Source organism: Terrabacter sp. 2RAF25 (assembly GCF_052115265.1).
In the GTDB taxonomy this organism is placed as follows: domain Bacteria; phylum Actinomycetota; class Actinomycetes; order Actinomycetales; family Dermatophilaceae; genus Terrabacter.
In genome coordinates this window covers 1-49,135 of the sequence record NZ_JBFRGJ010000015.1, presented here as the reverse complement: position 1 = coordinate 49,135, position 49,135 = coordinate 1, and the positions used below count along the sequence as shown (strand labels likewise).

Here is a 49,135-nt window from a genome sequence, read left to right as displayed (position 1 = left end):
ATGAGCTGGTCGGTGACCGTGGCCGCGTCGTGCCGGGCCGGGAGCCGGGCGATCATCGTGTACCGGGTGGTGCGCTCGACCAGCGTGATCGCGGCGGTGCGGTTCCCGGCACCGAGGATCAGGTCGCCTTCCCAGTGTCCGGGCACGGCCCGGTCGGTGGCCTCGGCCGGGCGGGCGGTGATCGTGGCGTCCCCGACCCATGACTTGCCCCGGGGCCGGGCGGCCAGCTTCGAGGCCGGTACCCGGTGGGTCCGGCCCGACCGCAACACCTTCTCCCGGGCCAGCTCGGCCCGCAGGCTGCCGCGGCCCTGGACGTACAGGGCCTGGTAGATCGTCTCGTGAGAGATCCGCATGGACTCATCCTGCGGGTAGCGCAGCGCCAGCTCGCCCTGGATCTGCTGCGGGGACCAGTGCCGCTTCAACCCCGCGATGACGGCGGCCCGCAACGCCGCGTGCTGCGCCCGGTCCAGCTTCCGCGGCTGGGGCCGGGCCCGGTTCGCGCGGGTGCGTTGTTGCGCGATCCGGACCGAGTACACCCCGCCGACGCGGTGGCGGGCCAGCTCCCGCGACACGCTCGAGCCCGATCCGACGCGCTACCTCCAACACCGACAGCCCCTGCTCCAGCAGCCCCAACGCCTGCTGCCGCTGAGCCAATGAGTACGTCCCCGGGATTCCACCCATCGCCTGCCTCCACGCAATCCGTGTTGCGCAGACGATCTGACGCCAAGGTGTGGCGTCAGGAGGTGGCGTCAGGAGGTGGCGGTGCGGAGGGCCTCGAGGACGCGGCGGTCGATGCCGTCGGGGCTCAGGCGGGCCTCGTAGTTCGCGTTGCCCGCCCAGTCGGCGAGGCCCGTCGCAACGTCGTCGGCCCCCGACAGCACGAAGCCGGCGCGAGCCAGCCGTTCGCGTACCTCGTCGGCGAGCGCGCCCTCGAGCGGCTGGACGTCCTCCGGCTTGCCGAAGTACATCTCCCAGTCGGCGTGCAGCCGCGCCAGCTCGGTCACGGGGTCGGCGTGGTCGTCGACGCGCAGGTCGGCGAGCACCCCGCACGCGTCGTAGCCCGAACCCGGCTCGAGGGCATACAGGGCAGCGCTCTGCCGACCCCGCGAGTCGCCCCCGGCGGCGTCACCAGCCGCGAGGACGGCCAGCAGGCGCCGCGCGAACGGCTCGCCCGCGCTCTCGCGCCAGGCGCGCTCCATCGCCTCGACCACCTCGGGGCCGGTGAGGATGTTGCCCTGGATGGCGTATGCCGTGTCGCCCTCGTCGCGCGCGACGCCCCCGGCCCAGGGGTTGCACTCCGAGCCGGTGAAGGTGGCCACCGAGCGGACGCCGACGACCCCGACCTGGCGGGTCTCGCGGCCGTCGTCGAGCGCGGTCGCGGCGGCGAGCGCCTCGTCGGCCGGCTCCCCCGAGGCGAGACGACCGAGCAGCTCGTCGAGGTAGGCCACGCGTGCGAAGGACTGGGTGGCTACCGCACCCACGCCGTCGCGGGCGGCCGGCACGACCGCGCCGACCGCCAGGAACTTGGAGGCGACCGCGACTCCGTAGGCCTCGCCCTGACGGGCGACGATCGAGAAGGTCACGCGTAGACGTGCGGTGCGAGGGTTCCGACGCAGCGCAGGTTGCGGTACTTCTCGGCGTAGTCGAGGCCGTAGCCGACGACGAACTCGTTGGGGATGTCGAAGCCGACGTACTTCACCGGGATGTCGACCTTCACGACGTCGGGCTTGCGCAGCAGCGTGCAGACCTCGACGGAGGCCGGCTTGCGCGACTCGAGGTTGGACTTGATCCACGAGAGGGTCAGGCCCGAGTCGATGATGTCCTCGACGATGAGCACGTGCCGGCCGCTGATGTCGGTGTCGAGGTCCTTGAGGATGCGCACGACGCCCGAGGACTTCGTGCCCGAGCCGTAGGACGAGACGGCCATCCAGTCCATCGGTGCCGTGCCGGGGAGGGCCCGCATGAGGTCGGCCATGACGACGACGGCGCCCTTGAGGACTCCGACGAGCAGGAACTCCTTGCCCTCGTAGTCCTTCCAGATGTCAGCGGCGAGCTCGGAGAGGCGGGTCTGGATCTGCTCCTCGGTGAGCAGGACCTTGGCCAGGTCATCTCCCATGTGCTCGTGGTCCACGAAGGCTCCTCTGTGCAAGGTGGTGCAGGGTCGTTCAGGGCGGGTCCCATTCAACCGCACCGACCGCGGCGACGTCCCGGCCGGGGACGCCTCACCGACTCAGACGATGGCGGTCTCGCGGAGGGGTCTGAAGACGATGGCGCCGGCGGTGCGGGAGACCGCGATGCCGCCGGGCACGTGGAGCGGCCCCTGCCCGTGCCACGACGTGAGCAGCGCGTCGAGTGACTCGACGTGGGCGGCGCTGACATCGGCGAGCGGCGCCCCCGCCTCGGCGGACAGGAGTCGCCAGACCCGGGTGCGGATGGCGCGGGGCAGCGCCGACAGCGCATCGAGGTCGACGCCGTTGCCGCCCGGCCCGTCCGGCAGCTCGGCCCTCGCCTTGATCGCGAGGCTCTCGAGGTAGTCGGCGTCCTCGCGCAGCAGGTCGGCGCTGCGGGCGAGCGCCGCCCCGAAACCCGGACCGAGGTCGGACTCGAGCGTCGCGAGCAGGCGGCGCGCGCGCACCCTGCGGAAGGAGTCGTCACTGTTGTGGGGGTCGCTCCACGGCTCGATGCCGTATGCCGCACAGGCAGCGAGCGTCGTGGCGCGCGGCAGGGCGAGCAGGGGGCGCACGAAGCGGTCGCGGCGCACCGGCATACCGCTGAGGGAGCGCGCGCCCGAGCCGCGAGACAGACCGAGCAGCACCTGCTCCGCCTGGTCGTCGCGGGTGTGGCCGATGAGGACCATCGAGGCCCGGGCACGGTCGGCGGCAGCCTCGATCGCGACGTAACGCGCCGAACGCGCGTCGGCCTCGAGGCCGGAGCCGCTCGTGCGCACGTCGGCGCGCACGACCTCGACGGGGTCGAGGCCCAGCTCGCGGCACAGGGCCGCGGCGTCGCCGGCCACCTCGGCCGACCCCTCCTGCAGGCCGTGGTCGACGACGACGGCGCCACCGCGAACGCCGGCGCGCGGGGCCTCGAAAGCCAGCGCGGCCGCGAGCGCGACGGAGTCTGGACCGCCCGAGCAGGCGACGAGGACGACGCCGCCCTCGGGGACGTCGGACAGGTGCTCGCGCACCGCGAGGCGGGTGGCGGCGACGGCGGGATCGGGGCCGGGCATCTCGAGGACGTTCCTCACCGGCTCAGCCGTGGACCCGACGCACCCAGGCGTCCGGCTCGAGGATCTCGGACGCGCGCGGCAGCGACTCGGGCGAGCTCCACACGGCGTTGAACCCGTCGCGCCCGACCTGGTCGGTGACGGCCCGGACGAAGACGGCGCCGTCGCGGTACTGCCTCATCTTGGCCTCGAGGCCGAGCAGCTTGCGCAGCAGCCGGTCGACGCCGACGGCGCTGTTGCGCCGCTCGTCGAACTTGCGGCGGATCTCCTGGACGCTGGGGATGACGCGAGGGCCGACGGCGTCCATGACGACGTCGGCGTGGCCCTCGAGCAGCGACATGACCGCCGTGAGGTCGGCGATCTTCTCCTTCTGCTCGGGGGTGGCGAAGAGCTGCCCGAGCCCCTCTCCCGAGCTCAGCACCTCGGGGAGGTTCTTCGTCAGCTGCTCGAAGCGCTTGCTGAGGTCGTCGGGCGTGGGCGCCATGTCGACGGCGAGGGCCTGGGTGCTCGCGACCATGTGGTCGCGCAGCCACGGCACCGCGGTGAACTGCACCCGGTGCGTCTCCTCGTGCATGGCCACCCAGCGCCGGAAGTCGGTCGGGTCGACGGCGAGCTTGCGCTCGGTGGCGACGATGTTGGGCGCGACGAGCAGCAGGCGCGGGGTGCCGCCCGGGGCGAGGTCGTACTGGCCGAGCACCTTGCTCGAGAGGAAGGCGAGCAGGCCACCCATCTCGGCGCCGGTGACCTTGCCGCCGATGGCGGCCGCTGCCGCGCTGGACTGCCCCTTCTTCGAGGCGTTGAGCTTGTCGACGACGGGCTCGAGCAGGGCCCGGAAGGAGTCGACGTTGGCGCTGATCCAGCCGACCCGGTCGACGACGAGCGGCGCCGGCGCGCCCTCGGGGGCGTGCAGGTCACTGGTCTCTGCGACCGGTGCGACCGCGGACGCAGCCGCCTCGCGCAGGTCGGCGACGATGGCTGCCGCCTCGTCGCCGGACACCTGCGGCCCGGGGTTGACGATGGCGCGGCCGGTCTTCTTCGCGAACTCGTAGTCGACGTAGGCGGCCGGCGCACCTCCTGGACCGTCGGGGCGACCTGCGTCCACAGGGAGGGTCGTGTCGGTCATGCCAGCCCTTTCGTGCCGTGACGGTGTCGTCGTTCGCGCGTGGTGTCTGGTGGGCTCGGTCGCGCGGACGAGCCGGAACGCCGTGGCGATCGCACTCCCCGAGCTGACCTTCGGCCCGTCAGCGGCACCCGCACGAGGCGACTGTCGCTACCAGTCGGTCCAACGCCGCCCGGGCGTCGTTGGTTCCCGCTCCGGCGACCATACCCACGAAGACGAGGAGCCGACCGTCGTCGCCGACCACACTGCCGGCCAGGGCGTTGGCCCCCGTCAGCGTGCCCGTCTTGGCACGGGCGCGCCCGGCCGCGACGTGGTCGGATCCGGTGAGCCGGTTCTCCAGCGTGCCCGTGAGCCCCGCGATGGGCAGGCCGTCGAGGGCCCGCCTCAGCAAAGGGTGGGTGCCGTCGTAGCCGAGCACGAGCACGTCTGCGAGCAGGTCGGCGCGCACCCGGTTCTCACGCGAGAGTCCGCTCGCGTCGACGAGGCCGACGCCGTCGGTGGCCAGCCCGAGAGCCGCCACCTGCTGGACCACCCAGCCACCCACCGCGGAGAAGTCGGTGCCCGCCCCCGAACGGTAGGCCGCCTGACGGGCGAGGATCTCGGTGAGCGCGTTGTCGCTGTCGGTGAGGGCGAGGGCGAGCTGGTCGCGGACCGGCGCGGACTCGACGCTGCCGAGCAGCGAACCGGGCCCGCTGGCCGGGGCCGCCGCGCCGGCCGCGGCCGTCGGAGTGCCGGTCTCGCTGCCGGTGGGGGCGCCCGACGTCCCGGGCGTGGGCATCGGAGATCCGGGCGTGCCCGGCGCGTCACCGCGCGGCGCCACCTGCACGGAGACGCCGAGGGCCGCGAGCTGCTGGGCGAACCTGGCGCGCACCGCGGCCACCGGGTCGGCCGGGCCGGGCCTGCCGCCGGTGGCCCGCTGGCTGGACAGGCCGAGCATCGCGACGGCGCCGGTGATGCCCGTGCTGCGGAAGGTGGGACTCCAGGTGGGCGCGGTCGTGGGGCCGCCGGCGTACGTCTCGTCGACGTAGAGGGTGACGCTGCGGGTGCCCCTCTTCGCGAGCGACGCGGCCACCTGGTCGGCGAGGTCGCGCAGGCCGGCATGGCCGGCCACCGCCTCGGGGTCGCCCTTGCCGGGGGCGAGCAACGAGTCGCCGCCCGCCACGAGGACGACCTGGTCGGGCCGATCACCCTCGCGCACCACGGTGCGCAGCGTCTCGTCGGGCGCGAACGTCTGACCGATGGCGGCCGCCGAGAGCAGCTTCGTCGTCGAGGCCGGGATGCGCAGCTCGTCGCCGCGCTGGTCGAGCAGCACCGCGCCCGTCTGGCCGTCACGGACGACGACGGCCGAGTCGCGCAGGGCAGGCAGCGCCAGCACCGGCGCGAGCGCCCGGCTGACGCCGGCCGACGTCGGCGCGGCGGTGTCGCCGGCGAGCGACGGCAGGGGCAGGTCGACCGACGTCGGCAGCGTCGGCTGCGGCACGAGGGGCAGGGTGCGCTTCGCGACGTACTCGGTCGGCGGGGGCGGTGGCAGCGGGCGCAGCGTCAGCACACCTGGCGCGGCGTCGGCGACGTCGAGGACGGCATACCCGAGCAGGACCGCCACGGCAGACCAGGCGGCCGCCACGGCGTAGGTGAAGCGGGGCGCGCGCCGCGACGTCCCTCGCACCATGCCCGGCACCCCCGTCCGCTGTCCGTCGCGTTTCGCGCAAGGACCGCCCTTGCTGACACACTGTCGCGGACGATTCTGTCAGCCGCCGCCGGGTGCCTCGGCACCCGAGCCGCCTACCGAAGACCGTGAAGAAGGGGAAGACGTGGAGTTCGACGTCACCATCGAGATCCCGCGCGGACAGCGCAACAAGTACGAGATCGACCACGAGACCGGCCGGGTCCGCCTCGACCGCTACCTCTTCACCGCGATGGCCTACCCCGCCGACTACGGCTACATCGAGGACTCGCTCGGTGAGGACGGCGACCCGCTGGACGCCCTCGTGCTGCTGCCCGAGCCGCTCTTCCCCGGCGTGGTCGTCGAGGCCCGCCCGATCGGCATCTTCCACATGACCGACGAGGCCGGCGGCGACGACAAGGTGCTCTGCGTGCCGGTCGACCCGCGCACCGCGGAGGTCCAGGACATCAGCGACATCAGCAAGTTCACCCTCGACGAGATCCAGCACTTCTTCGAGCGCTACAAGGACCTCGAGCCGGGCAAGCACGTCGAGGCCTCCGACTGGGGCAACCGCGAGGCCGCCGAGAAGATCATCGGCGAGGCGCTCGAGCGGGCCAAGGAGCAGGGCGTCTCGACGGCCCGCTGGGCGATGCCGCAGGGCCACTGAGCCTGCACGCTTTGACGCCGACCCTCCGTCACCTCACCCGAGGAGGCGGAGGGTCAGCCATGTCGCGGCCATGAAGACGGCGAACGTCGCGACGCCGAGCCCGGCGAGCGCCCGCGGCGTCCACCCTCTTCCGGGCTCGGCGTCCGTGCCGGCCTCCCCCGCCTCCATCCGCTCCCGTATGCCGTCGAGCCGGGCCGCGAGGTCGAGTGCGGTGCGGGGGCGGCGGGCCGGGTCGTGGGCGAGGGCGGCGCGCAGCAGCACGTCGAGGTCGCGGGGCGCGGCCACGGTGTGCGCGATCGGCTCAGGAGCGGCCTCCGGTGGACGCGCGAGGACGCCCGCGATGCCGGAGTCGTTGACGAACGGTGGCTTCCCTGCGAGCAGCCCGTAGGTGACGGCCGCTGTGGCGTAGACGTCGGCGCGTTCGTCGAATCCGGCTGTGCCGTGGGCCTGCTCGGGCGCCATGTAGGCCGGCGTGCCGACCGTCATGGTCACCCCGGACGAGTCGGCGAGCACCTTGGCCATGCCGAGGTCGGCGATGAGGACCCGCGGGTCGCCGTCGCAGTGGGTGAGCAGCAGGTTGCTCGGCTTCACGTCGCGGTGGACGACGCCGTGCTCGTGCAGGACGTGCAGTGCGCGGGCCGACTCGGCGCCCAGCCGCAGGGCTGTCGGCGCGTCGGGTGGGCTGCTCACCAGCTCGGCCAGGGTGCCGCCGTCGGCGTGGTCCATGACGAAGTACGGACGGCCGTCAGGCAGCTCGCCGATGTCGTGGACCCGGACGACGCGGTCGTCCGAGATCTTCCGGAGCAGGCGAGCCTCGGCGAGGAAGCGCTGGCGCACGTCGGCGTCGTGGCTCCAGTTGTCGGCCAGGACCTTGATCGCGACCGGCACCGAGAGGGCGGGGTCCCAGCCGTACCAGACGGTCGCAAAAGCGCCGACGCCGAGACGTCGCACCACCTCATATCGCCCGATACCCTCCATCGCGACACATCATGACCCACGCGGGGCCGTTCCCGCCCACCAGGGCGAGCGAGGCCCCTGCGTGGCGCGACCGGCTACAGGGGGCAGGACCATGGAGGGCTTCAGCACGACCGAGGCGGCGGAGGCGGACGAGCTCGAACGGCTGCGGGTGGCCGCGGCCGACGGCCGGCCGGAGGCGATGGACGACCTGCTCCGGCGGCTCGAGCCGCTCGTGATGCGCCGCGTGAGCAAGTTCCTGCCGCACCAGCACGATGCCGAGGAGGCGTGTCAGGACGCCTTGGTCGCGGTCGCGACCAAGCTGCATACGTTCTCGGGCTCCGGATCCTTCGCGGGCTGGGTCTCAGTGGTCGCGTCGAACAGTGCCCGCACGACGTACCGCGCGCTCAAGCGGCGCGGCTCCGAGCGTGCGTTCGAGACGATTCCCGAGCGGCCCGACCCGCGCACGACCAGCGTCATCGCCGGGTCCCGGGTCGATCTGCTCGAGGCGCTGGAGGCCCTGGAGTCGGCGAAGCCGCACCTGCTCGAGGCGTTCGTGCTGCGCGACCTCGGGACGCTGCCCTACGACGAGATCGCCCGCGCGACCGGCGTACCGCTCGGCACCGTCAAGGCACGCATCCACGACGCACGGGCGTTCGTGCGCCAACGGCTCGTCGAGCAGCAGGGATGACAGACGGGCGAGGTCGGCTGGTTCGAACGGACTCGAGTCTCGACAACCAAACAGCTTCGGCGCGCATCAACTGGGGTGGAGCGCGTGTTGCGCTTCCGTCGCCAGCGCACCGAGGAGCAGACCGCCCGTGAAGACCCGAGCCGCGATCATCGCAACCGTCCTGTCCGCGGGCGTGGCCGGCACCGCCGCCGGCTTCGCCGCCCACCGGGCAGCTCCGGCTCTTCCCCCGTCCGTGGCATCCACGTCGGTGGGTCAGGCGACGGTCCCGACACCTGCCCCTGCGACGCCGACCACCTCGGTGATGCCGAGTGGGGTCCCCACCACCACCGCCGAGCCGATCACACCGTCGACAGCCGCCGAGCCGACGCCCACCCCGAGCCCGACGAAGCCGTCGACAGCAGCGTCGACGCCAGTCTCCTCGCCGCAGTGGGACATCTCCTCGCTCCTCACCACGGCAGCGCTCGCGAAGGCCGGCCTGCCGGCAAAGCCCTCGAACTCATCGAGGTCCCCGGGTATCGGGCAGTCGACCATGGGCTTCTGCGAGCCCGACCTTCCCCTTCAGGAGGGCGCCCGTGCATTCTTCCGGGCGGACACGTACTACGACCGAGACGGGGGCTTCGAGGCCCAGCTGACCGCCCGGTTCCCGAACAGCACGCTCGCGCGGCGTGCGGTCGAGCGCATCGTGGCTCATCGGACCGACTGCGACTCCGAATCCACTGACCCTCAGGGCCCATGGTCCTCCTCCGACCTGCGCCGAACTGCCGTCGGCAGGGCTACTGCTGTGGCGTGGACGACCACACCGACGAAGAAGGTGGGGCCCGAGACCACCGTCGTCGTCAGGTCGGGAGCCTTCGTGTCCGTCGTCGTGGTCCACGGGTCGGACCGCTGGCGGGACGACGTGGTCACGGACTCCCTCGCGGCGGCATCCGCCGCCCGGCTGCCATGACGACGCCCGGTGTCAAGGCACCGACGCGACTCGGCCACGAGGACGGCCGACGCGCCGTGGGCCGCCGGGCGGTGGCCCTGACCCTGGCGGCGGCGGGTGTGCTGGGCATTGCGGCCGGCGCGGCGGCGAGCCGCGTGCCGCACCCGGGTGGACGACCGGTCGCGGCGGTGCAGGGCAACGGTGCACCCGCAACGGACCCGAGGACACGGCCCACCGCATCCCCGACTCCAGCCGCCGCGAATGCGCTTCCGACGACGACGGCCGAGCCGATCACCCAGGCGCCGAGACCCACGACGAGCCGAACCCCCACCCCCACGACGTCAGCAGGGCCGCCTCCCCTGGACCAGGCGCTGCTGAGGTCGGGCGACTGGCGTCGCGTCGGACTCGGCTCGGCGGCGTCCTCCACGGTGCGCCGCACCATCAGCCAGTGTCAGGCGGGCAGCTTCGGCTCGGCGTCGGGCGTGCGGAGCACGCGGTACTCCCGCGTCACGAGCGGAGCGCTGACGGGCGCCGAGGCAGTCGCCGAGACGAGCACTCCTGCCCAGGCCGATGCGTTGCTGCGCGCGGTGGTCGCCTGGCGCGAGACCTGCAACCCGAGCGAGCCCGGCCGGGCACGCCTCAGCACGTCCGCGCTCGTGCGGACCTCGGTGGCAGCACCCCGCGAGGCCTACCGCTGGACCTTCGTCTTCGACACGGCCGCCGACTACGGCAACTCGCTCATCGAGGAGTTGATCGTCTCTCGGAGCGGCAACAGGGTCGCCGTCGTGGTCGTGAGCACCGAGGTCCCGATGGCCACTTCACGCACCATCAAGGAGGTCGACATGCGGTCCCTCGCCCGGATCTCGACGGACCGTCTGGCGTGAGGCCACCATCTCACCCAGGTCAGGACTGGGCCGCGACGACGTCCGCCAGGCGGGCTCCTGCCCAGCGGTCGGTCAGCTCGCCGCAGACCTGGCCGACCAGGTCGACGAACTCGACGACAAGCGGCGTGAGCCGGGTGTCCCGAGAGTGGACGGCCCACAGCTCGCGGTGCAGGCGCGGGCGTTCCAGCTCGCGGTGCGTCGTGCCCGGCATCGTGCGCGCGGCCATCTGCGAGATGACAGCGACGCCGATCCCCGTCGCGACGAGGGCCTGGGCGACGTCGTAGGACTCCGTCTCGAACTGGATGCCCGGTTCGACGCCCGCCGCGGCCGCGGCCGCGTCGAACTGGTCTCGGGCCGCCTGGCCGGCGAGGATCGCTATCCACCGGTCGCCGCGGAGCTGGCTCATCCGGACGCGTTGGTCGGCGGGCGTCGCCGCGAGCCGGTGGTCGCTCGGCAGGCACAGCACCAGAGGGTCTCGGAAGAGGCGCGTCGCCGTGAGCCAGGCCGGCAGGGTCGGCGCCTCGCCATAGCTCCCGATGACGGCGACGTCGAGCTCGCCGGCCGCGACCCGTTCGAGCAGGTCGGGGCTCGTGCCCTCGACGATGGAGAGGTCGCTCTCCGGGTGCCGGTGGCGCAGGGCGGTGACGGCCTCGGGCAGCACGCGCAGGGCTGCCGACATGAAGGTGCCGATGCGCAGCCGCCGGGACGTGCGGGTCAGCGCGCCCGACATCTGCGACTCGGCGAGCTCGCAGACGGCGTCGATCTCCCGGCCGTGCGATGCCAGAGCCTCTCCCGCGTCGGTGAGCCGTGCGCCGCGTGAGCCACGGACCACGAGCGGGACGCCCCACTGACGCTCGGCTCGTGCCACCTGACCGGTGACGGCGGCAGGGGTCAGTCCAAGCTCTGCGGCGGCCCCGGCGAGTGACCCGTGGGCACCGACGAGGGCCAGCATCCGAAGTTGGTCGGGTTCGATCCGCATTCATCGATCTTAATGCTGGCGCTCATCGATGTGACTTCCCTGATGTCTTGGTCCAGCCAAGACTCGAGTCCGTGACCACCACCTCCGCTCTTCTCGCCTTCCTTCCCGTCGCCGTGACACTCGTCCTCGTGCCGGGCGTCAACAACCTCGTCGTGCTGCGCGAGACGGTGACGCACGGTCGACCAGGCGGGTATGCCGCCGTCGCCGGCACGAGTGTCGGCATCCTTGCCTGGTCGGCGGCTGTGGCCCTCGGTCTGGGCGCGCTGGCCACCCAGCACCCGCAGGCCTTCACGTGGGCCCAGGTGGTGGGCGCCGCCCTCCTGGTGAGCAACGGCCTCTGGTCCGGGCTTCGGGTTCTTCGGCAGCCAAGTCCCTCTCTCCGATCGAGAGAACACTCCGTCCAGTTACAGCCGAGTGGTCGTGGGGGTGGCAGGGGGCGGAGCGTTCTCTCTGTTGGTGGGCGTGCGAGCTTCCGGTCGGCGGCGGTGACGTCACTCGCCAATCCCCGATGCCCCGTCACGGCGGCCTCGGTGCTGCCCCAGTTCGTCGCGCCGGGGTCGGCAGCAGCGATGACGACCCTTGCCCTCGGCGCACTGTGGACCGTCGTCGCGGGTCTGTGGAACCTCGTCGGCGTGCAGCTGGCACACCGGGGTCGAGGGCTGCTGTCACGGCCGCGGGCGAAGCGTGCGATCGAGGGCGTCAGTGCGGCGGCACTCGTCGCCGTCGGCCTCTCCGTAGCGGCTGCCGCCTGATCAGTCTGCGAATCAGGCGGCGGTTGAGGCTGTCAGGGCGACAGCCCGTGCAGACTGATCCGCAAACTGACCTGGTCGAGGATCAAGCCGCGAATCAGTCTGCGAGTCGGGCTGTCAGGGCGACAGCCCGTGCAGACGGATCCGCGGCTTGATGGCGGACGATCCCGGTCAGCCGGCCTCGGCACTGTCGGCTGCGGCGACCGCTGCCGTGACCTTTTCGCGAACCGGCTCGGCCGGGGCCACGGTGGGCCCCGCCGCCCGGCGCGGCCGCAGCACCACCACCGCGACCAGCAGGGCCACGAGCGCGAAGCTGGCCGAGGTGAAGAACGCCGGTTCGACGCCGGGGACGAACTGCCCCGGCACCGACTGCGACGCGTAGACGCTGACGATGGCTGCCAGGCCCACGGCGCCACCGAGCTGCTGCGCCGTCTGGAGCAGGCCCGACACCGTGCCGGCCTGCGACCGCTCGACGCCGCCGAGCACGACCACCGTGACCGGCATGAAGACGAGCGCGGCCGAGACTCCGTTGAGCACCAGCGCGCCCAGGAGGTGGCCGGCATACGTGCTCGTCGCGGAGATCGAGCTCAGCCACACGAAGCTCGCGGTGAGCCCCAGCGTGCCCACGATCAGCATCGGCCGTGGGCCGACCTTGGCGACGAGGCGGGCACTGACCCGCGAGGTCGCGAAGATCGCGAGGCTGAGCGGCAGGAACGCCGCACCGGTGGCGACCGGGCTGAACCCGAGCACGAGCTGGAGGTACTGCGTCACGAGGAAGAACGTCGAGAACTGCGCGCCGACGACGAGGGCCATGAGCACGAGGGCACCGCCACGGGTGCGGTTGCGCACGAGCGAGAGCGGCAGCAGCGGCGCGGGAACGCGGTTCTCGGTGCGGACGAAGAGACCGAGCAGCGCCACGCCGACGACGAACGACGCAAGGGTGAGCGGCGCCGTCCAGCCGCGATCGGCGGCGCTGATGAAGCCGTGGACGACGGCGACGGAGCCGAGGGTGGCCGTGACCGCCCCGACGACGTCGAAGCGCCCCCGGATGCGCGGCGTCTCGGAGACGAAGCGTCGCGCGAGGAGCAGCACACCGATGCCGATCGGGACGTTGACGAACAGCGTCCAGTGCCAGCTGACGAAGTCGGTGAGGGCGCCGCCGAGGAGCAGGCCGATGGACGCGCCGGCCGACGAGACGGCGGTGAAGAGGGCCAGGCCACGGTTGCGGGCCGCCTCGTTCGGAGCGCTGGTCGTCACGAGGGCGAGAACGCCCGGAGCGGCCAGCGCGGCGCCGACGCCCTGCAGCGTGCGGGAGGCGATGAGCCACGTGGGCGAGGTCGCGAGTCCGCCGAGGAGGCTCGCGACGGTGAAGATGCCGAGGCCGAGCTCGAAGGTGCGCAACCGCCCGAGCACGTCGCCGAGGCGACCGCCCAGGAGCAGCAGCCCACCGAAGGCCAGGGTGTACGCGTTGAGCACCCACGAGAGGCCGGCCGGCGAGAAGCCAAGGTCGGTCTGGATGTGGGGTAGGGCGACGTTCACGACGGTGGCGTCGAGCACGAGCATGAGCTGCGCGACGAGCACGATGCCGACGCCGATCGCTGCCCTGCGCACGGCGCGGGGGTTGGTGGCGTCCGCCTCGGTGGCCGACGGGACAGAGGTGTGGGAGGAGGTGACTGCGGTGGCGCCCGCGGGCGCCCGGGTGGTGCTGGTCGACATCAGGGCCTCAGGATTCCTGGAGGTTGGGCTGGAGGTTGGGCTGGAGCCGGGTCTGGATCTGGGTCTGGAGCTGCGTGTGGATCTCGTGCCGCGGCTTCTCGTGCGCGCCGCCCTCGGGGGCCATCGGCGTGAACGCCGTGGCGCGGGTGCGGGCGGCGCCGGGGGTGCGGGCGGCGCTGTGGTTTCGGCTGACGAGCGGTGCGCGATGGGTGGTCGCGAGGTGCGACATGTGCATGCGCACGGCCTGTCGGGTGGGGCGGATGGTGGTTGTCATGGGTGCTCGACTCCTCTTTGACGACGGTCGGCGCTACGATTAGCGGAGAACCACTCCGGTTCTGCCTGACCCACAATACGGAGACAGTCTCCGTTTTAGCAAGGGAGTTTCCTCGTGACGCCTGCCGACTCCGGCAAGGCGACGCTCGACTCGTCGCCGGGATCCGTTGCCACACAAGCGAATCCGGCAGCGGTGGACACCGGGGAAATTCCTCAGAAATCGGCTCGGCCGATGCGGGCCGACGCCCGTCGCAACTACGACAAGATCCTCGCGACGGCGCGCATCGTCTTCACCGAGCGCGGCACCGACGCCTCCCTCGACGAGATCGCCAAGCGCGCCTCCGTGGGACCGGGCACCCTCTACCGGCACTTCCCCACCCGAGAGGCGCTCGTCGACGCCCTGATGCAGGACTGGACCGACCGCGTGGCCTCCGACGCCGACGCGGCGATTGCGACCGGCGCCCCGGCCCCCCAGATGCTGCTCGACTGGTTCGAGCACTTCATCGACCACATCACGCTGCACCGGGGCGCGGCGACGAAGATCTGCGCGGCGATGGACGACCCGGCCTCGCCGATGTACCGCAAGTGCCGCGTCATGGGCGAGGCCAACCGCCGTGTCATCGAGCACCTCGACGAGCGTGGCGAGCTGCGTCCCAACGTCGACCCGGCCAACGTCATGCGCCTGGTGAGCGGCGTGGCGAGCGTCGCCGACACGAGCCGCGCCGAGATCGAGGTGCGTCCGATGCTCGAGGTCGTCGTCGACGGGATTGTCCGCGCCTGACCCGTGGTTGCAGGGTCATGACCCTCGACCTCCGCATCTTCACCGAGCCCCAGCAGGGCGCCACCTACGACGACCTGCTCGCCGTCGCTCGCGCCGCCGAGGATCTCGGCTTCGGCGGCTTCTTCCGCTCGGACCACTACCTGCACATGGGTGGCGACGGCGGTCCGGGACCCACCGACGCGTGGACCACGATGGCCGGCCTGGCCCGTGACACCTCGACGATCCGCCTCGGCACGCTCGTCACGTCGGCCACCTTCCGCCTGCCCGGGCCGCTCGCCGTCCAGGTCGCGGGCGTCGACCAGATGAGCGGCGGACGTGTCGAGCTGGGACTCGGCGCCGGCTGGTTCGAGGCCGAGCACACGGCATACGGAATCCCCTTCCCGCCGCTCGGCGAGCGCTTCGACCGCCTCGAGGAACAGTTGGCCGTGATCACAGGGCTGTGGAGCACTCAGCCTGGAAAGACGTTCAGCCACAAGGGCGCCCACTATCCGATCACTGACTCGCCCGCCCTCGCCAAGCCGGCCCAGGGGGGTGCCGTGCCGATCATCATCGGGGGTGGCGGCGCGCGCCGCACCCCTGCGCTCGCGATCAGGTATGCCGCCGAGTTCAATGCCCCCTTCAAGCCGGCCGAGGAGGTGGGCGGGCTCTTCGAGCGCGTGCGTGGAGCGGCTCGCGGGGTCGGCCGTGATCCGGCGTCGCTGACCTACTCGGCCGCGCAGGTCGTCTGCCTGGGCAAGGACGACGCGACGCTGCGCCGCCGGGCCGACGCGATCGGGCGCGACCTCGACGAGCTGCGCGCCAACGGTCTGGCCGGCTCCGCCGACGAGGTCGTCGACCGGCTCGGCGCCTTCGCCGACGCCGGAGCCGAGAGGGTCTACCTGCAGGTGCTCGACCTCTCGGACCTCGAGCACCTCGCCGACATCGCCGACGGAGTCCTCCCCCAGCTCGCCTGAGCGCCTCGTGACGGAGCGTTCTCTCGATTGGGGATCGAGAGAACGCTGCGTCGACCCGCGACTTGATATGCATAGGTTGTCTATGTAAATTGGGACGGGTGACCGTTCCGACCACCCTGGGCAACGACCTGCTTCGCTCGGCCGCGCGACTCTCGCGCTGGGCCAGCCGGCACGCGTCGTTCGACGTCCCCTTCGCGCAGGCCCGCCTGCTCGCCCTCCTCGACGAGCTCGGACCCTCCCGCGTCAGCGCCCTCGCGGCCGCCGATCACAGCAGCCAGCCGACGATCACCACCCAGCTGCAACGCCTCGAGGCCTCGGGCTGGGTGCACCGCGCGTCCGACCCCGACGACGCACGCGCCACGGTCATCTCCCTCAGCGAGGAGGGCAGCGCGGCGCTCGAGAGCGTGCGCCAGGCCCGGCTGGCCGTCCTGTCCCCCGCCCTCGACCAGCTCGACGGCCCGGCGCTCGCCCGCGTCCAGGTCGCCATCGACGTCATGGACGAGCTGCTCACTGCGGCCTCGGACACCACCGACCCCCACCCCACCCGAAAGGACGGATGACCACACCATGTGGCGCCAACCCAAGACCGTCTGGTCGATCGCCTTCGCCTGCGTGATCTCCTTCATGGGCATCGGCCTCGTCGACCCCATCCTCAAGCCGATCGCCGACGAGCTCGGCGCCGGCCCCTCCCAGGTGAGCCTGCTCTTCACGAGCTACCTCGCCGTCATGGGCGTCGCGATGCTCGGCACTGGCTGGATGAGCAGCCGGGTCGGCGCCAAGCGCACCCTGCTGATCGGCCTCGCCCTGATCATCGTCGGCTCTGCTCTGGCCGGCAGCCAGGACACCGTCGGCGGCATCGTCGCCTTCCGCGCCCTGTGGGGTCTCGGCAACGCGCTCTTCATCGCGACGGCGCTCGCGACGATCGTCAACGCGGCCTCCGGCTCGGTGAAGCAGGCGATCATCCTCTACGAGGCCGCGCTGGGTGTCGGCATCGCCACCGGACCGCTCCTCGGCGGCTGGCTCGGCGGCATCTCGTGGCGCTGGCCGTTCTACGGCGTCGCCGTTCTCATGGCCGTCGCCTTCATCGCCACCGTGACGACGCTGCCGGCCACCCCGGCCGCCGCGCGCCCGACCTCGATCACGGCGCCGCTGAAGGCCCTCGGCCACCGGGGCCTGCTCACCGTCGGCATCACCGCGCTCCTCTACAACTTCGGCTTCTTCACGCTGCTCGCCTTCACGCCCTTCCCCCTCGCAATGGGCGCCCACGAGATCGGCTTCATCTTCTTCGGCTGGGGCGTGCTGCTCGCCATCACGTCCGTGTTCGTCGCGCCGATGGTGCAACGACGGTTCGGCACGATGGCCGGTATCGTCGGGGCCCTGCTCGGCTTCGCCGTCATCCTCGCCGCGATGGCGATCTGGACGGACAACAAGACCGTGCTCGTCATCGGCGTCATCCTCGCCGGCGCCTTCCTCGGCGTGAACAACACGCTCATCACCGAGACGGTCATGAAGGTCGCCCCCGTCGAGCGTGGCGTCGCGTCGGCGGCATACAGCTTCGTCCGCTTCAGCGGTGGTGCGATCGCGCCGTGGCTCGCCGGGAACCTCGGCGAGCGGTCGATCCACCTGCCGTTCTGGGTCGGCTCCGTTGCCGTCGTCCTCGCCGTCGTCGTGCTCTCGACCGCGCGCCGCATGGCCAGAACTCGTCACGAGTTCTGGCCTCTCGACGGCAGAGCGCGAGGTCAGCGGAGAAGGTCCTCGAGGCCGGTGTCGCCGCGACGGCGACGGCCCCCGCGGATGTCGTAGGAGTCGAGCAGCAGCTCGGCGAGCTCGGCCCGGTCGAGGCGGTCGAGTCGGGCCCACATCGTCACGCGATAGCGGAAGGTGTCGATGCGCACGAAGGTGTCACGACGCCCGGCGAGCGCCTGACCGATGTCCATCTCGCCCGACCACACCTGGACCAGCTCGCGCTCGTCGTCGTCCGAGCGCAGACGCGCGAACGTATGCCGTCCGGCATACCAGGCGGGCGAGCCTTCGTGGGCGACCCCGAGCTCAGCGCCGGGCAGCCGCGCCGCCATCTCGTCCACGTCGGCCCACGTCGCCATCGCGCCTCCTTCCTCGGCACGCTAGCGCCGAGGCGGCAGACATTGGCCACTCGACGTTCGCGAGGCGGCAAAACTTGGCCTCTCGACGTTCGCGAGGCGGCAAAACTTGGCCTCTCGACGGTCATGAGGCGGCAAACAGTGGCCTGTCGACGGTGGAGGTGGGTGTCAGTGGAAGGTGACGGAGCGGCCGGCCTGCATGGCGGCGTACGCCTCGGGGTCGGCCTCGAGCGCGGCCTGGCGGGCGCGGCGCCGGTAGCGCAGGATCTGCACGATGCCGAGCGCCCACACGGGGTACTGCACCGTCATCGCGACCCGGAACGAGTCGACGTCCCACGTCGAGGGTCCGGCCGGGGCCACGCGGTCGAGCACGACACCGACGAGCGCCACCGCGGTCAGCGTCGCGATGAAGCCGCCCGTGTTGACGATGCCCGACGCGCTGCCGATGCGGGTCGGCGGGTTGAAGGTGCGTGCCACGTCGAAGCCGATCATCGACCCCGGACCGCCCACGGCGATGAGGACGACGAGCGCGACGAGAAGCCACAACGGCGCCCGGCCCGGCCAGAGCAGCACGACGGTCCAGGCGACGATCGCCGCCGCGACGATCCACAGGACGAGGGTGCTGCGCGAGAACGGGTAGCGCATCGTCAACGTGCCGATGACCGGGCTGGACACGACGGTCGTCACCACCATCACCATCAGCATGATGCTGGCCGTGGCGGGTGAGAGCCCCTGACCCGCGACGAGGAACGGGAAGCCCCAGAGCATCGTGAACATGTTCGCGGCGAACTGCGACGTGAAGTGCGACCAGAGCCCCAACCGGGTTCCGGGCACGAGCCACGCCGAGCGCAGGGTGCGTGCGACGGCACGCAGCCTCAGCTCGTCGCGCCGCCGGTCGGCATACGGGCTGTCCTTGACCAGGACCACGAGCGCGACGCCGGTCACGACCCCGAAGGACGCGGCGACGGCATACGAGGGCGTCCACCCGAAACGGTCGAGCGCCGCGGCCAGCGGGCCCGCGGAGGCGAAGGCCCCGAGCTGCCCGAGGACACCGGTCAGCTGGGTGACCATCGGCGTGCGCCGCGCCGAGAACCACAGGGCGACGAGGCGCAGCACCGAGATGAAGACCATCGCGTCACCGATGCCGAGCAGCACGCGGCACAGGAGCGCCGCCCCGAACGAGTGGGCGAAGGCGAAGCCGAGCTGTGCCGCGGTGAGCAGCACGAGGCCGATGCCGAGCAGCTTCTTCGACCCGTAGCGGTCGAGCAGCGCCCCGACAGGCAGCTGCATCGCGGCGTAGACGAAGACCTGCACGATGGTGAAGGTCGACAGCTGCGAGCTGCTGATGCCGAAGCGCTCGGCGGCCTGGAGGCCGGCGACCCCGAGCGAGGTGCGGTGGAAGACGGCGAGGACGTAGACGGCGATCGCCGCGGCCCAGACCGCCCAGGCGCGACGACCGTCGAGCGGGAAGCGCTGTCCGGGGTGGGTGGTGCTCGTCATCCGGTCTTTCGTCCTTGGTGGGGCTCAGCGTCCCTCAGTTGGCCCCGGTCATCGGGATGTTCTTGGGCGCCGCCTTGGGCACGCAGTCGACGATCGCCTTGGCGACGGTCTTGCTCATGTCGGGCTGGAACACGCTGGGGATGATGTAGTTCGGGTTGAGCTGCTCGTCGGTGACGACGGACGCGATGGCGTCGGCAGCCTTGATCAGCATCTCGGTGGTCACGTCGGTGGCGCGGGCGTCGAGCAGGCCGCGGAAGACGCCGGGGAACGCGAGCACGTTGTTGATCTGGTTCGGGTAGTCGCTGCGGCCCGACGCGACGACCGTCGCCCGCTGCGTCGCCTCGTGGATGTCGACCTCGGGGTCGGGGTTGGCGAGCGCGAAGACGATGCGCTTGTCGGCCATCTCGTCGATCCACTCGGGGTGCAGGATGCGCGGCGCGCTGACGCCGATGAAGACGTCGGCGCCCTGCAGGCCGTCGCGCAGCGTGCCGGTGAGCCCGCGAGGGTTGGTCTTCTCGGCGAGCTCGCGCCACGCCGGCGTCAGCGACTCGTCGGCCTTGTTGAGCAGGCCGGGCCGGTCGCTCACCGTCACGTCGGTGGCGCCGGCGGCGAGGAGCAGCTGGACGATGGCCGAACCGGCCGCGCCACCGCCGGACACGACGACACGGGCGTCGGGCAGCTTCTTGTCGATGATGCGCAGCGCGTTCTTCAGCGCCGCGAGCACGACGATGGCCGTTCCGTGCTGGTCGTCGTGGAAGACGGGGATCGAGAGCCGCTCGCGCAGCTTGGCCTCGATCTCGAAGCAGCGCGGGGCGGCGATGTCCTCGAGGTTGATGCCGCCGAAGCCGGGGGCGATGAGCTCGACGGTGCGCACGATCTCGTCGACGTCGGTCGTGTCGATGCAGATCGGCCACGCGTCGATGTCGGCGAAGCGCTTGAAGAGGGCGGCCTTGCCCTCCATGACGGGCAGCGCAGCCATCGGCCCGATGTCGCCGAGCCCGAGCACCGCGGTGCCGTCGGTGACGACCGCCACCGAGTTGCCCTTGATGGTGAGGCGCGGGACGTCCTCGGGGTGTTCGAAGAGGGCCTGGCTCACGCGCCCGACGCCGGGCGTGTAGGCCATCGCAAGGTCCTGCCGGTTGCGCAGGTTGACCTTGGACTCGACCGAGATCTTGCCACCGAGGTGGAGCAGGAAGACGCGGTCGGAGACCTTGTGCACCCGCACGCCCTCGAGCGTCTCGACGGCGTCGACGATCTCGGTGGAGTGCTCGGCGTTGCTGGCGGAGCAGGTGAGGTCGATGACGAGCCGGTCGGGGTGCGAGTCGACGATGTCGAGGGCCGTCGTGATGCCACCGACCTCGGCCACCTTGGTCGCCAACGTGCCGATGACGGCCGGGTCGGTGCCGGTGTGGATTCGCATCGTGATCGAGTAGGAGGCAGTGGTGGCGCGGGCACGTTGGATCGACTCAGTCACGGAGCAATCGTCCCACGATCCGAGAAACGCCCCGGCACACGTCCGCAGACCGATCAGTAACAAAGGTCCGGGTCGACAGGCTCGTCACCCGCGGACGTATGCCGTCTCGCCGACTCCCCTGGCGCCGTGACCTTTCGGACACGGAGCGGACACCTGACGTAGGATCACCGAAGGCTCGCCGCCCGGGTGTGGCACGAACGCGGGCGGCCCGCCGGCCGGCATACGACAATGGCTGGGTGACCACCGCCGAGGACACCGCTCTGACACGGGCGTCCGGTCTGACCTCCGACGAGGTCCGGCAGCGCAGCGCTCGCGGGGCGGTGAACCGGCTCTCGGAACGCACGTCCCGCTCGGTCGGCGAGATCGTCCGCGCCAACGTGCTGACCCGCTTCAACGCGATCCTCGGGGCGCTCTTCGTCCTCGTCATGGTGACGGGTTCGTGGGCCGACGGGCTCTTCGGGCTCGTGCTCGTCGTCAACTCGGCGATCGGGATCACCCAGGAGTACCTCGCCAAGCGCAAGCTCGACCGGCTCGCGCTGCTCAACGCCCCCACGACCCGGGTCGTGCGCGACGGCGAGGTGCGCGTCGTGCCCACGACGGAGGTCGTGCAGGACGACCTCATCGAGCTGCGCACGGGAGACGAGGTGCCCGCCGACGGGCCCCTCGTCACGAGCGCCGGGCTCGAGCTCAACGAGGCCAACCTCACCGGCGAGTCCGACCCCGTGGCCCACGACGAGGGTGACGAGATCATGTCGGGCACGAGTGTCGTCGCCGGGTCCGGGCGCTACCACGCACGCCACGTCGGCGCCGACGCCTACGTCAACCGGATCGCCGCCGACGCGCGCCGGTTCACCCGCACCCGCTCTGAGATCCAGGAGTCGACCAACACGCTCCTGCGCTACATCACGTGGGTCATCGCGGCCGGGCTGCCCATCGCGATCTGGTCGCAGTGGCGCACCGTCGGCGACCACGGCTGGCAGCAGGTCGTCATCCGCTCCGCCGCCGGCGTGGTCGGGCTCGTGCCCGAGGGTCTCGTGCTGCTCACCTCGGTGGCCTTCCTGCTCTCCGCCGTGCAGCTGACCCGCCGCAACGTGCTCGTGCAGCAGCTCCCCGCCGTCGAGGGGCTCGCGCGGGTCGACGTCGTCTGCCTCGACAAGACCGGAACGCTCACGGCCGGCGAGATCGCCTACGAGGACGCCGAGCCACTCGCCGGTCAGGACGTCGACGAGATCCGTTGTGCACTGGGCGCGCTCGCCGACGACCCGAACGCGAACGGGACGCTGACGGCGGTTGCCGCGGTGCTCACCTCACCCGGTTGGGTGCGCACCCGCACCATCCCCTTCAACTCGGCACGCAAGTGGAGCGCGGCCTGCTTCGAGGCGCACGCGACGTGGGTGCTCGGGGCCCCCGAGGTGCTGCTGGCGGCCGACCCGCAGCCCAGCCCGCCAGAGGTCATCGAGGCGATCCGCGCGCGGGTCGCCGAGCTCGCCGGGTCGGGCCGCCGTGTCGTGCTCCTGGCCCGCAGCGACGTCGACCTCACCGACCCGGCGCTGCCGCCCGACATCACCCCCGCCGCCCTCGTCACCCTGAGCGAGCAGGTGCGTCCCGACGCCCGCGAGACGCTCGCGTACTTCGCCGAGCAGGGCGTCGCGATCAAGGTCATCTCGGGCGACAACCCCGTCACGGTGGCCGCCGTCGCCCGCGAGGTCGGGCTCGACGTCGGCGAGCCCGTCGATGCGCGAACGCTCCCCGACGACCCCGACGCGCTGCGCGAGGTGCTCGCCCGAACGACCGTCTTCGGCCGCGTCACGCCCGAGCAGAAGCGGGCGTTCGTGCACGCCCTCCAGGCCGACGGACACGTCGTGGCCATGACGGGCGACGGGGTCAACGACGCCCTCGCCCTCAAGGACGCCGACATCGGGGTCGCCATGGGCAACGGCGCGCAGGCGACCAAGGCCGTGGCCGAGCTCGTCCTGCTCGACGGGAGGTTCTCGCACCTGCCGGACGTCCTCGCCGAGGGCCGGCGGGTCATCGGCAACGTCGAGCGGGTCGCCAACCTCTTCGTCGCCAAGAACGCGATGAGCCTCGTCGCGATCCTCGCGGCCGCGCTCGCGTCGCTCCCGTTCCCGTTCCTGCCTCGGCACCTGACGCTGGTGTCCGCGGTGACCATCGGGATCCCGGCCTTCTTCCTCGCCCTGGGACCCAACCGGCGCCGTTACCTGCCGGGCTTCCTCGGGCGCATCCTCCGGTTCGCCGTGCCGTCCGGCGCCGTCGCGGGGCTCGCGGTGATCGCGTCCTACCTGCTGGCCGGCAGTGGCTACGGCGTGCCGCGAGACCAGTTCGCGTCACGGTGCGTGGTCGACGAGGGGGGCCGGACCGTGGCCGAGGTCGCCTGCTGGCAGCCCGGCAGCGGAGCCACGATCACGCTGTTGACCGTCTTCTTCTGGATCCTGGTGGTGCTCGCACGCCCCTTCCTGGCCTGGAAGGCCGGGCTCGTGGCCGCGATGGTGGGGCTCGCCGTCCTGGCGTTCGTCGTGCCGGTCGGCGCGCAGTTCTTCAACCTCGACGCGCCGTCGGCGCTCCTGTGGCAGTCGCTGGCCATCGGGCTCGTCGGCGCGGCACTCGTCGAGGGCGTCTACCGGCTCTCACCCTCGGTGCGCCAGGCACACCACGTGCAGGACTGATGCCGGACGGGGCGGACGGGGCGGACGGGGCGGACGGGGCGGCCGCGCCCACGCCGTACACTTGGACCTGCACAGGGATCCGGCGTGACCTGATGGGCGGGTAGGCACGCACTCGTCGTCGCGCACCCCGCGACCAGATCCGGAGTCGCCCCGTGTCCCCCATCGACTCGTACCGCCACCTGTTCGGCCTGACCGGCCGCACCTACATCGTCGTCGCCTTCCTCGCCCGTATGCCGCTCGCGATGAGCCAGCTCGGCACCCTCCTTCTCGTGTCCGCCGCCACCGGGAGCTACGGCGCCGGCGGCTTCTGCGCCGGCGCGCTCGCCGTCGCCAACGCGGCCGGGGCCCCGTTCTGGGGGGCCCGCGCCGACCGGCTCGGCCAGCGTCGGGTCGTCGCCGTCCAGTCCCTCGGCGGAGCGGCTGGCCTCGTCGCACTCTTGCTCGTCGTGAACACCGGGCTCCCTTGGGGCGCAGCGGCGGTCGCGAGTGCTGCCACCGGTCTGCTGCTCCCGCAGATCGGCCCGCTCGCCCGGGTCCGCTGGCGACCGATCACGGCCGAGACGGGTCCGCGCCAGCACCGCCTCGTCGACGCGGCCTTCTCCTACGAGGGCGCCGCGGACGAGGCGTCCTTCGTGCTCGGTCCGGCCCTCGTCGGTCTCGGCGTCTCCATCGCGAGCCCGACGGCCGCGCTGGCGCTCGCGGCGCTGGGCCTCGCGGTCTTCGGCACCTGGTTCGCCCTGCACGAGACCGCGACCGTCACGCACGCCGCGACCTCGGCAGGCGCTGTTGTCGTCGGCCGCCTCATGACACCGGCCCTCGTCGTGCTCTGCCTTGCGCAGGTTCTCGTCGGCACCGTCTTCGGCTCCGTGCAGACGGGCACGTCGGTCCTCGCCACGGCGGCCGGCAGCGCCGGAGCGACCGGCTACTTCCACGCCCTGCTCGGGGTCGGCAGCGTGATTGCCGGCCTCGCCGTGGCGGGGCTGCCCGCGCACTTCGCCCTGCCGGCTCGCCTCCGCTGGTTCGCCGCGGGGCTGCTGGTCCTGTCGGCGCCGCTGCTGCTCGTCGGATCCCTGCCCGCCCTGGTCCCGGTGCTCCTCGTGCTCGGCTGCACGGTCGCGCCCTACATGATCACGACGTTCACCCTCGGCGAGCGCGTCACTCCCGTGTCACGCACCGGCGCCGCGATGACGGCGCTGGCCGCCGCCACGGGCCTGGGCTATGCCATCGGGGCCGCTGCGGCCGGCCGGCTCGCCGACTGGGGCGGTCACACCCCGGCGTATGCCGTCACCGTCGTCGCCGGGGCGGCCGCCGTCATCCTGTCGTGGTCGGGCGCCCACATCCTCACCGCGGCCCTCGCCGAGCGCACCGCTCCACCGGCCTCCGTCGACTGATCGCTCGACACGACCCGGCGGAGTTGGCCGGGCTCGGCTCAGCGGGGCAGCCGGAGGCGCATGGCGGGCCACGCCGTACGCGTGAATCCGAGCTCCTCGTAGAGGCCGGCGCCCTCCCCCGTCGCGAAGAGCTCGACCACGGTCGCCGCCGTCTCGTCACGCAACCAGTCGAGCACGCCGACGACGCAGGCACGGGCCAGGCCCTGCCGCCGTGCCTCCGGCTGGGTCGCGACGTTGTTGACGAGGCCCCACACGCCGTTGGGGTTGACCGGCGAGGGCGTCTCGAAGCGCAGTGCCCCCATCGCACCGGCGACGACTCGACCGTCGGGATTCTCGGCCACGACCACGCAGACGTGCGGCCCACCGAGCTCGCGGCGGAGCCACTCGGTCGCCGCAGCTCGCCAGCCGGGGTCGTCGACGCCGGCAACGCCCATGGCCGAGAACATCAGCGCGCGCAGCTCGACGACGGCCGCGACGTCGGCGACGGTCGCCCTCCGAACCCTGAAGCCACTCACCCGAACACACCACGCGCGAAGGCCGGCGCGAGCGGGACGGGCTGGGCGGCATACCTCGTCGTGACGGCGTCCGCGAGGCGCCCGGCGACCTCGGCGAGCTCGGGGACTGCCCGGCCGGCAGCGGCGGTGCGCAGGAAGCGAAGCGTCCTGTCCGGCATACGCGGCATCGGCTTCACCGGGTTGGACGGCGCCGGCTCACCGTCGACGAGCGGGCCGAGGCACCAGCTTCCGGCCAGCCACGCCCACGCCTCGGTGGCGAGGTCGAGATCGTGGTCGAAGTCGTCGCCGGCCACCTCGGGCCAGGTGCGCGCCACGGACTCGCGCCAGCGCTCGAGGGCCGCCTGCGCCGCCGCAGCGTCGAGGGACCACGCGCACCAGCACGTCGGCCACGGCACGCGGAGGTACGCAGCGTCCCAGGCGATCGGCCGCCACAGCGCCCACTCGAAGTCGAGGAGCGCGAGTCCCGCATCGGTGACGAAGTTGTTGTCCGGGCACATGTCGGCCGCGGACAGGCTCACAGCGTCGACCCGGAAGCGTCCCGGCACCGAGTCGAGCACCGCGAAGGTCCCGGCAGGGACATCGAGTCCGAGAGCCGCGGCCAGCCGTTCCCACTCGGTCACGGCGTCGGCGAGCTGCCCGGGCAGGTAGTCGAGCAGGAGCGGCTCCTTGGAGCGAGCGCGGACCCCCGCCACGAAGGCGTCCCGGACCGAACGACCGGCCACGTGCAGACCGGCCACGGCGTCCGCCCAGCCGGCCAGCCCGCCGGCAGCACGCTCGGCATCGTCGGCCAGGAGCGCATCGGCCAGGTGCGTGCCCTCGCCGAGGTCGTCCATCACGACGAGCCGCGGGTCGGCGCTCTCGGCGACCAGGCGTGGGGTGCGTGCGCCTCCCTCCAGCGCGGCCAGTGCCGCCGCCTCGCGCGCGTACGTCTCGGCACCCTCCTCGCCCGTGTAGCGCTTGACCACGTACGCCTCCCCGGCCTCTCCCGTGGCCCGCACCACGAGCGTGCGACGACTTCCCGGAAAGGGCGGTCCCACCGCTCTCAGCGTCGTCCCGAGCAGGCCCGAGGCCACCGCGACCGTGTCGGGGACGAGCCGGGCGCGGTCGTCGACGGAGGTGGGGGAAGTCACCGGGTCACTGTGCCAGACGCATACGCTCGACTCCCGAGGACGCGGGACAGCAGCCGCCCGGCCCATTTCCCCCAATTCGACCTTCACCGGCGAAGCGAAATATTGCCGACAATTTCGACGAAAACAGTTACAGCGGGGCACAGATTGACTAACGTCGCTCCTGTAACACCCCCACGGCTGGCACGCACCCCCCCATCCGCACCAGCCTCGAAGGAGCCCCACCTGCGCGCGCGGGTCGGGCTCCTTCGCCTTTCCCGACGAGGTCGGACCGCAACACGGCAAGCGTGTCCCGAACACCCGATTCGTGTGCGGGTTGGTCCAGACTGCAGCTGTCCGCACGCGGCGGACGGCTGCCGGGTGCAGCCGGCGAGCACGGCGCGACCGTGACGACGAGATCTACAGGGGATGGTTGACACATGGTGCGGCAGCCGGGACGCTCGCAGACGGGCAAGGCGCTGGGGATGATCGGGCTCGGTGTCGCGGCCATGCTCGGCGTCACGCTGGGTGTCATGCACGCCCTGGCTCCGGGCGACGCCCATCTCGTCTCGTCGCCTGCCAGCACTCCTGCCACCTCGAGCAGCGCGCCCGATCCCGCTCGTCCGGCGACGATGCCGAGCGACTCCGGGGTCGCCGAGGTGCCTGAGGGCGGGTTCGGCGGCGACGCACAGGAGAATGCGTTCTACGACTGGGCTGCCCGGCACCAGATCGGGTCCTTGAACCTGACCGGGATGGACGCCAGCACCGGCGAGCTGGCCGACGCTGCGACCGGCTACTGCAACCTGCTCTCCGATGAACCAACCGGCTCGGGCAAGAGCGTCAGCATGACCATCAGCAGGCAGACGGGGGCGACGTTGTCTGCGTCCCGCGAGCTGCTCGACCGGTCGGTCGCCGCCTTCTGCCCCCAGAAGGCCCGCTATCTCGTCTAGGAGCGACTGGGCGGCTCGACACAGCGCAACGGCAAGGCCCCCGACTCTGACGAGAAGGGGGCCTGACCTGTGGTGATGCGTTCTGTTTCGCTTGAGCCGCTTATCGGAATCGAACCGATGACCTATTCATTACGAGTGAATCGCTCTGGCCGACTGAGCTAAAGCGGCTGGTCGTGTGGCCGCGGCAAGGCGCGACCGGACACGGAGGTTGAGTATACGCACGACGCCTTCCGGAGAAAAATCGCGGTCCGTGCGAGACTTCCGAACCCCGTTCAGGACCCGCAGACGTAGCCGTTCTCTGGCGCCAGGTGCCGTGCCAGGTAGTCGTCGACGACGCGGTCGGCACAGTCGTTGCCCTTGCCGTACGCGCCGTGGCCGTCGGCCTCCACGGTGACGAACCTCGAGCGCACGATCTCGCCGGCGAGGGCCTCGGTGTCCTCGATCGGTGTCGTGAGGTCGCCGTCGTTGCCGATGACGAGCACGGGAGTCGGCACCTCCGCACCGACCAGCAGGGTCTCGCGCATCGTCCCCGTCCAGCCGGTGCAGGGGTCGGGGCGAGCCGGCTGCACCCGCGCCCAGAGGGGGTGGTTGGCGAGGACGTCCGCGCTCGGCACGGCGGAGTCCCAGGGTGAGGTCGGCCAGTCCGAGCACGTGACGAGCAGGTGGGTGCGACCGAACGTCGTCGTCGGGTAGGTGCCGTCCTCCGTCCGCTCGACCATCCCCATGGCGAGCCACGCCAGCATCTCGCCGTCGTGCTGGTTGACGGCGAGATCGAGAGCCTCGACGAGGTCCGACCACGACTCCGGGTCGCGCAGCCCCTCGTCGATGGCCGTGCGCGCCCACCCCTCCGTGAGGGTCGGCAGCGTGTCGATCCCGGTGGGCAGTGGCGTGGCGTCGAGGCGGTCGAGGAAGCCGACGAGCGTCTTCACGACGGCCTCGGTGTCCGAGCCGAGCGGGCAGTCGGCGCCGCACTTCGTGGCGAAGTCGTCGACGACGTCGTCGAAGTCGTCCGCCCAGCTGCGCGCCGCCGCGTCGACCTCCTCGCGGCTCGGCGCCTCCTCGGCGAGCGCGTCGGGCAGGACACCCGAGTCGAGCACCATGTGGCCGACGCGGGAGGTGAAGAAGTCGGCGTAGACGGCGCCGATCATCGTGCCGTAGCTGACGCCGTAGTAGTTGAGCCGCTCGTCGCCGACCGCGGATCGCAGGATGTCGAGGTCGCGGGCCACGGACTCGGTGCCCATGTGGGCGGCCAGCGCACCACCTCGTGCCAGGCAGCGGCGGTTGCGCTCGGCGGGCGCCCTGCGGGCGGCCTCCTTCTCGGCGGCCGTGTCGGGCGTGGGGTCGGCGGCATACATCGCGTCGAGCTCGGCGTCGGTGAGGCAGCCGACGGGGTCGGACTCCCCCATGCCGCGTGGGTCGAAGCCGATGACGTCGTAGCGCTCACGCACGACGTCACCGAACACGTACGGGGCCTCGTCGGCGAAGTCGACGCCCGACCCGCCGGGGCCGCCGGGGTTGATGAACAACGAGCCGATGCGCTGGGCCGGCAGCGATGCCGGCAGGCGACGCAGGGCGATCGTCGTCGTCGCGCCGGCAGGCTTCGTGTAGTCGACGGGCACCCTCACGGTGCCGCAGTCGTAGAGGTCGTCGTCGGGGCACTCGGCCCACGCCACGGTCCGGCCGTAGAAGGCGGAGAGCTCGGCCGGCTCCGGATCGACCGGTCCGGTGAAGGTGATCGGGGTCGTCCTCGGGCCGCGCTCCGTCGGCTGGTCCTCCTCGGGCTGCGCCGGAGCCGCCTGCGGCGTGCGGTCGCCCGTCGTCGAGGTCGACGGGGCCGCCTCACCCGGGCCGTGGGCCGGAGCGACGGCGAACAGGAAGAGGCCCGCCACGACGACGAGAGAGATGAGGGGTGCGAGCAGCCGGCTCAGCAGGTCGTGCCGGACGTCGGCGCCGTTCCCCTGAGCAGGTACCCGTCCACGGCGGAGTCCACGCACGAGTTGCCAGCGTAGTAGGTGCCGTGTCCGTCGTGGTCGGACGTGAGAAGAACGCCGGACGCGAGGTCCTTGGCGAGCTGCTTCGTGCCGCCGATGGGGGTCGCCGGGTCGCGCTCGTTGCCGATCACCAGGATGGGGGCAGCCCCCACGGCCAGGGTCGTCCCCTTCGGGGTGCGGCCGGTGGTGGGCCAGGTGCGGCAGTTGTCGTAGAGCTCGCCGGTCATGCGCGCCCACAGCGGATGGTCCTTCTTGGCCTTCGCCTGGTCGGCGGCCAGCGACGGGTCGGTCGTCGACCGGGGCCAGTCGGCGCAGCGCACCGGGATCATCGCCTGCAGGTAGGTGGTGGGCGCGTAGGCACCGGAGGCGCTGCGCTCGACGACCGACATGCCCTTGGCGAGCAGGATGTCGCCCTTGCCGGTGAAGGCCTGGGCCAGGCCCCGGTTGAGGGTCGGCCACGAGGTGTCGGAGTAGAGGCACATGAAGATCGAGAAGCCCACCCAGCCCTCGCCGATCGTGGTCAGCCCCGGCTTGCTCGTCGACAGGCCGTTCTTCTCCACGGCGTCGAGCAGGTCGACGATCTTCTGGCGCGCACTGGTCTTGTCGCTGCCCAGGGCGCAGTCGGGCCGGGCGACGCACCAGTCGATGAACGCGTCGATCGAGGACTCGAAGCCCTGGATGTCGTAGGTCATCTCCTGCTGCTCGGTCTGGTTCGGCGACATCGCCGAGTCGAGCACCATGCGGCCGACCTTCTTGGGGAAGGCGTCGGCGTACATCGCACCGAGGAAGGTGCCGTAGGAGCCGCCGAAGAAGTTGAGGCGCTCGTCACCGAGCAGGACGCGCATGACGTCCATGTCCTTGGCCACCTCTCCCGTGCTCATGTGCAGGGCGCGGTCGCCGCCGCGGGCAGCGCACCGCTTGGTGATGGCGTCGACGTCGGACAGCAGCTTGGAGCGCTCGGCGACGGAGTCGGGCGTGGGGTCGTCGCTGAAGAGGAGGTCCATGTCGGAGTTGCCGAGGCAGCGCACCGGACTCGAGGCACCGATGCCGCGCGGGTCGAAACCCACGATGTCGTATGCCGCCCGCACCTCGGGAGAGAAGACGAACGAGGCGTACTGGGCGTACTCCACGCCGGAGCCGCCGGGGCCACCCGGGTTGATCACGAGGGACCCGATGCGCTTCGAGGGGTCGGTCGCCGGCGCCTTGCGCAGGGCCAGGGTGAAGCGCGCACCGGACGGGTCGGCGTAGTCGACGGGGACCTGCATGGTGCCGCACTCGTGCTTGGCGTTGTCGGAGCAGGGCGACCACGCCACCTGCTGGGTGTAGTAGTCGCGCAGGGCGGGCGGGTAGTCGGCGTTGACCGGGCCGCTCGGGGTGGTCGTCGGCGTGGTCGTCAAGTTGGGGGTCGGCTGGACCTGGGTCGGCGACGCAGCCGGGGGCGCCGGCTGGGCCACCACCGGAGGGCTGTTGAGGCGCCACACGGCGAGCACGACGGCCGCGACGACGGCGACGATGGCGACTGCGGCGAGCACCGTCCGCAGCGGCGACCGGGCGGGCGGGGTGCCGTTCGAGCCGAAGCCCGCCGACGCGTACGCGCTGCCGTGCCCATGGTCCTGCCCCGCGGGTGGTCCCGCCGGCCCGGCACCCGATGCCGCCGATGCACCCGATGCACCCGGCGCCCGCGATGCTCCCGAGTAGCTCGGCGGGAGGGCGGCATACCCCGTCGGGGCGTCCGGAAGGTCGTCGGGACGCGGGCTGTCACTCATGATCGGTCACCAACATCGGTCGCTCAGCATCGGAGTCCGTCCTTGGGCACGCGCCCCTGGACGTAGTAGGCGTCGATGGCGCTGTCGACGCACGTGTTGCTCCGACCATAAGCCGTGTGCCCATCACCGTCGAAGGACACGAGCACGGCGTTGTCGAGCTGGTCGCGCAGCCGGGCGGACCACTCGTAGATCGTGGCGGGGTCGCGGGTGGTGCCGACGACGACGATGGGGTCGCTGCCGGGCGCCCTGACCTTGTGCGGGCCTCCGGCGGCCTTCGCCTTCCAGACCCCGCAGGGCAGCGCGCCCCAGGCCAGGGTGGCGCCCCACGTCGGCGCCTTCGCGGAGAAGTCCTTCGCATACGTCTCGTACGCCGACAGGTCGGGGCTGTCGGGACGGTCGAGGCAGTTGACGGCGAAGATCGACTCCATCATGTTGCCGTCGTAGCCCCCGCCCGGACGACGGTCGGCGTAGGCGTCGGCGAGCTGCATGAGGCTCTGGCCGCTGCCGGACCTGGCCTGGTTGAGCGCGTCGGTGAGGATCCCCCAGGCCCCCTGGTCGTAGAGGGCCACCGCCACGCCGAGGCGCGCCCAGCCCTCGGTGAGCTGCGGGGCGCTCGGGTCGCCGGTCGGCAGCGGCTGCCGGTCGATCTGCTGGAAGAGCTGGTCGAGACCCTTGCGGGCGCCCTCGACGGTGTCGCCGAGCGGGCAGTCCGACCCGGTGACGCAGTCCTCGAGGTAGGCCTTCGTCGCGATCTCGAACCCACGGGCCTGCCCCTCGCCGAGCTGCGCGCTCGTGAGGTCGGGCGGCACCACGCCGTCGAGGACGACCCGCCCGACGCGCTGCGGGAAGAGATCGGCGTAGGTCGAGCCGAGGAAGGTGCCGTAGGACTTGCCGAGGTAGTTCAGCTGCCGGTCGCCGACAGCCGCCCTGAGGATGTCCATGTCGCGGGCGGCATCGGCGGTCGACAGGTGCTTGACGAGCTCGGGAGCGTCTGCGGCGCAGCCGTCCGCCATCGCCTTGGCCTGGGTGAGCAGCGCCTGCTCCTCGGACGCGTCGTCGGGTGTGGGGTCGGTGGACAGGTAGCGGTCGAGAGCCTTGTCGCCGAGGCAGTCGATCGGGTCGGACCCCGCGACGCCGCGCGGGTCGAAGCCGATGAGGTCGTAGTAGCGGCGCACCTCGGGGCCGCCGATCGTCTGGGCGCCGCCCCGCACGTAGCTGACGCCCGATGCACCCGGGCCGCCCGGGTTGACGAGCAACGACCCGAGCCGCTTGGCCTGGTCGCGCGCCTTGACCCGCACGATCTTGAGACTGAGGTCCTTGGCCGGGTCGGGGGCGGCGTGGTCGAGCGGAACGCGCAGGTTGGCGCACTCGAGACTGCCGCACGCCTGCCAGTCGAGGCGTTGTGAGTAGTAGGGGGCGAGGGCCGGCGTGGGGGCGGCCGTGGCCGCCGGGAGGCCGGACTTCGACGTCGCCGCGACGGGCGGCTCACCGGTCGTGCACGCCGCCGACGCCAGGACGAGCGCCGTGACCGCCGCCATGGCGGACAGGGCACGGGAGATGGCGGCAGGGCGCGTCGTCATGCCCGAAACGGTAACGCGTCAGGCTGGGTCCAGCCGCATCCGCGAAGCCGAGCCAGCGCTTGCGGTGACAGCCTCGATGGCGTATGCCGTCGGGCTGGTTCGCGCGGCCTTCGCGCGGCCTTCGCGCGGACTTCGCACGGCCCGCGCGGGTGCCGCGCGCCGTGCCCGTCAGATGCCGAGGTCGCGGGGCACGCGAAGGTGCAGGGCCATCGCTTCGAGCGCGAGCAGGGGCGGCACGTTGGCGTTGATGCGGTCACGGGCCTCGTTGATGGCGTCCATGGCGGCGAGCAGCTGCTCGGGCCCGAAGACGCCGGCCAGGGCGCGCACCTTGTCGATGGCGTCGGGGTTGACGAGGTCGACGTCGGAGTGGAGCCGGAGCACGAGGGCGTCGCGGTAGACGGACGTCAGGTCGACGAGCGCCCGGTCGACGACGTCACGACCGTAGCGGGTGGCCCGCATCTTCTGCTCGCGCTCGAGCGCCGCGACCTGCGAGCGGATGTGGGGCGGCTGGGTGCGGGCCGTCGGGTCGGCCCCGAGGGTCTCCATCAGCCGGGCGCGCTCGGCGGCGTCACGCTCGGCGCCTGAGGCCGTCGACTCCTCGTCGGCGATCTGGGCGAGGTCGGCGGCCGCGCCGATGGCGTCACCGACGCCCTGGATCTTCGTCGCCATGGCGATGACGTCGCGGCGGCGGATGCGTGCCTGCTCGTCGCGGGCGAGCCGGCGGGCCAGGCCGACGTGCGACTGCGCGGCGCGGGCGGCATACAGGGCCATCGCGGGGTCGATGCCGTCACGCCGCTGGAGCAGGTCGGCCACCGCCTCGACGGGCGGGGTGCGCAGGCGGACGTGGCGCGAGCGCGAGCGGATCGTGACGATGACGTCCTCGAGGCTGGGCGCGCAGAGCATCCAGACGGTGCGGGGGGTCGGCTCCTCGAGCGCCTTGAGGAGGGCGTCGGCGGGGGCGTCGGTGTAGGCGGTGAGGCGGTCGGCGTCCTCGATGATGATGATGCGCCAGCGGCCGACCGAGGGCCGCAGTGCCGCCTCCTGCACGAGCGCGCGTGCCTCGGCGACCTTGATCGACAGGCCCTCGGTCGCGACGACCTTGACGTCGGCGTGGCTGCCGTCGAGGGCGGTGCGGCACTCACGGCACTCGCCGCAGCCGCCCTGGGGGCACTGGAGCGCTGCGGCGAAGGCGCGGGCCGCCGTGGATCGGCCCGACCCCGGTGGGCCCGTGAACACCCAGGCGTGCGTCATCGCCGACTCGTCGCTGACGGCGCGCGACAGGGTCTCGATGGTCGGCTCCTGGCCGACGAGGTCGGCCCAGACGGTCACGAGCGCACCGTGAGGACGCGGTCGACGCCGTCGAGCACAGCGGCCCGGAGGTGCTCGACGGGCTTGCTCGCGTCGAGGACGAGGTAGCGCTCGGGGTCCTGGGCGGCGAGGTCGAGGTAGCCGCGGCGGACAGCGGCGTGGAAGGCGTCGGCCTCGGACTCGAGCCGGTCGTGGACGTCACCGCGCCGCTCGCGCCCCACCTGGGGGGACACGTCGAGGACGATCGTCAGGTCGGGCAGCAGCCCACCGACGGCCCAGTGCTGCAGCGCCGTGATCTCGTCGGCACCGAGCTCGCGCCCGGCCCCCTGGTAGGTGATGGAGCTGTCGACGTAGCGGTCGGTGATGACGACCTTGCCCTCGGCCAGTGCCGGCTTGATCAGCTGGTCGACGTGGTGCGCCTTGTCGGCGGCGAAGAGCAGCGCCTCGGCCCGCGCCGCGACGTGGTCGCCGTGCAGCACCAGCTCGCGGATCTGGGCGCCGAGCGGCGTGCCGCCGGGCTGCCGGGTGACGACGACCTCGCGACCCCGCTGCTCGAGCACCTCAGTGAGCAGCCGCACCTGCGTGGTCTTGCCCGCTCCGTCGCCCCCCTCGAAGCAGACGAAGAGCCCGGGGGCGGTGCCCATTCGGTGGGTCGCGGCCGCGAGGTTCTCCGTCACGGCCCCGAGCCTATGCGACCCCACCGTCACGCGCGCCCGCGCACCACAGCCGCCACCGCAGACTGATCCGCCGACTGATGCGGGCCGCGATCAGTCTGCGGATCAGTCGGCAGCGGTGGTCGCCCTGGCAGCATCAGGTGCAGTCTGATCTGCCGCTTGATGCCCTTCGGCGATCAGTCGGCGGATCAGTCTGCGGGTGTGGTCGTGGGTGCCGGAAGCCGACGACGTCAGCGGCGGGCGACGAGCTCCTCGGCGATCTGCACCGCGTTCAGGGCCGCGCCCTTGCGCAGGTTGTCGCCGACGACGAAGAACACGAGGCCCTTGCCCTCGGGAGCCGCCTGGTCGGCGCGCACGCGACCGACGAACACCTCGTCGCGGCCCGCGGCCTCGAGCGGGTTGGGCACGTCGGTGACGATGACGCCGGGCGCGTTCTTGAGCAGGTCGAGCGCCTCCTCCGGCGAGATGTCCTCGCTGAACTCGGCGTGGATCGCGAGGCTGTGGCCGGTGAAGACGGGCACCCGCACGCAGGTGCCGCTCACGCGCAGATCGGGCAGGTGCAGGATCTTGCGCGACTCGTTGCGCAACTTCTGCTCCTCGTCGGTCTCGAGCGAGCCGTCGTCGACGATCGAGCCCGCGAGGGGAACCACGTTGAAGGCGACGGGCACGGCATACACGGTGGGGTCGGGCACGGCGACCGCGCGCCCGTCGAGGGCGAGCCCGGCTGGGTCACCGGCGGCGTACGTGCCGCGCAGCTGGCCGTCGAGCTCCTGCACGCCCTTGCCGCCCGAGCCGCTCACCGCCTGGTAGCTGCTGACATGCAGCCGCACGAGACCGGCCTTCTCGTGGAGCGGCTTGAGCGCCGGCATGGCGGCCATCGTCGTGCAGTTCGGGTTGGCGACGATGCCCTTGGGGATGTCGTCGAGATCGCCAGGGTTGACCTCGGAGACGACGAGCGGGACCTCGGGGTCCTTGCGCCAGGCGCTGGAGTTGTCGATGACGGTCGCGCCCGCGGCGGCCACCTTGGGGGCGAGCTCCTTGGAGGCGGCGCCGCCGTTGCTGAAGAGGGCGATGTCGATGCCCGAGAAGTCGGCCGTCGCGGAGTCCTCGACGGTGACGTCCTCGCCCTTGAACGGGAGCGTCGTGCCGGCCGAGCGCGCGGACGCGAAGAACCGCACCTGCGTCACCGGGAAGTCGCGCTCCTCCAGAAGGGCGCGCATGACCCCGCCGACCTGACCCGTTGCACCGAAGACACCTACTCGCATGCCCCAAGGTTACGGCGGCGAGCGCCTCCTCCCCCGGCGCGTTCACCTTTCGGTCAGCGCCAGCCGGTCGTCCCGCCCCGCCCGTTCGATGTATCCCGCGATCGCCGGCGATCGCGGGATACATCGAACCGGGGGTCAGCCCGCACGGTCGGGGTCAGGGCTGGGCGTGGCGGTCGGCGTTCGCGTGGATCGCGTCGCGGACGTATGCCGCCAGACCGGGCGCGATGTCCTCGTACGTCTTCGTGAAGCGCGGGTCGGCGACGTACATGTCGGCGAGCGCGCGGTGGAAGGTGTGGTCGAGATCGTAGAAGCGGTCGTGGATGTGCAGGCGGTGCTGCTCGGCCGCGTCCATCGCCGCCTCGCTCGTCGCGGGCTGCCCGGACTGCTGGGCCGTGACGAGGGCCGTGTTGACGGCCTCCATCTCGGCCTTCACCTGCGCCCAGTCGGCCTTGGTGTAGCGCTTGGTGCGGGCAGCCGACTGCTTCCACGCGCCGGTGTCGCCCCAGCGCTCCTGCGCCTCCTGCTGGTACTCGTCGCTGAAGCCGTCGCCGAAGAGCTCCTTCAGGTCCTCGGGCGTGGCGGGTCGGTCACTCATCTCTCTCTCCAGTGCTCGGTCGATGGCCGTGACGAGCTCGCGCAGCTCGTCCAGCCGGGTCATGACCGTCGCGCGTTGACGGCGCAGGTGGTCGGCAGCGTCCTCGCCACCGTCGAGCAGGGTCGCGATCTCCTCGAGCGGCAGCTCGAGTCGTCGGTAGACCACGACCTGCTGCAGGCGGGTGAGGTCTGCGTCGGTGTAGAGCCGGTAGCCCGCTCGTGAGCGTTCGCTCGGGGTGAGCAGGCCGATCTCGTCGTAGTGGTGCAGCGTGCGCACCGTCACGCCGAAGAGGTCGGCGACCTGCCCCACCGTCCAGGTGGCCATCTCCTGCGTCCTTCCGGTCATGACACCGAGCGTGGCCCCTCACGTCGCGTGAGGGTCAAACCCCATTCAAGACGAGACCACCCGAGGACGAGGCCGTATGCCGTGTGGCCCGGCGACGGCATACGGCCCCGGTCCGCGCGTGGTCGAGGAAGGGGCTCGCCGTGACGTGGCTCGCGTTCCCCGCTGCGGTCCCGGGACGGTCGCCCTACTCTCGGAACCGTGGAGCTCGAGGTCCGCCACCTGCGCGTCATCGCGGTGGTCGCGCAGCAGGGCAGCATGCCTGCGGCCGCGGCCGCCCTCGGCGTGTCCGCGGCGACCCTGGGCTCCGAGGTGGGCCGGATCGAGCGCGCGCTCGGTTGCTCCCTGTTCCGCACGAGCGGCGACTCCGTGTCGTGCACGGCCATCGGCGAGCGGGTCGCGGCGCGCGCCCGGACCGTCGTCAACGAGGTGGCCCTGCTGCGCGAGGACGTCCGCAGCCACCAGTCCGGTGAGGGCCCGCTGCGCATCTCCTCCGACTCGCTGCGCTACTTCACCTCCTTCGTCAGCCACGCTTACGCGACCGACATGCGGCGGCCGCTGCTGCCCGTGCCACCGCTCACCGGCACCACGACGACCGAGGCCATCAGCGACGGCCGCCTCGACGTCGCGGTCGTCATCGCGCTGGCGGCCGCGCGGACGCAGGAACGTCCCGAGGTGGGTGGGCGGGTCATCGTCGAGCGCGAGCCGCTGCTCGTCGCGCTGTCGGCAACCCATCCACTCGCCGCCCAGCGCTGCGTCGACATCAGGGACCTCGCCGGCGAGGACTGGATCCTGCCTCCCGTGGAGATCGACCCCGGCTCCGAGGCGACGGCCTCCGTGCTGGGCGCCCTCGGGGTCACGCTGCGGTCGTCCTACGGACCCCACGACCTCGGACCGCTGTGGCCCGCGGTCGTGACCGGGCGCGCGGTGTCGTTCGCGGTGCCGACCGCCGCGGCCCCGCCGGGTGGGGTGCTGCGCCCGCTCTGCGACCAGCCGATCATCGCGCGCCGCGTGCTGCGATGGCGGCTCGGGTCGATCGGCGAGGACGACGTCGAGCGGTGCGTGCGGGCCGCGGGCTCGGCCTACCGCGAGCAGCTGACCCACACCGCGCAGACCCAGGGATGGTGGCCCACGGCCCGCTCCGACGAGAAGCCGACGCTCGCCTCCTGACCGCCCGAGGCAGCGCGCCCGCACACCCATAGGGTGAGCGCGTGCACCGTCGCCTCGCGCTCGTCCGCCGACCCTCCCCCCGACTGGCCGACGGGATCGTGACGCACCTCGAGCGCTCGGCGATGGTCGACGCCGGCCTGGCCGTACGCCAGTGGCAGGAGTACGTCGACGTCCTGCGGCGCCGAGGGTGGGCCGTGGTCGAGGCGCCACCTCTCGACGAGTGTCCCGACGGCGTCTTCATCGAGGACCAGGTCGTCGTCCACGGCGACGTGGCGGTGCTGTGCAGGTCCGGGGCGCCCGAGCGACGGGGCGAGCAGGTCGGGGTGCGCCAGGCCGTCGAGGCGCACGGCTACCGAGCGGTCGAGATCGAGGGGCCGGGCACGCTCGACGGAGGAGACGTGCTCAAGCACGGTCACCGCGTGTGGGTGGGAGTGGGAGGACGCACGAACCTCGCCGGCGTCGAGCAGCTGACCCGGGCGCTCGACGGCCATCGGGTCGACGTCGTGCCGGTGCCCGTCTCGAAGGTGCTGCACCTCAAGTCGGCAGTGACGGCGCTGCCCGACGGCACGGTCATCGGCCACCTTCCCCTCGTCGACGACCCGACCGTGTGGCCCCAGTTCCTCCCCGTGCCGGAGGAAGCCGGCGCGCACGTCGTGCTGCTCGGCGGACAGTCGGTGCTCATGTCGGCGGCAGCTCCACGCACGGCTCAGCTGCTCGCTGCGCGGGGCCTGGACGTGACGATGGTCGACATCTCCGAGTTCGAGAAGCTCGAGGGCTGCGTGACCTGCCTGTCGGTTCGCCTGCGCAGCTGACGGGCTCACGGCATACGCCCTCGGGTCGGGGCTCGGTCGGGGCTCGGTCGGGGCTCGGTCGGGGCTCGGTCGGATTGGTCGGATTGGCCGGGCTGTTCGGGCGCGAGATCGGGCAGCTCGTGTCGCCAGGGCACCGCAGGCGCGCGACGTGGCGCGAGATCTGGCGCGCGACCTGGGGCGCGGCCTGGCGCCTTCCGGGGCGGATCAGGACATGAGGTTGCGCATGGCCGCCGTGGCGCCGAGCAGGTAGCGCTCGACGACCTCGCGCTCGCGGTCGTCGAGGGAGGCGTCGAGCTCGGCGAGCGCCTCGAACATGGGCCGCATGTAGGCGAGCACCTCGGTGCGGCCGGAGTCGGTGATGACGACCTCGGTGCGCCTGCCGTCGTCGGGGTGCGACCGCCGCTCGGCGTGGCCGCGCGAGACGAGCCGGTCGACGACGCCTGACGAGGCGGCCGACGTGACTCCGAGGAGACGCCCGATCTCGACGGGTCCCAAGGGACCGCGCACGAGGTGGCGCAACGAGTGCAGCTCGGTGGTCGAGAGCCCTGCCTTGCGGGCGACAACCGCCGGCACCGCCTCGGATACCTCGACGAGCTCCTGGAGCGCGGTGAGCGTCCCGGTGGTGCGCCACTGCGGCACGCCCGGGACGAGCCCAACGTCGGGCACGTCGGGCACGTCGGGATCGGCACCCCGCCCAAGCGGAACCGCGCGGCCGTCCCCGGCGGGGGGCGCGTCTGTCGCGGCGCTACGTTTCGTGCTAATCTCACTCACCAACTTAGTAATCATCTGAGTAACCCAGTTACTCATCTTATCGCGGAGGTCTGTTGTGCGCGGTCTGACCGACACCATCGTCCGACGGTGGTGGGCCATAACCATCGTCATTCTCGCGCTCGCCGGTGCCATGGGCGTCACGAGCGTCCTCGGCGAGGCGACGCGCACCGCCTCGTCCGTCGACCAGCTGCCCGTCGGCTCCGACAGCGCCAAGGCGGCAGAGCTGCGCGACCGGCTCCCCGAGGCCGAGGGTTCCACAGCCGTCGTGCTGTTCACGCGCGAGGGCGGAACGCTGAACGCGGCAGACCTGGCCGCCGTCCAGTCGCGGGCACGCGAGCTGCCGGGCGGTGGGCGCATCCCGCTGCAGCGCAGCGACGACCGCAGCGCCGCGCTCGCCGTCGTGCCCGTAGCCGCCGAGAGCGCCACGGACATCTCGAAGGCCGTGGCGGACATCCGGGCGACGGCCAGGCAGGGCCTCCCGGACGGCGTCACGGCGCAGGTCACCGGGCCAGCCGCGGTCCAGGCCGACCTCGCCAAGGTCTTCGACGGCGCGAACACGCGCCTGCTCCTCGCCACGGCGTCCGTCGTAGCCCTGCTCCTCGTGATCACCTACCGAAGCCCGGTGCTGTGGCTCGTGCCGCTCGTCGTCGTCGGCGTCGCAGACCGCCTCTCGGCAGTCGCCTCGACGCACGCGCTCTCGGCCTTCGGCCTCGTCTGGGACGAGTCGACGATCGGCATCCTGTCGGTGCTCGTCTTCGGCGCGGGCACCGACTACGCCCTGCTCCTCATCTCCCGCTACCGCGACGAGCTGCGCCGCCACGAGGACCGGCGTGAGGCCATGTCGCTCGCCCTGCGGCGCACGGCCGAGGCCGTGCTCTCGAGCGCGGTCACCGTGGTCGTCGGGCTGCTCACCCTCGCCCTGTCACTCTTCCCCGCCACGCGCGGGCTCGGCGTGGCCTGTGCGGTCGGGGTGATCGTTGCCGCAGCGTTCGTGCTGCTCGTCCTGCCCGCAGCGCTCGTCTGCTTCGGCCGGTGGGTCTTCTGGCCCAAGGTGCCCCACGTCGGCGAGGACGCCCTGGCCGACGGACACTCCCTGTGGCGCCGGGTCGGCGACCGCGTCGCGGCGCGCCCGAAGCGCGTCATCGGCGTCACGCTCGTGCTGCTCGCCGCCATGGGCGCCGGACTGTTCGCCGTCGACACCGGGCTCAAGCAGTCCGACCAGTTCCTCCAGAAGCCCGAGGCCATCGCGGCCGGCGAGCGGCTCGCCCAGTCGTTCCCTGCAGGCAGCGCCGACCCCGCGGTCGTGGTGACGACGGGCGACGGAGAGCGCGTGCGCGCGGCAGCTGCCGGCGTCGAGGGAGTCGCGAGCGCCCGGGTCGTGGACAGCGGCGGCGGGGTCACCGAGGTCGACGCCGTCATCAGCGCCGCGCCCGGCACCGAGGAGGCGACCCGGGCCGTGCGGGCCCTCCGGACTGCCGTCGCCCCGATCACCCAGACCCACGTCGGCGGTACCGAGGCCGTCGCCCTCGACCAGGCCGAGGCATCGTCGCGCGACCGGTTCGTCATCTTCCCCCTCGTGCTCGCCCTCGTGCTCATCGCGCTCGGCCTGCTGCTGCGCTCGGTCTTCGCACCCGTCGTGCTAGTGGCCACGGTCGTCGCGACCTACCTCGCCAGCGTCGGTGCCTCGTGGTGGATCTTCACGAAGGTCTTCGGGTTCTCCGCGCTCGACGACAGTGCGCCGCTCTTCGCCTTCGTCTTCCTCGTGGCCCTCGGCGTCGACTACAACATCTTCCTCGTCACCCGCGCCCGCGAGGAGGCACGCGACCACGGGTCGCGGGCCGGCATGCTGCGCGGACTGGCCGCGACCGGGGGCGTCATCACGAGCGCCGGCATCCTGCTGGCCGCGGTCTTTGCGGTGCTCGGGGTGCTGCCGCTCGTCGTGCTCGCCCAGATCGGCGTCATCATCTGCATCGGCGTCCTGCTCGACACGCTCGTCGTGCGCACCCTGCTCGTGCCGGCGATCGGGCTCGTCCTCGGCGACCGGTTCTGGTGGCCCCGACGGCCACACCCCACGCCGGCAGACCAGCGTCCGCAGGTCGCAGCGGCACACTCCGGCCCGCCGCGCGACCGTGCCTCGGTGGACTGAGCCACGCGTCGAGTCAACCCTGTACAAACTCTTGACAAACGTCTTGACAGGACTTTCAATCACTGTGTCAGGACCCGCACGATCGACCAGCACGACCCTCATCAAGACCCTCGTCAAGACCCCCAAAAAAACCCCTCAAGCGGACACCACACGGAGACCCACTGACCCCCCAGGTGGGCCTCCGGGTCTCGGCCGACTCCCTCCCAATCGGCCGAGGCGGATGGGGCCGCGCGTCGGACTCCCTTCCGGCGCGCGGCCTCTTTCCCCGTCCCTCGACCCCAGCAGCCGCCCAGACGTCTGCAGTCGCCCGCTCCGAAGGCGAGGCCGCGCCGCTGGCGCGCACCCAGACCGCTTCGACGACGAGTTCACCCGCGGGCTCGGCCTGCTGCTCAAGGGCTTTGAGGTGCTCATCGCGCGGACGGCTCGAGGCAGCAGGCCTGGCGCCGCTCGGTCACCCGGGCTGTCCCGGCTGGGCCGGCCCGATGCGGAAGGGCCGCATCATCTCGTTGTCCTCGTGCTCGAGGATGTGACAGTGCCAGACGTACTGGCCGGGCCGCTCGAAGTGGGCCCGCAAGCGCGTCACCTGGCCGGGGTAGGCCGTCACCGTGTCCTTGACACCCGACTCCCAGGCCTCCGGAGGTGTGGCCGCCCCAACGACCTGCATGGGCTGGACGACCTCCCCGCCGGCCAGGAGCAGCGGCTGCCGTTCGACCACCTCGAAGGCCACCTGGTGCAGGTGGATCGGGTGCGCGTCAGCAGTGGTGTTGTGGATCTCCCACACCTCCGTGTCGCCCACTCCCGGGTTCTCGGTCACCGGGTGCATCCACTCCTGCTCCATCGCCATGCCGTCGTGGACCACCCCGAGAGCACCCTCGATCGGGCCTTCGACCTGGGCGCCCGCGGCGTCCGAACCGACGTCGGCGAGCTCGACGAGGGCCACCTTGCGGGCCCGACGCTCGGCCGGCAGCGCAGCCACGGTGGGCAGCTGGAGGAACTCTCCCGGGGTGGAGCGGTCAACACTCCTGGCGGGCCCCACCCGGAACTCCATGACCTGCCCCGTGGTCTGGAGGTCGGCGACGTCGAAGTCCCCCGGCTCGTCGGGCAGGTTCGGCTCGCCGCCACCGAAGGGCTCGTCCGGGCCCACGTTGCGCAGGACGTACCGCCCGGCCGGCACCGCCGTGAAGTCGACGATGACGTCGGCACGTTCGGCCAGGGCCATCAGGAGCCGGTTGGAGTGGTTCGCCGTGAGGTCGACCGGAAGCGCCAGCAGACCGCCCTCGTTGCCGATCATCGTCACCTTGACGCCAGGGATCTTCTGGAAGTCGAGCATCAGGAAACGCGACTGGCAGCCGTTGAGGAACCGGAAGCGGTAGCGGCGCTTCTCGACGTCCAGGTAGGGCCAGGTGCGGCCGTTGACCATGAGCGCGTTGCCGAAGAACTCCGGGTTCCAGAAAGGCGAGAAGGTGCCACGTGGGATGTACTGGCGCACCACGCCGTCGAAGAACTCGCGGGAGTCCGGGTAGAAGAGCGAGCCGTCGGCGTTGAAGGCGCGGTCCTGGATGACGACGGGGATCTCGTAGTACGCCTTGGTCGTCGGGAACCCGTCCCCCCTCTTCGGCGCCGGGCCGGGCAGCACGGCCGCAGCCCCCGTACGCCGGTCGCGCACCGCCGCGTCCCCGTCGGGTCCGCCCCGGATGTTGTAGAACCCCGCGCCACCGGCGTACACGTTGACCCTCGTCATCCCGAGGCTGTGGTCGTGGAACCACTTCGTCGACGCGCGGTCGGGGTTCGGGTACTGGAACACGGCGAACCCGGGTCCCCACGTCGCGCCGTAGCCCGCCTTCGCCTTGCCGGCGAAGAAGTCGTACCACGTGCCCCGGGCGGCATACCCGCTGGGAAGGTTGGTCGCCGCGGGCAGGAACCAGGCCTCCGGGTACCCGTCGCTCTCGTCACCGACCCCGACGGCCCCGTGCAGGTGCACCACCATGGGCACCGGCCCGGTGTAGGGCCCGGGGGTCTTCTTGAACACCGGTCGGGAGTCGCGGCCGGTGGTCCCGCCCGACGGGTTCGCCCAGTGCAGCGTGGGGTCGACCGTGAAGAGGTGCGGGAGGTAGCGACCGCGGCCGTCGACGAGCTCGTTGACCCACTTCACCCGCACCGGCCGGCCGTGCTCGGCCTCGATGGTCGGGCACGGCGCGTGGTGCAGCAGCACGTCCCGCCCGCTGTCGGAACGCAGCGCCCCGTAGCCCCACACCTCGGTGGCCGGAAGGCCCGGGGGCAGGATCTGCTGCCTGAACTGACGCTGCGAGATCTCGTAGTAGTCCACCGGCGGCCCGCCCGCCTGCTTGATCGTCCCGGCCCGCGCCATCACGGGCGGGATGACGAGCGGAGTCACGAACTTCGGGATGGTGGCCGGGTCCAGGGTCCCCCCGGGCACCTGGGCCACGGCCACCCGCTCGCCTCCGGGAAGGTACGCATACAGCGCGAACCCGATCCCCACTCCCCCGACTGCCTTGACGAACGTGCGCCGCGACATGCCTGCCTTTGCCCCGCTGCGATCTCCCACCGCAACCACTCCCCGCAGTCAGCCACCCCGCCCCGGTGTCCCCCGGGGTGAACCAGTGGATGTCTCAAGAGTGGGGTCGAACGGTCCTCGGCGCTGGACTTTCCTGTGCTTCGCCTATGGGTCTTCGGTGTCGAAAACCCTTGCGCCCCAGTGCGTCCGGATTCGTCCGCACGTGACTTCGCTCACCACGTCGGGCGTCCGTCAGAAGTCCCTCACTGCTTCGTCAGTCGCCCGTCATCCGGCTGTCATGAGCCCGTCATCCGCGCCACTCGTCGCGGAGCAGCGCCAACGCGTTGTCGTCGAGCGTGAGCGGACGCAGCTCGAGCCGGCTGGTGCGCCGTGGCCAGGCCGGCGACGACAGCTCGGTTCGGGACACTACTGCCAGCCGGCATCGTCGACGCCGCCGGGCACGTCGCCGGCGGGGTCGTAGGGCGTGCGGGTGAACCGGAACGAGGCGAGGTCGAGGTGCGACGGGCGGCCGTCCTCGGCCCGGACGACGCGCAACGGCTCACCCGTGTAGTAGCCGTCGAGGCCGACCCACTCGTCGGCGCCCGTCGCGGCGAACCTGGAGCCACGCCCCTGCCCCGGGTCGCCGAGGACGAGGTGGTCACCGACCGCCCTCGCGACCGACACGGACGGCCCCCAGTGCCAGGTGCCGACGAGCTCGAGCACACGCGCGTCCCCCGAGGCGTGCCAGGGCTCGGGCGTGAGCGGTTCACGCTCGACGAGGGCTGCGAGCAGGTCGGGTCCGATGGCCCCCATGCCGGCCGTCGAGTTGGCCATGACGACGACCCCGTCACCGGACTCGACGGCGACGCGCAGCCCCGCGAGGAAGCCGGGCATCGAACCGCCGTGGCCGGCATACCTGGTGCCCTCGAGGTTCCAGACCTGCCAACCGAGCCCGTGGGCGACGGTCCACGGCAGACCGGGGTTGTCGCCGACGGTGTGCGGCTCGTACATCTCGTCGAGAGTGTCCTTCGAGAGCACCTCGCCGGTGTCGCCGCCGGCGAAGGCCGCCCAGCGCGAGAGGTCTTGCACGGTCGTCCACAGCTGGCCGGCCGGGGCCATCGCACCGGCGTCGTGCTCGGGCTCGGGCAGCAGCACGTCGGCGAAGGGGTGCACGGCGAGGCCCTGCGCGGCCTTGCCGGTGGGCCGCGTCGTCGTGCGCACCATCCCGAGCGGCTCGAGCAGGTCGCGGCGGACCACCTCGAACCAGTCGGCACCGTGGGTCCGGGCGACCAGCTCACCGAGCGCCGCGAACCCGACATTCGTGTAGTGGAACCGGCGTCCGGCCCGGAACCGTTGGGTCACAGGCGATTCCGCCAGGTCGTCCCAGCCCCCTCCTGGCGTGCGCTCCCACCACGGCCCGTTGGTCTCGGCCTGGATGCCACCACCGTGCGAGAGCAGCTGGGCGATCGTCGCGCCACCGAGCCGCGAGCCGGGCACGTGGTCGTCGAGGTGGTCCATCAGGTCGAGCCGTCCCTCGTCGCGCAGGCGCATCACCGCGACCGCCACGAAGGTCTTGGTGATCGACCCCATGCGGTACTGCGTGTCGGCATCGGCGGCCTCGCCGCCCTCGCGCCCGTCGAGCGTGCCGACCGCGTCGGACCACACGAGGCTGCCGCCGCGCACGAGGCCGGCGGCCACGGAGGGCAGCCGGCTGCCGCGCTGCTCGGTGGCCAGCAGGTGGTGCAGGTGCCGGGTCGTCGACGGGTCGAGGGCCGTCGACGAACCGGGTGCGGAGGGTGCGTCGACGGCGGCACTGACGGCGGCATTGACGGCGGCATCGACGGCACTGTCGGGGCTGTTCACCCGCTCCACCCTAGGCCGGGCGAGCGCTGGCGTGGCGCAGACCACCCCGGCAGGATGGGACGGCAGCCCCACGGCCGCGACCGATCCGTTATCTTGACATCAAGATTTATTTTCAGGATCCGCCTCTCGGATCCGGGCACCGACCGCAACCCGAACGGAGCACCCGCGTTGGACTCGACAATCATCTACACGCACACGGACGAGGCGCCCGCCCTGGCCACGGCCTCGCTGCTGCCCATCGTCTCGGCCTTCGCCAAGCAGGCCGGCGTCGAGGTCGAGACGCGCGACATCTCGCTCTCGGGTCGCATCATCGCCGGCTTCCCCGACGCCCTGAAGCCGGAGCAGCGCGTCGGCGATGCCTTGGCCGAGCTCGGTGAGCTCGCCAAGACGCCCGAGGCCAACATCGTCAAGCTGCCCAACATCTCGGCGTCGATCCCGCAGCTCAAGGCCGCGATCGCCGAGCTGCAGGCCGCGGGCTACGACCTGCCCGACTACCCCGACAACCCGGCCACCGACGACGAGAAGGCGGCGCGGGCTGCATACGACAAGGTCAAGGGTTCTGCCGTGAACCCCGTTCTGCGCGAAGGCAACTCCGACCGTCGTGCACCTGCCTCGGTCAAGAGCTACGCGCGCAAGCACCCGCACTCGATGGGTGCCTGGTCCGCAGACTCGAAGACCAACGTCGCCACGATGGGTGAGCACGACTTCCGCCACAACGAGAAGTCCGTCGTCATCGAGGCGGACGACACCCTACGGGTCGAGCTCGTCGGCGCCGACGGCACGACGACGGTGCTCAAGGAGTCGATCCCGGTCCTCGCCGGTGAGGTCGTCGACGCGACGTTCATGGACGTCGCGAAGCTGCGCGAGTTCCTCACCGAGCAGGTCGCCCGCGCCAAGGCTGAGGGAGTTCTCTTCTCGGTCCACCTCAAGGCCACGATGATGAAGGTCTCCGACCCGATCATCTTCGGCCACGTCGTGCGCGCCTTCTTCCCCGACGTCTTCCAGGCGTATGCCGCCGAGCTCGCGTCCGTCGGCGCCTCCCCCAACGACGGCCTCGGTGCCGTGCTCAAGGCGGTCGAGGGCCTGCCCGCCGACCAGCGCGCCGAGGTCGAGGCCGCCGTCAAGAGCGGCTTCGAGAGCGGCCCGGCCATCGCCATGGTCGACTCCGACAAGGGCATCACCAACCTGCACGTGCCGAGCGACGTCATCGTCGACGCGTCGATGCCGGCGATGATCCGCACGTCCGGGCACATGTGGGACACCGAGGGCAACGAGGCCGACACGCTCGCCGTGCTGCCCGACAGCTCGTACGCCGGCATCTACCAGGTCGTCCTCGACGACTGCCGCGCCAACGGTGCCTACGACCCGGCGACCATGGGCTCGGTGCCCAACGTCGGCCTCATGGCGCAGGCCGCCGAGGAGTACGGCAGCCACGACAAGACCTTCGAGATCCCCGCCGACGGCACCGTCCGCGTCGTCGACGGGTCCGGCACCGCGCTCATCGAGCACGCCGTGTCGGCCGGCGACATCTGGCGCGCCTGCCAGACCAAGGACGTGCCGATCCGCGACTGGGTCAAGCTCGCCGTCACCCGCGCCCGCGCCACCGGCTCGCCCGCCGTCTTCTGGCTCGACGCCGACCGCGCACACGATGCGAACCTCATCGCGAAGGTGGAGGAGTACCTGAAGGAGCACGACACCGACGGGCTCGACATCCAGATCCTCAAGCCGACCGACGCGATCGCCTTCTCGCTGGGCCGCATCCGCAAGGGCGAGGACACCATCTCGGTCACGGGTAACGTGCTGCGCGACTACCTCACCGACCTCTTCCCGATCCTCGAGCTCGGCACCTCGGCCAAGATGCTGTCGGTCGTCCCGCTCATCAACGGTGGGGGCCTCTTCGAGACCGGCGCCGGCGGCTCGGCCCCGAAGCACGTCCAGCAGCTCGTCAAGGAGAACTACCTGCGCTGGGACAGCCTGGGCGAGTTCCTCGCTCTCGCAGTCTCTTTCGAGCACCTTGCCGACGTCACGGACAATGCGCGCGCTCGCGTCCTCGGCGCGGCCCTCGACCGCGCGACCGGCACGCTGCTCGACGAGAACAAGGGCCCGGCCCGCAAGGTCGGCCAGATCGACAACCGCGGCAGCCACGTGTGGCTGGCCCTCTACTGGGCGCAGGAGCTCGCGAAGCAGACCGACGACGCGGCGCTGGCCGAGGCCTTCGCCCCGGTCGCCAAGTCCCTGGCCGACAACATCGACACGATCTCCCAGGAGCTCGTCGACGCGCAGGGCCACCCGGTCGACATCGGCGGCTACTACCGCCCCGACGCCGACAAGGTCGCCACGGTGATGCGCCCGTCGAAGACCTTCAACGAGATCATCGACTCGCTCGCCTGACCCGGCTCACCCGCTCAGCCCGGTGCCCACCCGACCACTGCGGTCGGGTGGGCACCGTGCGTATGCCGTCACGCACCTCCCACGGTCGAGGGGCCACGTTCGGCGCCTCCGCCACCGTCGAGAGGCCACGCTCGGCCCTCCACCACCATCGAGAGGGCACTTTGCGCCGGCTACGCCTCTGGGTCGCGGAGGGCGTCGCTGGCCTCGGCGATGATCGCCTGCATCGCGGCGGCTGCAGCGGCACCCTCGCCGGACTGGACGGCCTCGGCCACGTCGCCGTGCAGGCGCACCGCGACCGGGTTGGGCGTGCTCGGCATCAGGTCGTGGTGCGTGCGGCCGGCGAGCACCTCACCGACGACGTCTCCGAGGGCTGCGAGCATCTCGTTGCCCGAGGCCGCCAGCAGCGTCGCGTGAAACAGCTGGTCGGCCCGCAGGTACGCCTCGAGGTCACCCGACTTGGCGTGCACGGCCATCTGCACCACCGCGCCGACCAGCAGCCCGCACTGCTCCGGGGTCGCGTGCGCGGCCGCGAGCTCGGCCGCGACCGGCTCGATCCCCCGGCGCACCTCACCGAGCGAGAGCAGCTGCTGCTCCCGGCCCGGACCGTCCAGGCGCCACCGGATCACCCGGGGGTCGAACACGTTCC

The 49,135-nt window shown here is 71.9% G+C and carries 43 protein-coding genes and 1 tRNA gene; 16 read left to right on the top strand and 28 right to left on the bottom strand.

All coding sequences use genetic code 11. From position 1 onward, the window contains the following. The 6 genes from AB4091_RS21705 to AB4091_RS21680 form a co-directional block, all read right to left on the bottom strand. On the bottom strand, positions 1–572 hold a 572-nt coding region (locus AB4091_RS21705; protein WP_442294957.1), incomplete at its 3' end, for an IS30 family transposase. Positions 573–749: 177 nt separating this feature from the next. Further along, positions 750–1,583 (bottom strand): DUF1028 domain-containing protein, encoded by an 834-nt coding sequence (locus AB4091_RS21700; RefSeq protein WP_442294955.1) that lies wholly within the window; start codon positions 1,581–1,583, stop codon positions 750–752. Then, the gene (gene hpt / locus AB4091_RS21695) at positions 1,580–2,131 is read right to left on the bottom strand and encodes a hypoxanthine phosphoribosyltransferase (RefSeq protein WP_442294953.1); all 552 of its coding nucleotides are present in this window, start codon (positions 2,129–2,131) and stop codon (positions 1,580–1,582) included. The genes AB4091_RS21700 and hpt overlap by 4 nt, the downstream gene beginning before the upstream one ends. 99 nt (positions 2,132–2,230) lie before the next feature. After that, on the bottom strand, positions 2,231–3,229 hold the full coding sequence (gene tilS, locus AB4091_RS21690; protein WP_442294959.1) for a tRNA lysidine(34) synthetase TilS: 999 nt from the start codon (positions 3,227–3,229) through the stop codon (positions 2,231–2,233). Between the two features lie 22 nt (positions 3,230–3,251). Beyond that, a complete protein-coding gene (locus AB4091_RS21685) occupies positions 3,252–4,349 on the bottom strand; it encodes a zinc-dependent metalloprotease (protein WP_442294951.1) in 1,098 nt (365 codons plus the stop codon). A gap of 118 nt (positions 4,350–4,467) precedes the next feature. Further along, complete coding sequence (locus tag AB4091_RS21680) at positions 4,468–6,015, bottom strand: D-alanyl-D-alanine carboxypeptidase/D-alanyl-D-alanine-endopeptidase (protein WP_442294949.1); 1,548 nt, start codon at positions 6,013–6,015, stop codon at positions 4,468–4,470. A gap of 142 nt (positions 6,016–6,157) precedes the next feature. On the opposite strand from AB4091_RS21680, the gene AB4091_RS21675 reads away from it, so the two are divergent. After that, complete coding sequence (locus AB4091_RS21675; protein ID WP_442294947.1) at positions 6,158–6,676, top strand: inorganic diphosphatase; 519 nt, start codon at positions 6,158–6,160, stop codon at positions 6,674–6,676. A 33-nt stretch (positions 6,677–6,709) separates the two neighbouring features. On the opposite strand, the gene AB4091_RS21670 is transcribed toward AB4091_RS21675, so the two are convergent. Beyond that, positions 6,710–7,654: a serine/threonine-protein kinase gene (locus tag AB4091_RS21670; protein ID WP_442294945.1), complete on the bottom strand. Its 945-nt coding sequence runs from the start codon at positions 7,652–7,654 to the stop codon at positions 6,710–6,712. A gap of 91 nt (positions 7,655–7,745) precedes the next feature. Here AB4091_RS21670 and AB4091_RS21665 point away from each other — a divergent pair, with 91 nt between their 5' ends. Further along, positions 7,746–8,321: an RNA polymerase sigma factor gene (locus AB4091_RS21665; RefSeq protein ID WP_442294943.1), complete on the top strand. Its 576-nt coding sequence runs from the start codon at positions 7,746–7,748 to the stop codon at positions 8,319–8,321. A 252-nt stretch (positions 8,322–8,573) separates the two neighbouring features. Here AB4091_RS21665 and AB4091_RS21660 read toward each other — a convergent pair whose 3' ends face one another. Then, a complete protein-coding gene (locus AB4091_RS21660; protein ID WP_442294941.1) occupies positions 8,574–8,852 on the bottom strand; it encodes a hypothetical protein in 279 nt (92 codons plus the stop codon). On the opposite strand from AB4091_RS21660, the gene AB4091_RS21655 reads away from it, so the two are divergent. Together AB4091_RS21655 and AB4091_RS21650 are read left to right on the top strand one after the other, a co-directional pair. Then, positions 8,851–9,267: a hypothetical protein gene (locus tag AB4091_RS21655; RefSeq protein WP_442294939.1), complete on the top strand. Its 417-nt coding sequence runs from the start codon at positions 8,851–8,853 to the stop codon at positions 9,265–9,267. The two genes, AB4091_RS21660 and AB4091_RS21655, sit on opposite strands and share 2 nt — an antisense overlap. Then, positions 9,264–10,130: a hypothetical protein gene (locus tag AB4091_RS21650; protein ID WP_442294937.1), complete on the top strand. Its 867-nt coding sequence runs from the start codon at positions 9,264–9,266 to the stop codon at positions 10,128–10,130. Before AB4091_RS21655 ends, AB4091_RS21650 begins: the two co-directional genes overlap by 4 nt. Positions 10,131–10,149: 19 nt before the next feature. Here AB4091_RS21650 and AB4091_RS21645 read toward each other — a convergent pair whose 3' ends face one another. Then, positions 10,150–11,109: a LysR family transcriptional regulator gene (locus AB4091_RS21645; protein WP_442294935.1), complete on the bottom strand. Its 960-nt coding sequence runs from the start codon at positions 11,107–11,109 to the stop codon at positions 10,150–10,152. 71 nt (positions 11,110–11,180) lie between these two features. Between AB4091_RS21645 and AB4091_RS21640 the strand changes: the two genes are divergently transcribed. Beyond that, positions 11,181–11,861, top strand: coding sequence for a LysE family translocator (locus tag AB4091_RS21640; protein ID WP_442294933.1), 681 nt, complete (start codon positions 11,181–11,183; stop codon positions 11,859–11,861). A gap of 168 nt (positions 11,862–12,029) precedes the next feature. On the opposite strand, the gene AB4091_RS21635 is transcribed toward AB4091_RS21640, so the two are convergent. Together AB4091_RS21635 and AB4091_RS21630 are read right to left on the bottom strand one after the other, a co-directional pair. Beyond that, entirely contained in the window at positions 12,030–13,574 is a 1,545-nt protein-coding gene (locus AB4091_RS21635) for an MFS transporter (protein WP_442294931.1), read from the bottom strand. Positions 13,575–13,581: 7 nt separating this feature from the next. Continuing rightward, entirely contained in the window at positions 13,582–13,848 is a 267-nt protein-coding gene (locus tag AB4091_RS21630) for a hypothetical protein (RefSeq protein WP_442294929.1), read from the bottom strand. Positions 13,849–14,079: 231 nt separating this feature from the next. Between AB4091_RS21630 and AB4091_RS21625 the strand changes: the two genes are divergently transcribed. The 4 genes from AB4091_RS21625 to AB4091_RS21610 all read left to right on the top strand — a co-directional run bounded on the left by AB4091_RS21625 (position 14,080) and on the right by AB4091_RS21610 (position 17,384). Continuing rightward, positions 14,080–14,628, top strand: coding sequence for a TetR/AcrR family transcriptional regulator (locus AB4091_RS21625; protein ID WP_442294927.1), 549 nt, complete (start codon positions 14,080–14,082; stop codon positions 14,626–14,628). A 17-nt stretch (positions 14,629–14,645) separates the two neighbouring features. Next, positions 14,646–15,581: an LLM class F420-dependent oxidoreductase gene (locus AB4091_RS21620; RefSeq protein WP_442294925.1), complete on the top strand. Its 936-nt coding sequence runs from the start codon at positions 14,646–14,648 to the stop codon at positions 15,579–15,581. A 98-nt stretch (positions 15,582–15,679) separates the two neighbouring features. Then, a complete protein-coding gene (locus AB4091_RS21615; protein ID WP_442294923.1) occupies positions 15,680–16,141 on the top strand; it encodes a MarR family winged helix-turn-helix transcriptional regulator in 462 nt (153 codons plus the stop codon). A 7-nt stretch (positions 16,142–16,148) separates the two neighbouring features. Continuing rightward, positions 16,149–17,384: an MFS transporter gene (locus AB4091_RS21610; protein WP_442294921.1), complete on the top strand. Its 1,236-nt coding sequence runs from the start codon at positions 16,149–16,151 to the stop codon at positions 17,382–17,384. Here the strand turns inward: AB4091_RS21610 and AB4091_RS21605 are convergent. From AB4091_RS21605 to AB4091_RS21595, 3 genes are all read right to left on the bottom strand, one after another. After that, positions 17,321–17,683 carry a hypothetical protein gene (locus tag AB4091_RS21605; protein ID WP_442294919.1) on the bottom strand — a complete coding sequence of 121 codons (363 nt, stop codon included), beginning with the start codon at positions 17,681–17,683 and terminating at the stop codon, positions 17,321–17,323. The genes AB4091_RS21610 and AB4091_RS21605 overlap by 64 nt on opposite strands. A gap of 165 nt (positions 17,684–17,848) precedes the next feature. Beyond that, positions 17,849–19,180: an MFS transporter gene (locus AB4091_RS21600; protein ID WP_442294917.1), complete on the bottom strand. Its 1,332-nt coding sequence runs from the start codon at positions 19,178–19,180 to the stop codon at positions 17,849–17,851. A 34-nt stretch (positions 19,181–19,214) separates the two neighbouring features. Continuing rightward, positions 19,215–20,654: an NAD-dependent malic enzyme gene (locus AB4091_RS21595; protein ID WP_442294914.1), complete on the bottom strand. Its 1,440-nt coding sequence runs from the start codon at positions 20,652–20,654 to the stop codon at positions 19,215–19,217. 236 nt (positions 20,655–20,890) lie between these two features. On the opposite strand from AB4091_RS21595, the gene AB4091_RS21590 reads away from it, so the two are divergent. Then, the gene (locus AB4091_RS21590) at positions 20,891–23,338 is read left to right on the top strand and encodes a cation-translocating P-type ATPase (protein WP_442294912.1); all 2,448 of its coding nucleotides are present in this window, start codon (positions 20,891–20,893) and stop codon (positions 23,336–23,338) included. Positions 23,339–23,490: 152 nt separating this feature from the next. After that, entirely contained in the window at positions 23,491–24,729 is a 1,239-nt protein-coding gene (locus tag AB4091_RS21585; RefSeq protein ID WP_442294910.1) for an MFS transporter, read from the top strand. Between the two features lie 38 nt (positions 24,730–24,767). Here the strand turns inward: AB4091_RS21585 and AB4091_RS21580 are convergent, their stop codons facing one another. Together AB4091_RS21580 and AB4091_RS21575 are read right to left on the bottom strand one after the other, a co-directional pair. Beyond that, positions 24,768–25,244 carry a GNAT family N-acetyltransferase gene (locus AB4091_RS21580; protein ID WP_442294908.1) on the bottom strand — a complete coding sequence of 159 codons (477 nt, stop codon included), beginning with the start codon at positions 25,242–25,244 and terminating at the stop codon, positions 24,768–24,770. Beyond that, on the bottom strand, positions 25,241–26,374 hold the full coding sequence (locus AB4091_RS21575) for a hypothetical protein (protein WP_442294906.1): 1,134 nt from the start codon (positions 26,372–26,374) through the stop codon (positions 25,241–25,243). Before AB4091_RS21575 ends, AB4091_RS21580 begins: the two co-directional genes overlap by 4 nt. A 416-nt stretch (positions 26,375–26,790) precedes the next feature. Here AB4091_RS21575 and AB4091_RS21570 point away from each other — a divergent pair, with 416 nt between their 5' ends. Further along, complete coding sequence (locus AB4091_RS21570; protein WP_442294904.1) at positions 26,791–27,300, top strand: hypothetical protein; 510 nt, start codon at positions 26,791–26,793, stop codon at positions 27,298–27,300. 94 nt (positions 27,301–27,394) lie between these two features. Here the strand turns inward: AB4091_RS21570 and AB4091_RS21565 are convergent. From AB4091_RS21565 to AB4091_RS21530, 8 genes are all read right to left on the bottom strand, one after another. Further along, a tRNA-Thr gene (locus tag AB4091_RS21565) sits at positions 27,395–27,468 on the bottom strand. Between the two features lie 104 nt (positions 27,469–27,572). Next, positions 27,573–29,294, bottom strand: a complete 1,722-nt coding sequence (locus AB4091_RS21560) for an alpha/beta hydrolase (RefSeq protein ID WP_442294902.1) — start codon at positions 29,292–29,294, stop codon at positions 27,573–27,575. Beyond that, entirely contained in the window at positions 29,225–31,057 is a 1,833-nt protein-coding gene (locus tag AB4091_RS21555; RefSeq protein ID WP_442294900.1) for an alpha/beta hydrolase, read from the bottom strand. Before AB4091_RS21555 ends, AB4091_RS21560 begins: the two co-directional genes overlap by 70 nt. 23 nt (positions 31,058–31,080) lie before the next feature. Beyond that, complete coding sequence (locus AB4091_RS21550; protein WP_442294898.1) at positions 31,081–32,637, bottom strand: alpha/beta hydrolase; 1,557 nt, start codon at positions 32,635–32,637, stop codon at positions 31,081–31,083. 168 nt (positions 32,638–32,805) lie between these two features. Beyond that, the gene (locus AB4091_RS21545; RefSeq protein WP_442294896.1) at positions 32,806–33,966 is read right to left on the bottom strand and encodes a DNA polymerase III subunit delta'; all 1,161 of its coding nucleotides are present in this window, start codon (positions 33,964–33,966) and stop codon (positions 32,806–32,808) included. After that, on the bottom strand, positions 33,963–34,622 hold the full coding sequence (gene tmk / locus AB4091_RS21540; RefSeq protein ID WP_442294894.1) for a dTMP kinase: 660 nt from the start codon (positions 34,620–34,622) through the stop codon (positions 33,963–33,965). Before tmk ends, AB4091_RS21545 begins: the two co-directional genes overlap by 4 nt. A gap of 227 nt (positions 34,623–34,849) precedes the next feature. After that, positions 34,850–35,884: an aspartate-semialdehyde dehydrogenase gene (locus AB4091_RS21535; RefSeq protein WP_442294892.1), complete on the bottom strand. Its 1,035-nt coding sequence runs from the start codon at positions 35,882–35,884 to the stop codon at positions 34,850–34,852. Between the two features lie 154 nt (positions 35,885–36,038). Continuing rightward, entirely contained in the window at positions 36,039–36,824 is a 786-nt protein-coding gene (locus AB4091_RS21530; protein ID WP_442294890.1) for a MerR family transcriptional regulator, read from the bottom strand. Positions 36,825–37,022: 198 nt separating this feature from the next. Between AB4091_RS21530 and AB4091_RS21525 the strand changes: the two genes are divergently transcribed. After that, positions 37,023–37,991 carry a LysR substrate-binding domain-containing protein gene (locus tag AB4091_RS21525; protein ID WP_442294888.1) on the top strand — a complete coding sequence of 323 codons (969 nt, stop codon included), beginning with the start codon at positions 37,023–37,025 and terminating at the stop codon, positions 37,989–37,991. 41 nt (positions 37,992–38,032) lie between these two features. Further along, positions 38,033–38,803 (top strand): dimethylargininase, encoded by a 771-nt coding sequence (gene ddaH, locus AB4091_RS21520; protein WP_442294886.1) that lies wholly within the window; start codon positions 38,033–38,035, stop codon positions 38,801–38,803. A gap of 204 nt (positions 38,804–39,007) precedes the next feature. On the opposite strand, the gene AB4091_RS21515 is transcribed toward ddaH, so the two are convergent. After that, a complete protein-coding gene (locus tag AB4091_RS21515) occupies positions 39,008–39,469 on the bottom strand; it encodes a MarR family winged helix-turn-helix transcriptional regulator (RefSeq protein ID WP_442294884.1) in 462 nt (153 codons plus the stop codon). A gap of 160 nt (positions 39,470–39,629) precedes the next feature. Between AB4091_RS21515 and AB4091_RS21510 the strand changes: the two genes are divergently transcribed. Next, positions 39,630–41,720, top strand: coding sequence for an MMPL family transporter (locus AB4091_RS21510; RefSeq protein WP_442294882.1), 2,091 nt, complete (start codon positions 39,630–39,632; stop codon positions 41,718–41,720). A 451-nt stretch (positions 41,721–42,171) separates the two neighbouring features. Here AB4091_RS21510 and AB4091_RS21505 read toward each other — a convergent pair whose 3' ends face one another. Continuing rightward, positions 42,172–44,256, bottom strand: a complete 2,085-nt coding sequence (locus AB4091_RS21505; protein WP_442294880.1) for a multicopper oxidase family protein — start codon at positions 44,254–44,256, stop codon at positions 42,172–42,174. Positions 44,257–44,661: 405 nt separating this feature from the next. Further along, a complete protein-coding gene (locus AB4091_RS21500) occupies positions 44,662–46,098 on the bottom strand; it encodes a serine hydrolase domain-containing protein (RefSeq protein WP_442294878.1) in 1,437 nt (478 codons plus the stop codon). Between the two features lie 168 nt (positions 46,099–46,266). Between AB4091_RS21500 and AB4091_RS21495 the strand changes: the two genes are divergently transcribed. After that, complete coding sequence (locus AB4091_RS21495; protein WP_442294876.1) at positions 46,267–48,489, top strand: NADP-dependent isocitrate dehydrogenase; 2,223 nt, start codon at positions 46,267–46,269, stop codon at positions 48,487–48,489. A 170-nt stretch (positions 48,490–48,659) separates the two neighbouring features. Here AB4091_RS21495 and AB4091_RS21490 read toward each other — a convergent pair. Continuing rightward, positions 48,660–49,135, bottom strand: a 476-nt coding sequence (locus AB4091_RS21490) for a FadR/GntR family transcriptional regulator (protein WP_442294874.1), incomplete at its 5' end; no start/stop codon positions are given.

What these genes read in the sequence shown, in the direction of transcription:
- tilS (WP_442294959.1), bottom strand. Translation starts at nt 3,229, where the DNA reads ATGCCCGGCCCCGATCCCGCCGTCGCCGCCACCCGCCTCGCGGTGCGC.
- AB4091_RS21685 (WP_442294951.1), bottom strand. Translation starts at nt 4,349, where the DNA reads ATGACCGACACGACCCTCCCTGTGGACGCAGGTCGCCCCGACGGTCCA.
- AB4091_RS21680 (WP_442294949.1), bottom strand. Translation starts at nt 6,015, where the DNA reads ATGGTGCGAGGGACGTCGCGGCGCGCGCCCCGCTTCACCTACGCCGTG.
- AB4091_RS21670 (WP_442294945.1), bottom strand. Translation starts at nt 7,654, where the DNA reads ATGGAGGGTATCGGGCGATATGAGGTGGTGCGACGTCTCGGCGTCGGC.
- AB4091_RS21665 (WP_442294943.1), top strand. Translation starts at nt 7,746, where the DNA reads ATGGAGGGCTTCAGCACGACCGAGGCGGCGGAGGCGGACGAGCTCGAA.
- AB4091_RS21655 (WP_442294939.1), top strand. Translation starts at nt 8,851, where the DNA reads ATGGGCTTCTGCGAGCCCGACCTTCCCCTTCAGGAGGGCGCCCGTGCA.
- AB4091_RS21660 (WP_442294941.1), bottom strand. Translation starts at nt 8,852, where the DNA reads ATGGTCGACTGCCCGATACCCGGGGACCTCGATGAGTTCGAGGGCTTT.
- AB4091_RS21650 (WP_442294937.1), top strand. Translation starts at nt 9,264, where the DNA reads ATGACGACGCCCGGTGTCAAGGCACCGACGCGACTCGGCCACGAGGAC.
- AB4091_RS21645 (WP_442294935.1), bottom strand. Translation starts at nt 11,109, where the DNA reads ATGCGGATCGAACCCGACCAACTTCGGATGCTGGCCCTCGTCGGTGCC.
- AB4091_RS21635 (WP_442294931.1), bottom strand. Translation starts at nt 13,574, where the DNA reads ATGTCGACCAGCACCACCCGGGCGCCCGCGGGCGCCACCGCAGTCACC.
- AB4091_RS21630 (WP_442294929.1), bottom strand. Translation starts at nt 13,848, where the DNA reads ATGACAACCACCATCCGCCCCACCCGACAGGCCGTGCGCATGCACATG.
- AB4091_RS21625 (WP_442294927.1), top strand. Translation starts at nt 14,080, where the DNA reads ATGCGGGCCGACGCCCGTCGCAACTACGACAAGATCCTCGCGACGGCG.
- AB4091_RS21620 (WP_442294925.1), top strand. Translation starts at nt 14,646, where the DNA reads ATGACCCTCGACCTCCGCATCTTCACCGAGCCCCAGCAGGGCGCCACC.
- AB4091_RS21610 (WP_442294921.1), top strand. Translation starts at nt 16,149, where the DNA reads ATGTGGCGCCAACCCAAGACCGTCTGGTCGATCGCCTTCGCCTGCGTG.
- AB4091_RS21605 (WP_442294919.1), bottom strand. Translation starts at nt 17,683, where the DNA reads ATGGCGACGTGGGCCGACGTGGACGAGATGGCGGCGCGGCTGCCCGGC.
- AB4091_RS21600 (WP_442294917.1), bottom strand. Translation starts at nt 19,180, where the DNA reads ATGACGAGCACCACCCACCCCGGACAGCGCTTCCCGCTCGACGGTCGT.
- AB4091_RS21570 (WP_442294904.1), top strand. Translation starts at nt 26,791, where the DNA reads ATGGTGCGGCAGCCGGGACGCTCGCAGACGGGCAAGGCGCTGGGGATG.
- AB4091_RS21555 (WP_442294900.1), bottom strand. Translation starts at nt 31,057, where the DNA reads ATGAGTGACAGCCCGCGTCCCGACGACCTTCCGGACGCCCCGACGGGG.
- AB4091_RS21550 (WP_442294898.1), bottom strand. Translation starts at nt 32,637, where the DNA reads ATGACGACGCGCCCTGCCGCCATCTCCCGTGCCCTGTCCGCCATGGCG.
- AB4091_RS21535 (WP_442294892.1), bottom strand. Translation starts at nt 35,884, where the DNA reads ATGCGAGTAGGTGTCTTCGGTGCAACGGGTCAGGTCGGCGGGGTCATG.
- AB4091_RS21530 (WP_442294890.1), bottom strand. Translation starts at nt 36,824, where the DNA reads ATGACCGGAAGGACGCAGGAGATGGCCACCTGGACGGTGGGGCAGGTC.
- AB4091_RS21505 (WP_442294880.1), bottom strand. Translation starts at nt 44,256, where the DNA reads ATGTCGCGGCGCACGTTCGTCAAGGCAGTCGGGGGAGTGGGGATCGGG.